Source organism: Undibacterium sp. RuRC25W, assembly GCF_049339825.1.
GTDB lineage: Bacteria > Pseudomonadota > Gammaproteobacteria > Burkholderiales > Burkholderiaceae_D > Undibacterium.
On record NZ_JBMPPD010000007.1, the window covers coordinates 57,672 to 115,342 of the forward strand.

A 57,671-nucleotide genomic window follows, 5' to 3' on the forward strand; every position below is an offset into this window, starting at 1 on the left:
TTTGGCGATACGTTTGCTTGATGCCAGTGGCTTTCCTGCTTCCAGTCCAAAACCATTCACTACATTGAGTACGCCTGCTGGTAACAGATCATGAATCAGTTCAACCAACACCATGATCGAGGCAGGTGTTTGTTCTGCGGGTTTGAGTACCACGCAGTTACCGGCTGCTAATGCCGGTGCCAGTTTCCAGACCGCCATCAGGATCGGAAAATTCCATGGAATAATCTGACCGACGACACCTAATGGTTCCTGAATGTGATATGCAAAGGTCGTTTCGTCGATTTGTGAAACAGATCCTTCTTGGGCGCGGATACAGCCAGCGAAATAACGGAAATGATCAATCGCCAGAGGAATATCCGCTGCCATCGTTTCACGGATTGGTTTGCCATTGTCGATCGTTTCAGCTGTCGCCAGTAAGCTCAGATTGGCTTCCATGCGATCAGCAATTTTATTCAAAACATTGGCGCGATCAGCGGCAGAGGTATTGCCCCATGCAGTTTTAGCGGCGTGGGCAGCATCGAGTGCGAGCTCGATATCCTCTGCAGTTGATCGTGCGACTTCGCAAAACGGTTTGCCGATGATAGGACTGATATTGGCAAAGTAATCGCCTTTGACTGGAGCTACAAATTTGCCGCCGATAAAATTGTCGTAACGGGTTTTGAAAGGATTGCTGATGCCCAGTTTGCTGATGTCTGCCATGTTCATGGTGTTTGTCTCCGTAAAATTATTTGTGGTTGTATCGGGTGCTGTTGCACACAAGGATAAGAGCAATCCCTGTGCCATGGCCGATGTTGCAGTGCATCGTCGACGGAGCACCATAGGCGCTATCAGAGATGCATAAAAAAACTAAGTAAGGAGATGCTAGGATTGTGACAATGGTGAACAGGTTGATTTCACTGACTGTTGCAAATTGGGACAGTCGGTGAGTAAGCCAAGGAAATCGTTTGATGAGCGATGGTGTCGTAAAGAGGAAATACCCTTGCCCAATGCTATTTAGGCGAAAAAAAAACCGGAGGCGCGGCTCCGGTTGTTGTGATGCTGATGTTACTTAGTTAAAGGCATTTATTAGCTGCGCAATTTCGCAAAGGCTGCTGCCATCGCGTTGCCAGATGGTGCCGTTTGCGTCTGGTTACGATGCTGATTGAGGCGTTTAGTATCGTTACGATCGCCGCGTTGCTCAGGTTTGCTGCCTGGTTGCGGTGCTGCATCAGTCAGGCGCATGGTCAGCGCAATACGTTGACGTTTAACATCCACTTCCAAGACTTTGACCTTCACAACCTGACCCGCTTTCACAACGGTGTGCGGGTCTTTAACAAAGGTATTGGACAGCGCAGAAATGTGGACAAGACCATCCTGATGCACGCCGATATCCACAAAGGCACCGAATGCAGCAACGTTGGTGACCACGCCTTCCAGAATCATCTCTGGACGTAAATCTTTGATCTCTTCAACGCCTTCTTTAAACGTCGCTGTAGTAAATTCAGGGCGTGGATCGCGCCCTGGTTTTTCTAATTCTTTGATGATGTCCGTAATCGTTGGCACACCGAATTGATCATCGGCATACTTCGCCGGATTGAGCGATTTTAATAACCCGCTATCACCAATAACGCCTTTGACATCTTTTTTAATATCAGCAAGAATTTTTTCAACCAGCGGATAAGACTCGGGGTGAACTGCTGACGCATCCAGCGGGTTATTGCCATTCATGATGCGCAAAAAGCCTGCTGCCTGCTCAAACGTCTTATCGCCCAGACGTGGCACAGAGCGCAAATCTGCACGTGAGGTGAACATCCCTTTGGCATCGCGGAAATTGACAATACTTTGTGCAACGCTCGAGGACAAGCCTGATACCCGCGCCAATAACGGTGCAGAGGCTGTATTGACGTCCACACCCACCGCATTCACGCAGTCTTCTACCACCGCATCGAGTGAGCGCGCCAATTGGCTTTGGCTGACATCATGCTGATACTGACCCACACCAATCGATTTCGGATCGATCTTCACCAGTTCTGCCAAGGGGTCTTGCAAACGACGCGCGATTGATACTGCGCCACGGATAGAAACGTCGAGGTCAGGCAATTCTTTAGACGCAAATTCAGAAGCAGAATACACCGATGCGCCTGCTTCTGAGACCACGATTTTGGTCAGCTTTAATTCTGGTTTGAGTTTGATCAGGTCTTGTGCAAGCTTATCTGTTTCGCGCGATGCCGTGCCATTACCAATCGAGATCAGTGATACGTTATGTTTGGCGGCGAGTTGCGCCAATACATGCAAGGAGCCATCCCAGTCATTGCGCGGCTGATGTGGGTAAATGGTGGCGTATTCCATGACCTTGCCTGTGGCATCGACCACCGCCACTTTGACACCGGTACGCAGACCAGGATCGAGACCCATGGTCGCGCGTGGGCCAGCTGGCGCTGCGAGCAACAAGTCTTTCAGGTTACGTGCAAACACATTGATCGCTTCGATCTCTGATTGCTCACGCAATTTACCCATTAATTCGGTATCAAGATGCATGAAGACTTTGACGCGCCATGCCCAGCGGACTGTATCAACCAGCCATTTGTCAGCAGGGCGATCCTTTTGGCTGATACCAAAGTGCGCTGCAATTCTGCCCTCGCATGGATTCAACGGTGAGGCCCATGTTGGCTTCTCTTCTTCGCTATCCAGACGCAATGTAAGAGTCAGCATCTCTTCGCGGCGACCACGGAACAAGGCCAGCGCGCGATGGGATGGGATCGTGCCCAGGGTTTCTGAGTAGTCAAAATAATCGGCAAACTTTTCGCCTGCTTCTTCTTTGCCTGGCACGACTTTGGATTCAACGATGCCATGGTCGTTCAGATATTCACGCAAAGAATGTAAGAGTGTTGCATCTTCTGCAAAGCGTTCCATCAGAATCTGACGCGCACCGTCGAGTGCCGTTTTGGCATCAGGAACACCTGGATTGTCGCCGTTATCAGTTGTAAACGCAGGTTTCAGATATGCAGCCGCCTCAGCTTCTGGATTCAACAATGGATTCGCCAACAAAGCGTCCGCGAGGGGCAACAAACCCGCTTCTACCGCGATTTGCGCTTTAGTGCGGCGCTTAGGTTTGTACGGCAGGTATAAATCTTCAAGACGCGTTTTGTCTTCGGCGTGGGTAATTGCATCCAGCAGAGCTGGCGTCATTTTGCCTTGTTCTTCGATCGACGCCACAATCGCAGCACGACGGTCTTCTAATTCCCGTAGATAGCGCAAACGCTCTTCTAATAAACGCAATTGGATGTCATCCAGACCGCCAGTCACTTCTTTACGGTAGCGGGCAATAAACGGTACCGTCGCACCTTCATCCAGCAAGGCAACGGCAGCAGCAACCTGAACCGGCTTAGCAGCGAGTTCTACGGCGAGTCTTTGTTCAATCGAAGGCAGCATAAATCCAGAATCCAGACAATAAAAAGCAATCAAGGCGCAGATGATACGCAATTTGTGTAAATGCGCCAGTCTTGACAGCGCTAAAGAGTGGGGGTAAATGAGAAAAAGTTGCAATAAATTACATATATTGTGCGAATTTACCCTTGTTCCCTCTTTGGCATGGGTATAAGTCAGGTCTTATTCCTATGAAAAAAGGCGTGTCAGGCAATATTGATTTGCCTGACACGCCTTTGTTTTGTCTGACTCAATAACGATCTTCTGTTATTTGGATCGCTTGCCCTTAGTCGCGGATCTCCAATGCTCGGTTTAGGCTCAGTGCCGCTAGGGAGCAGGCGGCGCCGGAGAGTAAGTAGAGACTCACGTATTCTAGGCCGAAGTGGGAAGACAGACCTAATGCGACGAGTGGTGCGAATCCCGCGCCGACCAACCACGCCAGATCAGAAGTCAGGGCGGCGCCAGTGTAGCGGTATTTAGCGGCAAAGTTAGCAGTCACTGCACCTGCTGCCTGGCCGTAGGAAAGTCCTAGTAACACAAAGCCGAGAAGGATGAAGATGTTCTGGCCACGTTCGCCACCATCAAGCAAGGTTGGGACAAAACCGCTTAGTACGGCAATCATCAATGCCAGTGTGCCGAGTGTGTTGCGGCGACCGAATTTATCAGCGATGACGCCTGAGGCGACAACTGCTAAGGCCATGAGCGCTGCTCCTCCGACCTGGATATACAGGAAGTTACTCAGGGAGCGAGGTGAATATAAGGTGATCCAAGAGAGCGGGAAAACCGTCACCAGATGGAACAGCGCATAACTTGCTAACGCCGCCAGCGCACCAATGAGCACATTCCGTCCTTGAGAGGACACTAATTCTGTGACTTTGGTTGGTTCCAGTTCGCGTTCATCAAGCAAACGTGCATATTCATTGGTGGAAACTAAGCGCAGACGGGCGAATAAGGCGACGACGTTAATCGCGAATGCCACATAGAACGGATAGCGCCAGCCCCAGACCAGGAAGTCCTCTGCAGATGTATTGGATATCAAAAATGCGAAGATGCTGCCAGCAATCATGAAACCGATCGGTGCGCCAAGCTGACCTAGCATCGCGTACCAGCCACGTTTATTCTGTGGTGCATTGAGCGCGAGCAAGGAAGGCAAACCATCCCACGCACCGCCGAGTGCAATACCTTGACCGATGCGAAGTAGCGAAAGGATTACAATGGCGGCTGTGCCCAGATGATTAAATGTCGGTACAAACGCAATACCTGCCGTCGAAAAACCCAGTAAGACAAGTGCCATGGTTAATTTGGCTTCTCGCCCCAGACGATGCTGGATGGTCATGAAAATAACCGTACCAAAAGGTCTTGCAAGAAATGCGAAAGCAAATATAGTGAATGCGTACAATGTGCCTTCAAGTCGCGGCGCGAACGGGAAGAACACGGAAGGAAAGACCAGCACAGAGGCAATTGCATAGACGAAAAAGTCGAAATACTCTGACGCTCGTCCGATGACCACGCCGATCGCTATCTCTCCGGGAGCGATGGTTGAATGATCTTCTTTGGTATTTTTGGTCGAACCAGTATTGGAACGGAGGGGGAATTCGGCGTTATGGCCGCCTTGATGGCTGATACTTGGCATAGTCGTCTCTCGTAGTTATGGTCTGATCGATGGACGCCAGATAACCCTCGCAGATATAACTTTGCTAAGGTAGGACAAAACGTCCAATCGCTAATGCTAGTCAGTTGATGTACCTTAACATAAAACTTAGCCTAAATTGGAATTTTTATGACGATTTCCCTACTCTTGCGGCGCGGACTGATGCTGTTATGCTTCGCGCTGTTGGCTGGATGTGACACGATTGTGTTAAATCCCTTCGGTGATATAGCCGCGCAACAGAGCAAACTTATTGTTATTTCAACAATATTAATGCTCATCATCATCGTTCCGGTGATAGCACTCACTCTCTTTTTCGCTTGGCGTTATCGTCAAAGCAACACTGAGGCGGCCTATGAGCCCGACTGGGATCACTCCACGATGTTGGAGTTGGTGATCTGGGGTGCACCGTTGTTAATTATCATCGCTTTGGGCACGATAACCTGGATTTCTACGCATACTCTTGATCCATATCGAAAGTTGTCGCGTTTAGATGAAAATCGTCCGATTCCTGCCAATGTCAAGCCGATCGAGGTTGAAGTCGTTGCGCTGGATTGGAAATGGTTGTTTATTTATCCAGAACAAGGTATTGCGACAGTGAATGAATTGGCGGTACCAGTGGACGTTCCGGTCAACTTCAAAATTACAGCTTCGTCGGTTATGAATTCGTTTTATATCCCAGCACTGGCAGGCCAGATTTATGCGATGCCTGGTATGCAAACAGCATTGCACGCTGTGATCAACAAGGCGGGCGTCTATGAAGGATTCTCTGCTAACTATAGCGGCGCTGGCTTCTCTGATATGAAATTTAAGTTCCACGGTATGAATCAGCAGGACTTTGACAAATGGGTAGCGACAGCGAAAGCGGATGCCAGCGTCTTGAAACGCGCTGATTATCTGCAATTAGAGCAGCCAAGTATCAAAGATCCTGTGCGTCATTTCGGGACAGTCGATGCTGACCTGTTCCACGCTATCGTGAATCGTTGTGTTGCAGAGGATCAGGTATGTATGGATCAACTGATGGCGAGCAACATGAACGTGAGGACTGCAAAAACCAGCGAAGTAAAGGGTTTTGCCTTGCTGGCGCAGAATCAGCGTAACGGGCGCGCTCTTGATGCTGAAGTGTGTACCACGCCGTCAATTACTAGTGGGAAAAAATAATGTTCGATCAAATTGATATGACTAAGCTGATATTCGGCCGTCTTAGCTGGGATGCGATTCCCTTCCATGAGCCTATCTTGCTGGCAACCTTTGTTATGGTTGGACTAGGTGGGATCACTTTGTTAGGCGCTCTGACCTACTTCCGCGTCTGGGGTGTGTTATGGCGTAACTGGTTCACCAGTATCGATCATAAACGTATCGGTATTATGTACATGATTCTCGGTATCGTGATGCTGTTGCGCGGTTTTGCGGATGCGTTGATGATGCGTGCGCAGCAAGCGTTGTCGTTTGGAGATTCGCATGGCTTCTTGCCTCCGCATCACTATGACCAGGTGTTTACTGCTCACGGCGTGATCATGATTTTCTTCGTGGCGATGCCGTTTGTCACTGGTTTGATGAACTATGTTGTGCCACTGCAGATTGGTGCACGTGACGTTGCCTTTCCATTCCTGAATAACTTTAGCTTCTGGATGACGACGTTTGGTGCCGTTCTGGTGATGGCTTCTTTGTTTGTTGGTGAATTTGCGCGCACAGGCTGGTTGGCATACCCACCGCTGTCAGGCATTTTAGGTAGCCCGGATGTGGGGGTCGATTACTATATCTGGTCCTTACAGATCGCTGGTGTCGGAACCTTGTTGTCCGGCGTGAATCTGATTGTAACGATCATCAAAATGCGCGCTCCTGGCATGACAATGATGAAAATGCCAGTGTTCACATGGACTGCTTTGTGTACTAACGTGCTGATCGTTGCTGCTTTCCCAGTGTTGACTGCGGTATTGGCGATGTTGTCTCTGGATCGCGTGTTTGGTACTAACTTCTTCACGAACGACATGGGTGGTAACTCCATGATGTACGTGAATCTGATCTGGATCTGGGGTCACCCAGAGGTGTACATTCTGGTCTTGCCAATTTTTGGTGTTTTCTCAGAAATCGTTTCTACCTTCAGCAGCAAACGTCTGTTTGGTTACACCTCTATGGTGTACGCGACTGTCGTTATTACGATTCTGTCTTACCTGGTATGGTTGCATCACTTCTTCACGATGGGTTCCGGCGCGAGTGTTAATTCGTTCTTCGGGATTACCACGATGATTATTTCGATCCCGACTGGTGCGAAAATATTTAACTGGCTGTTCACAATGTACCGTGGCCGTATCCGCTTCGAAGTACCGATGCTGTGGACCATGGGCTTTATGGTAACTTTCGTTATTGGTGGTATGACCGGTGTGTTATTAGCGGTTCCTCCTGCTGACTTCGTGTTGCACAACAGTTTGTTCCTGATTGCTCACTTCCATAACGTGATTATTGGTGGTGTAGTGTTTGGTACATTTGCTGGTATTAACTTCTGGTTCCCGAAAGCATTTGGCTACAAATTGGATGCGTTCTGGGGTAAATGCTCGTTCTGGTTCTGGACGATCGGTTTCTACTTTGCGTTCATGCCGTTGTACGTTCTCGGTCTGATGGGTGTTACCCGTCGCCTGAGCCACTTTGAAGATCCATCCTTGCAAATCTGGTTCCAGATCGCTGCTTTCGGTGCGGTTCTGATTGCCTTCGGTATTGCTTGCTTTGTGATTCAGTTGGGCGTGAGTTTCATGCGTCGTGATTCATTGCGTGATTTCACTGGTGATCCATGGGGTGGCCGTACTCTGGAATGGTCGACATCGTCACCACCACCAGCGTATAACTTTGCTTTTACACCATTGGTGCATGACATCGACACTTGGGCAGATATGAAGAGCAACAATTATCAGCGTCCTACCGATAGTTTTGTCGCCATTCATATGCCAAAAAATACGGGTGCAGGTGTGATTATTGCAGGCTTGAGTGCAGCAGTTGGTTTTGCACTGATCTGGCAAATGTGGTTGCCTGCTGGCCTCGCGTTTATCGCAATGATGGCGGCAATCATTATCCATACTTTTAATTACAATCGCGATTACTACATCCCTGCGGAAGAAGTTACCCGCACTGAAGCAGAACGCACACGTTTGTTAGCGAGCCATGTCTAATACATCTACTTCTACTCATAACGCGACGGGCGCGGCTTCCGGCTCACGCTACTTTGTTCGGGAACACCATCCTGAAAACGGCACGATGTTGGGTTTCTGGTTATACCTGATGAGTGACTGTCTGGTCTTTGCCTGTTTGTTTGCTGCCTATGCTGTATTGGGTCGTAATTATGCAGGTGGTCCAACTGGCGCGGAAATTTTTGATCTGCCATTGGTTGGTCTCAATACATCCTTGCTATTGTTGTCTTCGATTACTTATGGTTTTGCGATGCTGGAATCGCAAAAAGACCGTCTGCGTAATACGATGATCTGGCTGGCGGTAACGGGTCTTTTGGGTGCTTGCTTTATTTATTTTGAGTTGTACGAGTTCGTTCATCTGATCATGGAGGGCTCAGGCCCACAACGCAGTGGCTTCTTGACGTCGTTCTTTGCATTGGTAGGTACGCATGGCTTACACGTCAGCTTCGGTATCATTTGGTTGGTGACATTGTTATTCCAATTGAAGCGCCACGGATTAACCTCAGAAAACCGTCGTCGCCTGATGTGTTTGTCTATGTTCTGGCACTTTCTTGACGTTGTCTGGATCGGTGTCTTTACCTTTGTCTATTTGATGGGAGTTCTGCCATGAGCGCACACCACGACCACGCGGCCCATGGCCACCATGACCATCACGATCACCATGGTCATGATCACGCAGATCACGGCAGTCTGAAAAGCTACGCTACTGGTTTTATCCTTGCAGTGTTGTTGACAGTGATTCCGTTCTGGTTAGTCATGGCAAAAGTGTTTGATAAATCCAGCACGACAGGATTTGTATTGCTGGCCTTTGCAGCAGTGCAGATCGTAGTCCACATGGTGTACTTCTTGCACATGAATTCAAAGTCAGAAGGCGGCTGGACTATGCTTGCTTTATTGTTCACGACGATGGTTGTTGTGATTATGATGAGTGGTTCCTTGTGGGTGATGTACCATCTGAATCACAATATGATGCCAGGGATGGATCATGAAACAGTCCCTGAATCAATTCGCGCAGTACCAGTTGAAAAAGACATGAAAAAAATGCCTGGCATGTCATGATTGATCGTTTGAATCATACGACTACCGAAGCCCACGCGGCGGTAGTCGGTGCTTCTCAACCCCGCTCGAAATTTGTGAGGACCTTCCTCGCAATTTGCGCGGGGTTGTTGTTTGTGGGCTTCGCTGCGTTGGGCACTTGGCAGGTACAGCGTTTGCAGTGGAAACTGGATTTGATCTCCCGCGTTGATCAAAGGGTGAGCGCACCAGCAGTGGAGGTACCTGCTATCAATCAATGGTCAACGGTGAATGCCGCACTCGATGAGTATCGGCATGTCCAGTTGCAAGGGACGTATCTTTATCGCGCAACCAGTCTGGTTCAGGCATCAACAGAATTAGGCAGCGGCTATTGGGTAATGACACCGTTGCGTCAACAGAGCGGTGATATTGTTTGGATTAATCGTGGCTATATTCCAACCAGCATGGCTTCGCAGTTTCTGCCTGAAAAAAATCTTGCTGCTACAAGCAATGCTGCGACTTCAACAGCAACCATCGTCGGTCTGCTGCGTATGAGTGAGCCAAAGGGTGGTTTTCTTCGTAATAATGAACCGTCATCTCAGCGCTGGTTCTCAAGAGATATTCAGGCACTTTCAGATTCTCACCATCTGGCACAAGTTGCGCCATTTTTTGTAGATCAAGAACGGTCTGTCAAGGCTGCGAACAGTGTGGCGACCGATTATCCTGCCGCTGGACTCACAGTGATTTCTTTTCACAACAATCATTTGGTCTATGCACTGACGTGGTACGCGTTGGCATTGATGGTGGCGGGGGCATTTGTTTATGTCCGTCGTGATGATCGTCGTTTGCGATTACAGGCGATGGAGTCCAAGTCTCGATAGTCTGTTAACATAGCAGTCCGCTCTTTATCTTTTTTAGCAATTGGCGGCGAAGCGCAATGACATCGATGAAGAAGCATCCTTGGGAGAAACGAATGACTGTTAATTCATCGCGTCAGACACGCGAGCACGAGATACAAACGCAGCAGAAGCGAGTTTTGTACGCAGCGTCTGACTATGAAAGCTCGGCTGGGCACAAAAATATGCTTCAGCTCATTCAGTTACGCTGGATCGCAATGCTGGGGCAGGTGTCGACGATTGCGCTTGCTACCTTTGTATTTGACATCAAGTTACCATTACTTCAGATTTCCTATGTCATTGCAGGTCTGATTGCCTTCAATATCGCTAGCCATTTGCGCTGGCATGAAGAGGTTAAGGTCTCGAATAGAGAGCTATTTTTTGCGTTGCTGGTTGACGTTAGTATCCTGACTTTGCAACTCTATCTATCCGGTGGTACGAGTAACCCGTTTGCGTTTCTGTATTTGTTGCAGGTGATTTTAAGCGCGGTTCTACTCGAAGCATGGTCGACCTGGTTCATTGTTGTTATTGCTGGTGCTTGTTTGTTTGGGCTGTCTATTTTTTATTACCCCTTGGTGTTGCCGCCTGAGCATGTTGATAGCATGCCCGGCCTGTATCAGGATGGCGTAATTATTTGTTTTTTAGTTAATGCTGCTTTGTTGGTCTTTTTTCTCACTCGCATCAACGGCAATTTGAGCAGTCGAGACGCGCAGTTGGCAGACTTACGACAACATGCAACTGAAGAAGAGCATATCGTCAAAATGGGCTTGCTTGCTTCAGGTGCCGCACATGAATTAGGCACCCCGCTGGCGACCTTGTCGGTGATTGTTGGTGACTGGCGACGGATGCCAGAGTTCAGCAAAAATCCTGAGTTACTGGAAGAAATCAACGAGATGCAACGACAGCTCCAGCGATGCAAAAGTATCGTGAGTAGTATTTTGTTGTCGGCTGGTGAAGCGCGGGGCGAATCTTCCGTCAAAACAACGCTGATTACTTTCCTGAGCAACCTCGCAGACGACTTCAGAGCAACACGGTCTATCGATACTTTCTTGTTTGAGAATCAGATTCAACATGACGTGCCCGTTGTGTTTGATTCCGCACTTAAACAGATGATCTGCAATCTGTTAGATAATGCGCTTGAGGCATCGCCGAACTGGGTGAGCCTGACCGTATCGAGTCAGAACAATATGCTCAATATTGTTGTTAGTGACTGTGGTCCGGGGTTTTTGCCGGAGATACTGGAGAAGCTGGGACAGCCGTATCAATCGACCAAAGGGCGTCCGGGCAGTGGACTAGGTATTTTCTTTGTCGTTAATGTGGCACGTAAGTTAGGTGGTTCTGTTTCTGCACGCAATCGGGAAGAGGGTGGCGCGACGGTAAAAATAGGTCTGCCGTTATCAGCAATCATGCTTTAAGGGATAACACAATGATGTCGGAAAATCGTCTGTTGTTGATAGTCGAAGACGATACTGCTTTTGCTCGTACTCTCGCCCGCTCGTTTGAGCGGCGCGGCTATACGGTCATCCATGCTGCAAATCTTGAAGATTCGGCAGATTTATTAAGCAAACACTCGCCGCGTTACGCGGTGGTGGATTTGAAACTCAATGGCGCTGCGTCGGGTCTGGCCTGCGTTCAGATGCTCAATAAGCACGATCCTGAGATGCTCATCGTCGTATTAACTGGTTTTGCCAGTATTGCGACGGCAGTTGAGGCCGTCAAATTAGGTGCTTGTCAGTATCTGGCGAAGCCTTCCAATACGGATGATATTGAGGCGGCATTTGGGCACGTTGCAGGGGTTTCTGAGCCTGAGCTGACGAATCGTTCTACATCAATTAAGACGCTGGAGTGGGAGCGAATACATGAGGTGCTGGTGGAAGTTGATTTTAATATTTCTGAAGCAGCGAGGCGCTTGGGAATGCATCGGCGGACGTTGGCGAGGAAGTTGAATAAGCAGCAGGTGAAATAATAATCTTCGTAGGGCAGGGACAACCCGCCATCGTTAATCCTTTGACGCGTTGTCATTAATGCGATCGCTTTACATATTTAAACCGACAGTACTTTGTAGAACTAGGCCAGGGGTGGCTCGGTAGCCACTCACTTTTCTTGTCTCGCCAAGAAAAGTAAGCCAAAGAAGGCGACGCTGAGACTTTGCCCAGCGTGTCCCGTCACTGCGTGTCGGGACAATTTGTGCAGCACATAAAACAGGAAGGTATCGAAACTTGCTGCGCTCAAACAGGGATACTTTTTACTCTGTTTTCCGTGAAACACAAATTGCTTTGTCTAAAACGGAGAAAGTCAAAAGCGACGTTACAACGCTTCCAGTCAATCAAACGTATGGTGAGTGGGATTACGTCCTCAAATTATTTAAATTCGCGCCCTCTGCATCTTATTCACCTATACTGAGGCAACACCCGCATTCGCAGGCGTCTACCAGGAGCAATATCATGAGTAAAGTGACCAAGACAAATAAAGAAACCAAAAAACAGGCTTTACTCTCACCAAAAGAGAAAAAAGCGGCCAAGGATGCAAAGAAATCGGCCGGTTCATCGATTCCACTCGGTGCGCGCTAAGCCAGCAGGCTCGCTAACGAACACGTTATATTGGCGAAAAAAAACGACTACAAGTCATGTTTGTAGTCGTTTTTTTTTGAATACTCGAATAATACGTCGATGAGTATTTCTAATTCGAGATGAATTGCCCACCCGATACTCGCTCAATCCCCGCCAGATCACGCCAACTTTGTACTTGTACGAAACCACGCACTAAGAGTAATTGGCGAACCTCATCTGCCTGGTGATAGCCGTGTTCCATGAGTAACCAGCCATCGCTTGCAAGATGCTCTGGTGCACCTGCAATGATTGTTCGGTAGGCACTTAAACCATCACCGTGATCGGTTAGCGCATTAATGGGTTCAAAGCGTAAGTCGCCTTGTGACAGGTGCGGATCATCTTTGACGATATACGGTGGATTGCTGACGATGGTGTGAAAAACCTGGCCTTCTACGTCGGCGTACCAGTCACTGTGCACTACGCGGACACGACTTGGTGCAAGATGGCGCATCACATTTTTTTGAGCAATAGCTAAGGCGTCAGGGCTGATGTCGAGCGCAGTAACGAACAGATCTGATCGGGTGTGTGCAATCGCAACTGCAATCGCACCAGAACCCGTACCCATATCCAGTAATGCCGAATTTTCAGGGGCATGACTGAGCGCGAGTTCAACTAGGAGTTCTGTATCAGCGCGAGGAATTAAGACTGCTGGCGACGTGAAAAACGGCAGACCAAAAAACTCGCGCTCACCCGTAAGGTAAGCGATGGGCTCACCATCAAGACGGCGTTGTATCAGCGTTTGTAGCGCCAGGTGTTGCGCTAAATTGATTTGATAGTCCGACTGGGTAATGAGCTCAATGCGGGTCAGTCCGGTCACTGCCATTAATAAGATACGCGTTTCTAATTTCTCTAATGGCGAAAGGCGCTCGTAATCAGCGATAGTCAGATGATCTTGTTGCCACGCGTGCATTAACGGTGTTTCCCAAACATGCCGGTTTTTTCTCGGTGAAAGAACAAAAATACCAGCGTTAATCCAACTAGCACAAATCCTATCATCGACCATGCAGGGATAGATAAACCCAGTATCGGTGCATAAGGTGTTTCGCACAAGCCATCGGCACGGAATAAAGTTGGCCACCAGCTTGCCAGAAATATTTTATTTAAGCCTGTTTCGAGTGGATCAATACCGCATGAAAGACCGGGATTAGCTAACACGTATAAGTGTTTTATTGCCACGCCAATACCAGCAAGAGCGGAGGCGGTGGCGAGGCCGATGCTGATACGCCTGGTACCGCGTGGCATGGCTGCGCCGATCAGGCAAAAGATCGCAATCGCGATAAAAGCATAGCGCTGTAGCACGCACAACGGACAAGGCAACATGTGTTCGACGATCTGCAAATAAAGTGCAGCACCGATTAAAGCAATGCAGAATGCGGCGATGCCAAGTAATACAGGTTTCGAGGAATGCATGAATTTCATCCGGAAAATAAGAGCGGTTGCCAGCTTACACGGTTTTTCGCATTGATGCGTAAAAGCTATCGTGTCAGGCTAGCATCATCTGTGACTATTGCTTGGATGACTTAATCGTCGCCAAGTTCCGCTAATAATTCAGCTTGGTGTTCTGCGATTAACGCATTGCTGAGTTCAGTCAGGTCGCCGTCCATAATGAAGTCCAGTTTGTACAAGGTCAGGTTGATACGGTGATCCGTCATCCGGCCTTGTGGGTAATTGTAAGTACGAATACGTTCGCTACGATCGCCAGAACCGATCAGGCTCTTACGGGTGGCAGCTTCTTTGGCTTGTTTTTCGCGTAATTGACCATCCATGATACGTGTTGCCAACACCCGCATTGCTTGCGCTTTATTCTGATGCTGACTACGTCCATCCTGGCATTCGACCACAATACCTGTAGGAAGATGCGTCAGACGAACCGCTGAATCTGTTTTGTTAATATGCTGACCACCGGCACCGCTTGCTCGGAAGGTATCAATGCGCAAATCGGCATTGTTAATCACGACGTCAGCGAGTTCATCGGCTTCTGGCATCACAGCCACCGTACAAGCAGAGGTGTGGATGCGACCTTGTGTTTCTGTAGCTGGCACACGCTGTACGCGATGGCCGCCAGATTCGAACTTTAGTTTCGAATACGCACCTAATCCGGCAATACGTACTATCACTTCTTTATAGCCGCCAAGTTCGGATTCCGACTCGGACATCATTTCGACTTGCCAGCGATTACGCTCTGCAAAACGGGTGTACATCCGCAGTAAATCACCTGCAAATAAGGCGGCTTCATCACCACCGGTACCGGCACGAATTTCCAGCAGAATATTGCGTTCGTCGTTGGGGTCTTTCGGTAACAGCATTTTTTGCAAATCTGCTTCGAGCACTTGCATATTGGCCTTGGCTGCGTCGATTTCATCTTGCGCAAAAGCCTTCATTTCCGGATCGTTCAGCATTTGCTGTGCTTCGTCGATATCGGCTTGTGCTTGCTGATAGTTTTTATATAAGGCAACGAGTGGATCCAGCTCCGCATGCTCACGGTTGAGTTTGCGGTAAGTGTCCATGTCGTTGGTGGCACCTTCTTGCATTAGCAAGTGACCGACTTCGTCTAGGCGCTCAGCTAGTTGATCTAGCTTTGACAGCATTGATGGTTTCATACTTGAATTAATGAAGTGTTGATGAGTGTACAAGAGGGCGTGTGCCCGGAATCATCGCGCTATGATCATGCAATGATCGCGCAGTCGTTTTGGTCGTTGCGACAGGCGTCGCTAACGTTTGGTGCGGAATAAATGTGGGAGTAACGTCGCCAATCGTGCGCGCTCATCGCCGCTGGCCTGATGCAGTGCTTGTTGTGGACCGTGCAGGAACTTCGCCGTGATGCCCTTGGATAACGCTTCCAGAACGGTGTCGATATCTTCGCCACGTGCCAGCATTTTACGGGCGCGTTCGAGTTCTATCATCCGAACTTGTTCGCTGCTCTCGTGTAAATCCTGAATGACTGGAACAATAGCGCGGCCATCAATCCAATGCATAAATGACTGCACTCGGGTCTCGATGATGGCTTCGGCTTGGGCAACGGCAGCTTGGCGATTTTCCAAACCGGATTGCACGACGGTGCCAAGATCATCGACGGTGTATAAGAAGACGTCGTCTAAATGGGCGACTTCTGGTTCAATATCCCGTGGCACTGCCAGATCGACCATAAAGACGGGTCTGTGCTTACGTGCTTTCACAACGCGCTCAACCAGACCCAGACCAATGATTGGTAAAGACGACGCGGTACAAGAAACGACGATGTCAAATTGCGCTAATTGTTGTGGCAGATCCGCAAGACGTATCGCTTTGCCGTTAAAACGATGGGCTAAGGCCTCGCCGCGCTCTAAGGTACGGTTGGCAATAGTGATCGATTTGGGATTCTGCGCTGCGAAATGCGTGGCACAGAGTTCGATCATTTCACCTGCACCGATAAAAAGAATATGCTGATCGGCAATTTTGTCAAAAATACGCTGAGACAATCGAACGGCCGCTGCTGCCATCGAGACGCTATGAGCGCCAATTTCTGTCGTACTGCGGACTTCTTTGGCCACCGCAAACGTCCGTTGGAACATCTGATGCAGATAAGTACCAAGGCCACCTGCAGCTTCCGCCTGACGGACAGCATCTTTCATTTGTCCAAGAATTTGTGGCTCGCCCAACACCATCGAATCCAGACCGGAAGCAACTCGGAATGCATGCCGCACAGCATTATCTTGCGGCAAGGTGTACAAATGCGGCCGCAAGTCGGCGTAAGGTAAATGGTGATAGTCAGCTAAAAAGTGGGCTGTCGCATCCACCGGATTGCTGGCGGGGCAGGCCGCGTACAATTCTGTGCGGTTACAGGTGGATAAAATAGCCGCTTCAGTGCTGTTATTTAATGTTGCTGTCGCATTATTATTGCCAAACCACACGCGCGCGGCCGCTACCGCCTGAGCAATAGTCTCAGGTGAGAAGGCGACTTTTTCGCGCAAAGAAAGCGGCGCAGTCGTGTGATTGAGTCCGACAGCAGTAAGTTGCATGCAAATAAGTGCGTTGTAGGTGTGTTGTCTATGCGTTCAAGCTACGTACCAAGCTTCGTACGTCTAAGTCACCATTATAGCGCGTGCAGGAGAATATTTTTTGTATCTCGCTACTTGATCTACCTCAAACGTGCGCTGCGGGGAACCGTAGATTGAAGGTTGAGCCTTCATTTGGCGCGCTGGTGAAGTCAATTTTGGCATGATGACGGTCTATCACGGCTTTAACAAACACCATTCCAAGTCCGACACCATCATTTTTGGGTTGATCTGTCGTTTTAAAACGTTGAAAACGTTGAAATAATTTATTTTGCTCTGCCCGCGGAATTCCATAGCCCTGATCAGTGATGCTGCAAACAATAACAGCGTCGGCGAGTTGTCTTTCTATAGACAATTCACAGGTAATAGTGGTGTCGCGGGGGCTGTACTTGACCGCATTGGAAATCAGATTGGTCAATACCCGCGTGACCAGTGAGCGATCGATGCGTGCAGGATACTCATCGTCTGGAATAGACGTCTTGATGCGAATATTTTTACTTCTTGCCAATGTCCACATTTCTTCTGTTGCATCAATGAGCACATTCTGGAAGTCGACTTCTTCAAAACGATAGTCCTGCGATTCGGCGCGGGCGAGTTGGACAAAATTATCTGCTAAACCAAGCGTAATCCGCGATGCCTTTTCGATCCGTGACATAAACTCATCGTTTGGCAAGGCAGTGGCAGAATCTTTTTGCATTTCTAATAATGCCAGAATTGACGCCTGCGGCGCGCGCATGTCGTGAGAAATGAAGTGCAGTGTCTCGTCACGACTCCGTTCCGCAGCGCGGATTGCAGTAATGTTGATGATACTAACGATCCAGCCAACCAGAAGTTTATCCGAGTTATAACATGGTGCACTTTTGATGAGTACATCTTGTTGGCGAGGATCGCGCACTTCGATTCCTTGCTTCATGTTGGTGGTGTGGTTCAGATCAAGAATATCCCACCAACTGAAGCTATTATTTTGTGTTTGTTCACTGGCTTGCGGTGGTGACATTTGCGCAAACAGATAAGGCAATAAGGCATCGTTGATGTTGGGAATACCTAATCCGGCAAAATAGGCACGGGCCACCTGGTTTGTTAGCAACACATTGCCGTCGGTGGTAGTGACTAGGGTCGCGTCAGGTAGGCTTGCCAGACTGTCACTGACGAATTGACGTAAATCCCGGACACGATTGGCAGCAAGACGCATTGCGTTGATGCTGTTTTCCAATGTGTCGGTGAGCGCTGGCTTAGGTTTTTCTTCTTCGTCCACGTATTCCGGCAGCAGATGTGGTTCTTGTTCGAGCAAGCTGAATTCTTCGCCGAGATACTGTATCGCCGCTTCCAGCCTGCGCCAACTCCAGATCGGATAAGCGAGCATCAATGAACATAGGACTGGCGAGGTGGGTAACCACCAATCTACATAGCGCATCATCAGGAAGCTACCTATGATAGCAGCGACAAAGAGAATACCTGTCGTCAACAGTGCTTTTCTGGGCGACAGTAACTGATAGGCAGCTAATGCTGCTGTCAGAATGAGCAGGTTAAACAACATCACTTGCCAGACCGGTGCAAAATGGATGCTACGCTCGTCTAGCAGACTGGCTAGGATGTTGGCATTAATTTCGACCCCCGAGACCAAGCCGTCATTGCCAGAAACAGGTGTTGGAAATGAGTCGGCCATACCAACAGCGGTCGGACCCACTAAGACATATTTATTTCTAAAAAAACTTGCTGGTACTTCACCTCGTAAAACCGAGACATAAGGCACTGTCTGAAATTGGCCTTTGCCGCCAGAGAATGGAATGTGCATTTGATAGTCCCGTTGCCAAGCATTCGACTGCACGGTTTCATTGCGTAATGCAGCAGAGAGGCGTGTACCAGGCAAGTATTTTTCAGCGCCAGATGGCGTGTTTTTAGCAACGTCTTTGAGCGCGAGCGCGAAATGTGGCCACCACTCACCTTTGATGCCCTCTTTCAGAAAGACGCTACGGGCAACGCCATCGGCATCGAGCTCAATATGAATATGACCTAAGCGGGCGGCATTAGCGAGGAGTGGAATCGGCAGACTTGCTTCTAGACCACGTCCAGCGCTTGCAGAAACTAAAGGCAAAACCACATGGCGGCTTTCCGAAATGGCATCTGCTAATGCCTGATCACCACCGGGTGTTCCATCTGGATTGGGAGCTTCTTGTTCATCGAACAATATATCGAGACCAACTGCTAATGGTTGCGCTGCATTGATTTTTTTTAGCAGCTCAGCGTGTCGTTGTCTTGGCCACGGCCATTTGCCGAGCTCATTTAAACTAACATCATCAATTGCCACGATCAGAATGTCATTCCGTATATCGTGCGAATTGAGTTGCATTATATGGTCATAAAACACCATATCTACGCGATTGAGTACATTCGTAAAACTCAGTGACGCAGTTAAAAGCAGGAGCAAGCAACTCAGAATCGACCATTCGCGCAGGGCAATGCGCTTTACTGGCATCTCGTTTTTGTTCATCATTTACACATCAAAAGCCGGTACCTACAGTGCCTGCGCTGGAGCGGATCGCGTCACCACTGTTATCGAGCCAACGTGCTTTGATGGTGATTTTTTGGGCGGAGGTAAAGGCACCGACATAACCGTCTGGATCGGTAGCACGTACACGGATGTAGTATTGACCTGCACCTGGGCGAGGGATTTTTAATTCGGCCTCACGGGTTTCGCGTGACAAGTACATTTGTTTAAATTCGGGATCTCTGGCAATTTGGATCAGGAATAGTTGCCCTGGTTCTGCGACCCAATTAAACGAAATCTCTTTTCCTTCAGAGTCAGCAAAGGCTGCCGAAGCCTGCGGTGGTAATTTTGCAAAGGTTTGCACGTCACTGAACGGACCCTGATCCAGCTTGCCGTCTTTTTGCGTGACGACCGTTGCGATTCGCCAGAAGTACTGGCCTGTTTTTAACGCATCGGAACTGAACTGCACGTCTTTGATGTCACTTTGATCAAGGATGATCTGATTGAAACTGTTATCTGTCGCTACCTGTAAATGATAAGACAGCGCATTGATCGCCTCGGTCCAGACGAAATCAGTTTTTTCGCTACGAATCTTATTTTTTGGCTGAACCGTGAATGGTGGCTCTGGCCGTGCTTTCAATACAAAAGATTGCGTCAGCGGAATACCTTCTAAGCCGTGTTGATCGATGGCAGCGACGCGGACAAAGTAGTGACCGTCAGCGAGCCCATCAAATTTAAAGCGGTTTTCTTTGAACGTCTTTTCAGTCAGCACATCCAGTGCCTGCTGATCTGAAGCGATTTGCACATGGTATCCGGCTGCGCTCGCGCTTTTCTCCACCAGAAACTGAATCGTTGGGCGGACTTGCAACAGATATTCTGCTGGCAGTTGAGGGGGAGGTAACAGGTCGATTGCCTTTCCGACTTCGGTGGCGCTGATAATATTTCCTTTACCTGCAGGCAAGACGAGGCTGTCTGATTTTTTTAATGACGGATTATTGACGGCGACACCGCCTTCCAATACCTCGTTGGCTGTTCCCGTGTCGGAAACGCCCACGCGGAAGTGCGTACCGCGCACACCGGCGACGGCGAGCGGCGAACGGACTTCAAAACGACCTTTATTGGACATGAGGCTAGAGACATGCGATTCTACTTTGCCTTCAAGCAGCGAAATTTCTGTTCTAGGGCTGGCCGTGTATTTGGTCTTGCGCAGCTTACTCAGTGTGATTTGACTATTCGAAGGAATAGAAACGCGAGAGTTGTCCGGAAATGCCAGTGTAATAAAACCATTTTTCCCCGTAAAGATCTGCGCGCCCTCTTTGACGATGGTGCCGATTGCGAGTGGAATTTCTGTCCCATTGAGCGGCTTATAGGTTGGGTTACCAGCAAGCGTCTGGACTCGTGCTTCGCTGTCCTCTTCTGGCAGCAAATCCAATGGAATCAGAATCGGTGTACCGATAGGAATCGAGCGATTATCAGCGATATGATTGCGTTTGCTGAGTGTTGGCCAATTCAGCGCCTTATCGGTGAATCGTTTTGAGATGCCGGACAAGGTGTCACCTTGCAACGCGAAATACGTCATATCCGGTGGTGTGGCGATCACTGTACCAGGTTCACCAGTCAGTTTTTCAGCAAAACTGTGTGGCGAGGATAAGAGGCACATCACGACCAGCCAACCGGTTTGACATTGTCGTAAGAAAGTTGTTCGTGAATTGCCCATATGCAAAATTCCTATCGTGAAAATGAAATCCGGGTCAGATAACTGACCCGGATGTGTTTATTCTGGTGTGACTTGTTCTAGTCGGTAGCCGTAACTATAAACGGGGGCAAGTCGGTAGCCATTTTCAGGTCGTAGTTCCAACTTGCTACGAACACGAGAAATATGCGTGTCCATCGTTCGGGACGGTATATCGACATCGCGCGACCAGACTGCTTCCAGAATGTAGGCCCGCGAAAGAGGGCGCCCTAGATTACGGAATAACAGTAGCGCCAAATCGAATTCTTTTTGCGTCATCTCGACTGGTGTGTCGTTGATCGTGAGGCGACCAGCACGTGTTTCAAACTTATATGCACCAAACTGTAAATGCTCGGACGCTGTTTGTGTGGGATAGGCGCGGCGTAACAACGCTTGTACGCGTGCAACCAATTCACTGCGGCGGATCGGCTTGATCATATAGTCATCCGCGCCTGCAGCTAATCCTGAAACAATATCATCCTCACCAGAGCGACTGGTCATAAACAGAACTGGCAGCGTCGGGGACAGTTTTTCTCTGACCCAGTGCAGAATTTCAGTACCATTTAGATCCGGTACCTGCCAGTCGAGAATCAGCATGTCATAGCTCTCGCGGCGCAATTGGTGCAGCATTTCTTTGCCGCTAAGAAACGGATGGCAGGTATGGCCTGCTGCGTTCAGAATGGTACAGACCAATTCCAGCAGGTTGTTATCGTCGTCAAGTACAGCGATTCTCATAGGTAGCTACCGTTAAAGTCCGGCAATTCAAAATTGATGCTTATCATTATATCGAAAGCAATTGAAAAATTTAAATATTGTGAAAAGATGTCTCTGGTTTATCCTCTGATTAGCAAGATTTTTGTTACTCTTTTTGCGCGGAGATTACACCGTTCTGGCTGGTAAGTTGGCAACTATTATCATGATTCGAATGCGCTAAAGTGGTAGCTAAGGTAGCGCGATTTAATTTTCAAAAGTGAGGACAATATGCAACAAACTTGCCACCGTACGTCATTTTCAGGCGTTGAAGGGTGGTATTTTTCTTAGTTTCGCACTTCTAGATCAGGCAACACCACGTTCACATCCAGTACTTCTAGGTTACCTTGTTTATCCAGCGAGACTTTGATGTCTTCTGCATTGACTTTAGTGTACTTAGAAATAACGGCGATCAGCTCTTCCCGCAATGCAGGTAAAAAATCATAGCCATCACGCCCAGTACGTTCGCGAGCAATGATGATTTGCAGGCGTTCTTTCGCCATGTTGGCGGTTTTTGGTTTGTTGTTAAATAAAAAAGAAAGCAGAGCCATTTTATTTACCTCCGAAAATGCGCTGCAGCAATCCCGGTTTTTCATAATTAATGAAACGTAATGGGATATCCTGGCCTAAAAATCGTGACACCACGTCTCCATAAGCATCGGAAACATCGCTACCCTTCATATGAATTGCCGGATTACCTTGGTTTGAAGCGTGTAAGACGGCTTCGGATTCAGGAATAACGCCAATCAACGGGATGCGCAAGATCTCCTGTACGTCAGTATGGGATAGCATCTCGCCTGCTTCAACGCGTTTTGGTGAATAGCGTGTAATGAGCAAATGTTCTTTAACTGGTTCGCCACCTGCCTGCGCGCGCTTGGATTTAGCTTGAATGATACCGAGAATTCGATCTGAATCACGTACTGACGAAACCTCAGGATTGGTGACTACAATGGCTTCGTCGGCAAAGGTGAGTGCCATGACGGCACCGCGTTCAATACCTGCTGGCGAATCGCAGACGATATACTCGAAATCCATTTTAATCAGATCGTTGAGGACCTTTTCCACGCCATCCTCAGTCAGCGCGTCTTTGTCGCGCGTCTGGGAAGCCGGCAGAATAAACAGGTTATCGCAATGTTTGTCCTTAATTAATGCCTGATTCAGAGTGGCTTCACCACTGATGACATTGACCAGATCGTAGACGACACGGCGTTCGCAGCCCATAATCAGATCAAGGTTACGCAGGCCAACGTCAAAATCCAATACCGCAGTTTTGTGACCACGCATAGCGAGACCAGAGGCGAAGCTTGCACTGGAAGTCGTTTTACCTACTCCGCCCTTACCGGATGTTACAACGATGATTCTTGCCACAAAAAACTCCTTTTTCTATCCGAAATAACTGCATTCATTTTCTAATACAGGGCGTCAGCCTACTAATTTTACTGATGATACTTCAATACTGTCACCATTAAGCTTCACTTGTACCGGGTGATTTGCTTGTAATGGTGGAAAACCGTTTTCGAATGTTCTGTAAATCCCTGCAATGGAGACCAGTTCCGGTTCCATCGTCAACGCGAAAATACGCGCATTGGTATTGCCGGTTGCACCAGCGAGCGCCCGACCACGTAACGGGGCATAAATATGGATACTGCCATCGGCAATGACTTCTGCGCCATTGTTAACCGAGGCAGTGATAATCAGATCGGCACCGCGTGCATAAATACGTTGACCAGCGCGTACTGGCGTATCGATGACCATTGCAGGATTATTGCGAACGATAATCTGCGGTTCGACGGGGAGCGGTGCTGGTACTGGTGCTTGCACAACAACAGGGGCGGACGCTGCGATTTGCTCCGCTTCCAGTCGTTGCTTGCTGACGACATCAATACTGAGACCGTGAGAGCGAACCGTTGCATAATCCTCTTCGCGCGCGTGACGAACCGCCACGGGATGTAAACCATGCGATTTAAACAGCGGGATGAGTGCGTTCCAATCGACAGTGGCATCGGCGATTGCTTCGACATCAATCACAGCGAATTCATCATCAAAAAAATCGGGAGAGCCCGAAGTCATTTCTTTTAAAGCGGCTTCCAGAACTGACATGGACGCTTCGTGCAATAAAATGGCGACCGCGACAACGGTGGAAATCTTAATTTCAATAGGCTTGCGCGTCAGACTGTTTCGCATAGGTCCAAGGGAAAAGAGGAAAGGCGGTTATCACTCACGTACCAAACTCATACCAAACATATACTAAAGCGATGGCGATTTTATTTCCACCATGAAATAGGAAGTGTGGTCGAACCTAATAGTCCGTCCTAAAAGGACTCATCGTACCAATTGATGAGCAAGATTGCAAAAATATGCCTATTTTGTTGGAAATGAAGCACTAAATTGCTCTGCAGAACGCAATTCACTCATCATGGAGGCCCTTTAGTTCGTTTTTATCGTATTTTTAACGACGGGACACCGACGGGATTCATCACTAGTTTTCGATTCTGTATGTGTAAAATTGGCAACGTATGCACAGTGTACATTGGTTCTATTGGTTCGATTGGCTCAATTGGTTCTTTGTCCAACATTTCATGCAGCGAGAACATCCTCTGTCGTAATTTTTGTCTGTCTGCCGCAGTGGTTCAGCGGCAGGTGATCGCCTTGTCCAAATAGCTGGTGACGCATCGTGCCATCTGTGTAATGGGTCTTATAGCGTTGACGTGCTTGTAATTCAGGAACGATGAACTTGACTACATCACTGATCGTTTCATGCGATAGCGCAAATGCCAGATTAAAACCGTCAATACCTGTTTCATCGACCCAAGACGCCAACTGATCAGCAATCTCTTGCGCATTGCCGACAAATACCGGACCGCGCCCCCCTAAACCAATAAATTGTGCAGCTTCCCGCACCGTCCATGTTTTATCGGGATCGGCAGCGCTAAAGGACGCAAGGGCAGAGCGTCCTGCATCTGAGTCGATATATTCAATCGTGGCATCCAATGGGAAACGCGAAAAATCTACGCCGGTCCAGCCCGACAATAAGGTCAGTGAGGCTTCGATGTCGATATAGTGCAGATAATCTTGGTATTTTGCGTGTGCCGCAGCGGAGGTTTCTCCGGTGATGATCAATGCTTGGGCATAAATCAGTATTTGATCCGGCTGACGTCCGGCGGCAACGACAGCAGCGCGGGTGTCATCGACGTAGCGTTTCACGACTTTTTTGCTGGGGCCGCTGACAAAACTGCACTCAGCATGGCGAGCTGCAAATGCGGTGCCACGCTTTGAGGTGCCGGCTTGAAATAGCAACGGCGTGCGTTGCGGTGATGGTTCACATAAATGGATGCCGGGTACGTCAAAATAACGACCACGATGACGGATAGGGTGCACATGGGCTGGGTCTGTATAAACTCCCTGCTGTTTGTCGCGACGGACCGCCTGATTGTCCCAGCTTTGCTCCCACAATTTATAGACGACTTCTAGGTATTCATCGGCCAGATCGTAACGCTCGTCGTGGCTCAGTTGCTGCTGCAATCCTAGATTTCGTGCCGCGCTGTCGAGATAACCGGTGACGATATTCCAGCCTATACGCCCCTTCGTTAAATGATCAAGTGTCGACATGCGACGGGCAAATGGATAGGGATGTTCGTAACTCAGTGCACAGGTAACGCCAAAACCCAGATGACGGGTCACATTCGCCATGAGCGGCACTAAGGCGAGTGGGTCGTTTAAGGGAAGTTGAATGCCGTGCTTTAATGCCGTATCAGCACTGCCCTGATACACATCATAGACGCCCAGCACATCGGCTAAGAACAGAGCGTCAAACAGACCGTATTCCAGCAGGCGGGCTAATTCCGTCCAGTGTTGTGCATTGGTGTATTGGTCGCTTTTGTCACGGGGATGACGCCAGAGACCGGGCGATTGATGACCCGGTGTATTCATCTGAAACGCATTGAAGCGGATGAGTTTGCTCATGATTTATTTCGTGGTTATTTAGTCGTTGCTTCGAGAGCCTGTTGATAATCAGGCTTGGCAAATCCAGAGAAATATTTATTAGTCACTGCCAGAAACTCACGTGAACGGTAAGCCGCTTCTAGATCTTTGACCCACGGTTTATCTTTATCCACAGTGCGGATGGCAACCAGGTTCTGATAACGTGATGAAATTTTTTCCTGAGCAAGCGCTTCTGTCAGTTTGAGACCCGAAGCCAGCGCGTAGTTGCCGTTCACAAATGAATAATCAGTGTCCTCCAGCGAGCGGGGCAATTGCGCCGCTTCTAAGGGGACTAATTTGATTTTTTTGAGATTGAGTGCCACGTCATTTTCAGATGCACGAATTGGATCCACATTTGCCTTCAGTTTGATCCACCCTAGCTGCTCCAGCAATACCAGTGCGCGCGCCTGATTGGTTGGATCATTCGGGACGGCGACCGTAGCGCCTTCTTTTACTTCAGTAAGAGAGTGATGTTTTTTACTGTAAATCGCAATCGGCGCCGTTGGTACTTTGATTAATTCACTCAAAGCGAGTTTATTGTCCGTAGAAAACTTCGTCAGATAAACAATGTGTTGAAACGCATTCGCATCCAATGATCCTTCAGCAAGCGCAAAATTAGGCTGAATATAATCATTGAACTCGATGACTTTTACTTTGTATCCCAGTTTTTCCAGAACCGGTTTAATGCCCAGCTTGACCTGATCAGCATAAGGACCCGCACTGGTACCGATCACCAGTTCTTTCGCATCTTTGGCAATAGCTGCGTTCGCTGCGAACAGGATTGAAGTAGTAGCTAGTGTAGTGATAAGCAAACGTTTTAACATAAGAACCTTTGACAGAGAAGAAAGTGAATTAGCGTTTATCAATCTTGTGGGCGATACGATTACCAGCAAATTGGATGACCTGCACCAATGCCACTAGTAGCGCAATCGTCACGACCATGACATCGGTTTGGAAGCGATAGTAACCATAGCGAATCGCGAGATCACCAATGCCGCCACCGCCCACTACACCTGCAATTGCGGAGTACGATAAAAAACTAATCGCCAGTACAGTTAATGCCAGTACTAAACCTGCACGCGCCTCGACTAACAAAACGCGCCAGACAATTTGCCATTCCGAAGCCCCCATCGCATGCGCTGCTTCGATCACGCCACGCGGTACTTCTTTGCAGCTTTTTTCTACGAGACGCGCAAAGTATGGAATGGCTGCAATCGATAAGGGGACGGAGGCGGCGAGCGGACCAATCGATGTGCCGATGAGCCAACGTGTGAATGGCACCAGTGCTACTAATAAAATAATGAAAGGAAACGACCGGATTGTATTGACGATCCAGCCAAGCACGAGCGAGAGTGGACGATGCTCTAATGATTGTCCGGTATCGACCAGAAATAGTACGATCCCCAGCGGTCCACCTATCAAGGTGGCGCTCGATAATCCGATCGCGAGCATCGTGAGCGTTTGCAGAATGGCGGTGCCAAGTTCTGGCAAAATTAAAATAATATTGTCAAACATGCGCGAGACCCTCAGGCAAAGGTCTGGCGTGTTCCTCATGCCAGTGGCAAATCAATTCGCGGCCAAGCGCTGTACTGCGTAGCTGACTGGTATCTGCCAATGCAAATGATTCTGCAATGTCGCCATCAACGATAACGGCAACATGATTACAAAGCTTGCTCAAGACTGCGAGCTCATGACTGACGATCACAATCGTGACCCCGAGTCGTTGATTGATATCACGTAGCGTATCAAGAATTTCACGGGTTGTTTCTGCATCGAGAGCCGAAGTGGGTTCATCGCATAACAAGACTTGTGGTCGTGGTGCCAGCGCGCGTGCAATAGCAACACGTTGCTTTTGGCCGCCGGAGAGTTGCGCCGGATAGCTGTGCGCCTTTTCTTCAAGACCAACAATCGCGAGACATTCCTGAACTCGGGCGTGGATATCCTGTTTGCTTAATCCCCCATGAATCTTGAGCGGAAAGGCGACGTTATCAAATACATTGGCGTTTTGTAGCAAATTAAATTGCTGAAAAATCATACCGATCTGTTGTCTGGCACGCCGTAAGGCTTTTTTATTGAGCTGTGTTAAATCCTGACTGGCAACGATGATGCTGCCGGTATCGGGGCGTTCAAGTAAATTAATCAATCTGAGCAGGCTGGATTTGCCCGCACCACTTTTGCCGATTAAACCAAAAATATCTCCTGCAGCGATGTCAAGGTTGATCTGTTGCAGAGCATGGAAAATGCCGCCATCGTGCGTTGGATAGGCTTTACTGGCAGCAATGATCTGGATGAGGGGTAACGTCATCATACATCCTTGTTTGGGGGGAGCCAACGCTTACGAATACGGCGTTGGATCAGGAAAGCGGGCATCGAGCAAATAGCGACCGAGATCTCTTAATTTGTAGTCGATAGGATCGTGCAACGTATGCACGCGGACATTGCGCCAGAAGCGATCAAAACCGAATTTGGATGATGTGGAACGAGCACCCGTAAGGTCGAACAATTGCGTGCTAGCTTCGATCCCAGCGCGATGCGCGAGGCATTTTGCTTCCACCACAGAGATGGCGAGATTGCCACGGTCTTCTTTGGTGATTAGCGCACCCTGTTGCAATACCTGATTGAGTTCGCGACCAGCGCTGTCTGCTAATGCGATAGCGGGGCGGAGCAGCAACCAGAGTTCGGCATAACGACGCTGGATAAACGGATCATCCGATGACTGTTCAACGCCTGATGCAAACCATGGTTTCGCCTGTTGTTTGGTATAAGTGCGTGCAGCTTCGAATGCACCAAGTCCAATCCCCAGATACAGGTTGGTCATGATCAGTTGGGCCATTTGGGAGCGCACGGTGGCTTGTGGTGTTGGTGTTTTTCCTGGTGCTTGTAATACCAAGTCATCAGGTAGAAAAACTTGATTGAAATGGACGTTGCCGCTGTCCGTTTGTTTCTGACCAAATGCATCCCAGTCAGACTGAATCTGAATGCCGGGTTGATTGCTGGAGGTGACAGCAATCAATGGACTTTGTGTGGTTTCATCCCATGCAGAAATCGTGAGCCAGTCGGAGCCAACCGATCCAGATGAGAAGCTTTTTACGCCATTGAGCACGTAGCCGTCTTCAAGACGCGTAGCGACGGTACGCTTGTCGAGAGGATTGAGGGAATTTCCCCAGAAAATCTGTTTTTCTACTGTCGCTGTCAGCAGACGACGTTGTTGTTGCGCGTTGCCATAAAGCTGGAGCCCCGCCACTTGCAGATGATGAAAACCAAATACATGTGCTAACGAACTATCGGCTTGTGCCAGGATACGAACGACCTGATTAATCGTTTCCCAACTGGCGCCCTGACCGCCAAATTCTTGGGGGACGGACAAGGTTAATAAGCCTGAGCTACGGATCCACTGGCGTTCAGTGGCTGCATGGCCACCGACCTGATCGCGTTCAACAGCGGTTTTAGCAAGTCGTTGTGCAAGCGCATGAGCGATCGTTAGCACATCGTCAGAGTTTTGCCCGTCTGCATGTGCTGAGTGGATATCGATCTTTTGTAAAGATGGTGACATAAAGAACCTCAAAGATAAGCCTGAAATAGATCTACGTACAGGTAGTGATGTTTTTTAGTTTTACATGCTGATGATGACGCAGTACACGAAGATTTTTTATCTTACTTATGCGGAAAATATCTATGACAAGTATTCGCTATAGAAATGCAGAGGATGCTATTTATTCGCCTTGTATCGCTGTAAAAATATCGCAAACACGCAACAATTTCTCATTTAACCAACACGTTCATTCGCTAAAAGCAAATATAAAAAAGTAAATTAAATAGATGAAAATCTTCCTTGTGTTGTTGTGAGTGGCTTTTTATGATCAATCCATTCAATGCCATTCGGACTTCACATTCAATTTCAAATCCAACTAAAGGGACATCATCAATGAAGCTGGAAACAATTGCTGTACATGGCGGCTATACGCCAGACCCAACAACACGCGCGGTTGCGGTACCGATTTACCAGACCGTCGCCTACGCATTTGATAATACCCAGCATGGTGCTGATTTATTTGATCTGAAGGTGCAAGGAAATATTTATTCCCGCATCATGAATCCGACAAATGATGTGCTGGAGAAGCGCGTCGCTGAACTAGAAGGTGGGATCGCAGGGCTGGCGCTGGCATCCGGTCAGGCAGCAATTACGTATGCGATTCAAACCATTGCCGAAGCGGGCGATAACATTGTTTCCGCGTCGACCTTGTACGGCGGCACCTACAATCTCTTCGCGCATACGTTTCCACAATTTGGCATCACCACCCGTTTTGCTGATTATCGTGATCCTGAATCGTTTGCCAAATTAATCGACGACAAAACGAAAGCAATTTTCGTGGAATCGATTGGTAATCCGCTGGGTAATATCACCGATATCGAAGCTATCGCAAAGGTCGCGCATGCACATGGCGTACCGCTGATTGTCGATAACACGGTGCCTTCACCGTATTTATTGCGACCGATTGAGTTTGGCGCTGATATTGTGATTCACTCTCTGACCAAATATCTGGGCGGACATGGCACTACTATTGGCGGCATCATCGTTGATTCAGGTAAGTTTCCGTGGGCCGAACACAAAGAACGCTTTAAGCGATTGAATGAGCCCGATGTGTCTTATCATGGCGTGGTGTATACCGAAGCCTTAGGACCAGCTGCCTACATTGGACGCGCACGTGTTGTCCCTTTACGTAACACCGGGGCCGCTTTGTCGCCATTTAATGCGTTTCTGATCTTGCAAGGAATAGAAACACTGGCACTGCGCCTCGATCGGATTACGGAGAATACTCTTAAAATAGCGCAATATCTGAGCAAACATCCAAAGGTAAAATGGGTTAATTATGCTGGCTTACCTGACCATAAAGATCACGCGCTGGCACTCAAATATCTGGGCGGTAAGCCCTCTGGTATTTTGACGTTTGGTCTGGCTGGTGGACGAGAATCCGGCGCACGCTTTCAGGATGCATTGAAATTATTTACCCGTCTGGTGAATATCGGTGATGCGAAATCGTTGGCTTGCCATCCGGCGACGACCACGCATCGTCAACTCAATCCTGAAGAGTTGATTAAGGCAGGCGTTACAGAGGATACTGTTCGCTTATCGGTGGGTATCGAACACATTGATGATCTGCTTGCTGATCTGGAACAAGCCATTCAAGCGGCATAACAGCCATCTCCGCGATCTCCGCGATCTCCGCTTCGAGGTCACTCGCTGAGTGACTTTGACGGGGGATATTCTTCCCCTCGCTATTAAAATCATAGCTACTTCAGCTTGTCAATGATGTGGATCATTGCCGCAGGCAACATGACACCTATAATCCAGCTGGCAAAAAATAATGAAGCACGCCCGTCCGACACCATGGCGCGGTGACCGTGCGCTGGAGACATCATGGTAGTATGATCATATGTATAAATATACAAAAAATAGACAGATAACTACCATGTTTCGTCGTAGACCAACGAATTACCACTTACTCTCTTAAGCTCATGTCGATCTCAACCGTATCCGCGCAGGGAAATGAATTGACTCCTTTGCAAACGCTGGCTGACTTATTTAGCTGGCGTGTGACCAAGACCCCCGATCTCGAAGCGTATCGCCAGTTTGATGAGGCCAGCCAACAGTGGGTAAGTTATACCTGGCAGCAAACCGAACAAAAAGTCCACCAATTTGCACAGGCTTTGGCGATGCTGCAACCAGAGCGTGGTGCACGTATTGCTATCTTGTTACCGAACGGATTGCATGCTGTCTGTATCGACCAGGCAGCCATGCGACTGGCTTGTGTTCCTGTACCTATGCATGCGCTGGATAACCCAGCCAGTATCGCTTATATCGTCAGCGACAGTGATGCAACGATGTTGATCGCTACGACGATGCAACAGTGGAAGGATATCGCCGATACGGGGATCGCCATGCCAGCCTTGCGACAAGTCGTCGTCCTCGAGACCTTGACTCAGGAAGCCGTTGCAGCGAGCCCAGTGTCTTTGCTTTGTCTTGAGGACTGGCTGGCACAAGGTGCGCAGTCGGCCATTCCCGACCAGACACCAACGCAAGATGATTTGGCAGCGCTTGTCTATACCTCCGGAACGACAGGCAAGCCGAAAGGCGTGATGCTCACGCATCTGAATGTGTTGTCGAACGTAAAAGCGGTGGTGGTACGTGTTGCACCAGTAACGACGGACGTCTTTTTATCATTCCTACCTTTGTCACACACCTTTGAGCGCACTGCGGGCTATTATTTACCTATCGCTGCCGGAGCCTGCGTTGCTTTCTCACGGTCAACCAAACAGTTGCCAGAAGATTTAACGATCGTCAGACCCACCATTCTGATTTCGGTGCCGCGTATTTATGAGCGCGTCTTCAGCGTTATTCAGACTAAACTTGCTACATCCAAAATCGCTGCAAGCTTGTTTAATGCTGCGATTAACGTTGGCTGGCGCCGATTTTTAAGACAACAGAAGACCTTGTCGGATAGTGCGTTTGCCGCCTTGGTCGATGATCTTACGTGGCGCGTGCTTGATCCATTGGTGGCGACAAAGCTCAAGCAACAATTCGGTGGCAGAATCCGCGTAGCCGTCAGTGGTGGTGCAGCGCTATCCACAGTCATTTCGCGTTGTTTCCTCGCCTTAGGGATACCCATTGTGCAAGGCTATGGCATGACAGAAACTGCCCCTGTTGTGGCATTTAATTCGCCGGATGATAATGATCCTAACTCGGTCGGACGCACCATGGATGGTGTGGAAGTCCGTATTGGTGAAAATAAAGAATTACAGGTGCGTGGCCCCAATGTTATGCGCGGCTATTGGAAGCGTGAAGAAGATACCGCAAAAGCCTTTGTTGACGGCTGGTTGCGTACTGGCGATCAGGCGTCAGTGACAGATGGCCGGGTACGTATTCTCGGCCGTGTCAAAGAAATCATCGTAACCTCAACCGGTGAAAAAATTGCCCCTGTCGATCTTGAATTAGCGATTCTTACCGACGCGTCATTTGAACAAGCATATGCATTCGGTGAAAATTCACCGTTTATCGGCTGTGCCGTGGTGCTGAGCCAGCGTTATTGGCAAGAATTAACCAGTTCTTTGCAGCTTGATCCGGCTGATTCAGCCAGCCTGCAAGCACCAACTGCGGTTGATGTCGTTGTTAAGCGCGTACGTGAATTGACCAATAGCTTGCCTTTCTATGCACAACCGAAAGCAGCGATTTTGTCACTTGAACCATGGACGATTGAAAATACCTTGATTACGCCAACACTCAAGCTCAAACGAAACAATCTGGCGAACTATTTTGCTGCAGATATGGCACGTATTTATGCTCCACGCCGGTAGGTTAGTTTAGTCGGCGTTGCCAATCAAAGGCATCCGGATAATCTGGATGCTTTTTTTATGCAGTGGTATTAAAGGGTTTCGTCGTTTCGTTGCGTTGGCTTTGTTATTGGTCCGATCAAGTGATTGTTGCTCACTCTGGCCGCTCGGCATGCATGTCAACTGCTTTTTGCCTGCTTTTTTGTGTCGGTAAGCGTAAATTGAATACATTTCATTAAAAAAGGTCATGAACCAAAAATGTTGATTGACGCACGTATTAACTTCCCATTTCATAGATAAACGAAGAGTTAACGTTAACAATAACGTCGAATAAACATCGGTATTTGAATGAGGGGGAACGTAATGAAGTCAGTTGGTCTGCATAAGCTAGTCGCTATTTTTTTAACTGGTATCGTTGGTATGCTGTGCAGCCACGGCACGATGGCGCAACAGACGACCAAGACGCTGCAGCCTGCATCAGTAAAGGGCTTACCCTCATCCATGACGTTATTGAGTCCCTATAAATACGTCCGTAACAACATGGACTGGAATCACCAGCAATTAACAACCGCTGTGAGTGGCGAGGTAAAACCCTTGCTCGACGTCATGCCCTCTGATTTGCGCGCCATCACCTTGGCCTTTGCGACCGGTGAGTGCGGTGACGAGAATTGGGATGGTCTCGAAGGGGAAGTGTTTGCTAAAGCAAATATCAACAAGTTAGCGCAGGCTGGTAAATGGTACATCATTTCAACCGGAGGGCAGGCGGGTGCGTTCACGTGTGCTACCGATGCCGGATTGACACAATTTATCGAACGCTACCAAAGCAGCCATCTCATCGGCTTTGATTTTGATATTGAGTCGAGCCAGTCACCGCAACAAATCCAGCAATTGGTCGAACGTATCAAGACGGCGCAGAGACACTATCCTGGCCTGCGGTTTTCATTCACCCTACCAACGCTGGCGATCAAGAATAAGTCAGCCCTAGGAGCCATTGGTGTGACAGTCATGAAGGCGATCCGTGCCGCGCACTTGCACGATTATTATGTGAATTTAATGACGATGGACTACGGCGTCAGCTCTGTAGAAGCATGTGTGGTGGGCCGTGACGGTCGCTGTGACATGGGCGCATCGGCAGTCCAGGCAGCGCTGAATCTACATACCTTCTGGAAGGTGCCTTTGAGTCATATCGAACTCACACCGATGATTGGTGGCAATGATACGGTCGATGAAGTATTTACCTTAGAAGACATCAAGACGATAACGGATTTTGCTCGGCAGTATCATTTAGCTGGTGTGCATTTCTGGTCGATTGACCGTGATGCTGACTGCGCGCCGGGACCTGCATCACCGGAGTGCAATACCTACGGCAAAGCAGGATTGTTAGGCTTTACGACAGGCTTTCTGCAGCAACTCAAGCATTAATAACTGATTTTTGCTCCACATTCCATTTTGCGCTTAGTTTCCTATTGAGTTTTATTGCTAATTGGGCATGCACATGTGCGATGTCCGAAGTAATATCCGAATCACGTCTATAATTCCGCCTTGATTAAGAAACTCAAAGCAAAGAAATAGAATGACCAAAATTGAAGCCATGCAAAGAATCAATGGTCGCCTTGGCTCGGTGATGTTGCACGAAAATAATACATTTTGGTCTGCTTGCGGCCGCTACGGTGGCGACGAAGGCTGGTGGCTCAAGATTCCTCTCGCTAGTTTTAAGAGCGATATCCATATCATTCTGAACCGTGACAGCAGTAAAGTGTTCCTGCACTTAAAAATCCGGGCACGCGAAATCCTCAGCCCAGCCATGAAATTCCGATGTACTGACCAAATGGCCGAAATGTTTATTCCTGCCGCGAACATGCGCCGTCTTGGTGACGTGTTGCCAGGCGGGAGCAAGCATGGCCTGACAAAAAACATCGTTGCCGAATACCGGTTCTGATCAACACCTCTTTTTCCTACAGTAGCTAGCCATGCCCGACCAAACAACAGTGAACGATAAATTGAGTGTGGTTGACCGGGATGGTTTGCCGACGCGTGAGCGCAATCTGGCAATGCTCTCACTGGCCATCGGCGTCGGTATGGCGTCACTCGATACGGCCATCGCAAATACCGCATTACCCGCAATTGCAGATCAGTTGCATACGACACCGGCTGACTCGGTGTGGATTATTAATGTATATCAATTGGCAATGGTTGCGACTTTATTGCCCCTAGCTGCACTCGGTGAGGTGATTGGTTATCGCCGGGTATCGATTGCGGGTTTGGTGGTGTTTACGCTCGCGTCGCTTGGGTGCGCGTGTTCTTGGTCACTAACATCGTTAGTGATTGCTCGCTTGTTTCAAGGCGTCGGCGCCAGTGCCATTATGGGCGTCAACACGGCGATGCTGCGGGCGATTTTCCCAGCACATTTGCAGGGCCGCGGCTTCGGTCTCAATTCACTGGTGGTGGCGGTCGCATTTGCGGTGGGTCCCACCACAGCCTCCTTGATTTTGTCGGTATGGACGTGGCCATGGCTTTTTGCCATCAATGTACCCTTAGGTATTTTTGCCTTTTTTCTGGGGCAAAAAGTCTTACCAATCACTGCACGTGCCACCCATAAAATTGACGGCCTGACGGCATTCTTTAATGTTGGTGCGTTCAGTATGCTGATTTTATTGTTGGGTGATGCAGCCCATCTTGTCGATCAGAAGACGCTGCTCGTTGAACTGGTCGTGACGGGATTCTTTTTTGCGTTACTCTTGCGCCGGCAGTCTGGGCATCAGGCACCGATGTTGCCAGTGGATTTATTCCGTCGCCCTATGTTCTTTTTATCTGTCGTGACATCGATTTGTACCTTTGCGACGCAGAGCCTGGCGTTTGTCTCATTGCCCTTTTATTTTGAAACTGTGCTCGGACGATCGCCTGTAGAAACAGGCTTTTTGATGACACCTTGGGCCGTCTTGGTCGCTATGATGGCGCCTGTCGCAGGCAGATTGAGTGACCAATATTCTCCGGGCATCTTAGGTGGTATCGGGTTGGCGATTTTATCGGGAGGCATGCTGTCCTTGCTGGGCATTAGCGCACATCCAACGGTCATTGATATCTGCTGGCGCATGGCATTGTGCGGTATTGGTTTTGGTTTCTTTCAGGCACCGAATCTGAAAGCCATCATGGGGTCGGCACCGCTGACCCGTGCAGGTAGTGCGAGTGGTGTGGTGGCGACATCGCGTCTGATGGGACAAACCTCAGGCGCTGCCTTAGTGGCATTCTGTTTTAGTTTTTTTGCGGATAAAGCGACGCATTACGCGTTGGGGATGGGGGCATGCTTTGCTGCAACCGCCAGCTTAGCAAGTTTTTCGCGCTTATTTGTAGGTAAGCACGCAGCGGAAAAATAACCTGGCAGATGTGAAAGCGGGAAGGTAAGAACTGGTGGTACGTTCTCAGTACCACCATTGACGTCAGATGAGGCTTAGCCGACCCACAGAACGACGAGCGAGGCGAACAGGCAATAAGCACCAAAGAAGTGCCAACGACCTTGTTCCAACCAGCGAGATAACCAGCGTAAAGCGATCAGTCCTGTCAGGAAGCTCAATACCATACCGAGCAAACCAGGGAACAAGGCATGTAATAACACCGCTGTATCATTCACTGTCGATGCACTCTCCACCTTAAACAGGCGAACCGCTTCTTTGACAATGACCGCTGGGGTTAAGACCACCGCCAGCGCGAAGCTGAATTGTTCTGCGCGACGACGATTAACACCTAATGCCAGACCTGTAGAGATGGTCGCACCAGAGCGGGAAAAGCCACGGAATGGCAAGCACAAACCTTGTACTGCACCGATCCACAATGCACTACGAGTGTTGACGTCGTGATTGCCTTTTTCTTTCATCCGTGACGAAAGAATAATCAGCACACCAGCAGATGCCAGCGCTGCTGCCATCAATTTAGCGTTACCAAACAAGTGTTCGATTTCAAATTTATCAGCATTTTCAGCAAAGAAATGCTTGATGATCATTTGCAAACCAAAACCGACAACGCCTGTTGCGATCGTAGCGATGACTAAGTTAGCGCCGTTGGCACGGAATTGTTGAGCGGACGCGAAATACGTTTCACGCCAAGATTTCCAGAAGTACGCAATCACTGCAAACATCGTTCCGGTGTGCAGCATGACTAAAATCATGGTCATTTGTGGCGAAGTCGGGTCTAGTCCCATTAATTTTTCTGCCACGATGACGTGCGCAGAACTGGAGACTGGTAATAGCTCGGCGATACCCTGAACCATAGCAAGAATGAGTATGTAAAAGAATTCCATGCAGCTCTTTCGGGAAAAAGCGCAAGCATCGCCTATTCTGTGTCGTTTGTCACCCCCATCTTGCTCAAATTTGATGAAATAGTTGCATTATTTTTTGCCTCTGAAAAAAAATCGGTAGCGTGTTTTCAGGGAAGTTATTTTGCGGGTATTTTCGACTTGCTGAAAGGCAATAAAAAGCGGATGTAAATAACGGTGTTTGGTGCATGTTATTTTGTCATGTTGACTTTGTACAACGGGCACATGACACGATTTTGAATTGTTAACATTTTTCACATTGTTATAATAAATATATTTATTTAAGTCAGCTGTCTGTCGGTAGCGCAAAAATGAGCCCGTCCAAATGAGCATTATTAACGTCGTACTAAAGCCGATGTCAATATATCGGAATGCTATTAACGATTTACTTTGTTTTTGCTTCTTGCGATTATGTGTTCATCACCTTTTCAGGCGGTTATGAACGGTTGGGGCAGCCACCTGCATGTTGTTGGTGCAAGTGGTACAGGCATTAAACTTGCTTAAAACAATAAGACGAAATGCGCGGTCATACTGATTGAAATTTCAGACTATTCAAAATTTAAATTGGTAGAAGCCGATTTACACTGTTTATTGTTGGGATCTGGACTTGCCTGACCTTCAGCGGAGAGAACTGATACAACATTAATAAGTATCAGGTGCAAATAAGAAGTGAGACATACACAAAGGACGAACATGAATCTCAGAAAAACAAAACTACACCTATCATTGGCATCACTGTATTCAAACTATCAGGGTGCTAAACAACATACGGGTACGGTCGTCTGCGCCATTGCTGCAAGCTCAATGCTGCTGTCAGCACCAGTCCTGGCGCAACAGACAACGGATACAGCGGCGCCAGCTGCAAAACCTGGGGCACTGTCTGATCAGATTCAATCGATCAACATCACTGCAACTAAACGTAAAGAAGACGCCAGCAAAGTACCTTTGAGTGTCTCCGTGATTGGTGGCGATGAATTAACGGCACAACACATTACCGATTTTGCGGATGCGACCCGTTCTATCCCGAATATTTCTTTTTCTGGCGGCGGTGGTGGTGGATTTGCGGGTAATGGTCCTGGCTTGTCGAATGTGGCAATACGTGGCGTCAGCTCTGATGCAGGTTCTGCGACAGTGGGTATTTACCTCGATGATGTGTCGATGACTTCCGGTAACTTGTACAGTCAGGGTAGCGCTGAACCGAAATTTTTCGATCTGGATCATATTGAAGTATTACGTGGACCGCAAGGCACACTATATGGTGCCAGCTCTATGGGTGGCACGATTAAGTTTATTTCTAATCAACCAAACACCAAAGTTAATTCAACAGATATCTACACTGAGGTTTCCTCCACGTCGGGTGGCGGCACTAATTACCTCGGTAATGTTGTTTTAAATAAAGTATTGAAAGCGGATGAACTGGCAGTGCGCGTTGGTATTCAGACCGCGCATAACGGCGGTTTTATCAATCTGGTTGATCCTAATACAACAGCAACAACAGCAACGGGTATCAATACCGAAGATGACGCCGTCGTGAGAATGGCACTGAAGTGGAATGTCACCAAGGATTTGACGCTCACACCATCGATTTTCTATCAACGTGTCAAAACGGGTGATATCGATGTTGCCTATACGCAGACGCTCAATGGCGTTGCATTGCCAACGAACACCACTAGCAAAACGGTGCGTGAGCCAGGCAAAGACGTATTAACAGTGCCGTCTTTGACCTTGAACTACGATACCGGCTTTGGTGATTTGACTTCGGTCACGAGCTACTTTAAGCGTAACTTCGATCGTACCCAAGACGGCACAACCGTTAACAGCTCCTACTTAGGATCACAACAGATAGGATCACAACTGATCACTTCAACGATTCCTAGTATCGCAGGAAAGCCTCTTTCTGCGACAAATCCATCATTGTTATCTGTCGTGGGCAGTCTGTCTTCTGCCGTTTATTTGAACAATGGCGTGACGCAATTCTCTCAAGAAGTGCGCTTGTTATCTAAGCCGTATGATCCAGCGGTTTCTCCTTATACTTGGCTTGTTGGAGCGTATGCATCTAACCAGCACACAACGGTGATCGACAACGAGCCTGTTTTTGGTATCAATGATGCATTTAAAAATGCTGGCGTGAGTATCACTGACCCTAACGTACTTATTGGTGCAGTGAGTACGGGTTTTCCAAACGATAACTCCTACCACGCTATTCGCTCCTACCATGACACGCAACAAGCAGTATTTGGTGAAGGCAGTTATTACTTCTCGCCAACACTCCATGCAACAGCAGGTGTCCGTTATATTCGTGCTGAAGAAACGTATCGCCGCAATGCATTCGGCTATTTCAATAATGATGGTACCAATGACGGTGTTTCCAACACGCTTCAAACTTCCAGTGGCAGTAAAGTGACCCCTAAATTTGCTCTGACTTGGGAAGTTGATAAGAATAACACCATGTATGCTTCCGCAACTGAAGGTTTCCGTGCAGGTGGATCGAATTTCGCTGTGCCAATCGATTACTGCGCGTTAACAAAGGCGAATCCACTCAGTTATGGTCCTGACTCATTATGGAGCTATGAGATTGGAAACAAGTCGCGCTTCCTGAATAATACGTTGTCAGTCAATGCAGATTTGTTTTATATCAATTGGAAAAATCTACAGCAACAGATTACCCAAACCTGTGGCTTTAACTACAATACAAACGTCGGTAATGCGAAAAGCACTGGTGGTGAAATTGAAGTTAAATTCAAGCCTATCAAGAGCGTCATGTTAGGATTGGCTGCTGGATATACCGATGCGACATTGACCGATAGTGATGGTGCTGAAGCTGGTGTCAAGGGTGCTGTAAAAGGTGCGAGAGTCCCAGGTGTTCCGAAATACAATGTGGCACTGACAGCGCAGTATAACTTCTTTATCAATGATGATGTATACGGCTTTGCACGTGCTGCTGGGCACTGGACTGGTGCTAGCAATGGTACATTGAATCCAACTTTATCTGATTTCCAGCGTCCGTCTTATTCTACCTATGATGCCAGTATTGGTTTGACGCGTGATATCTGGGAAGTGACACTGTACGTTAAAAATCTCACGAATAACCAAATGGTCATTCAACGTCCAGTAGTTCAAAATGTGCCTGAAGTCTATCGCATCACACCAAGAACGATTGGTATGAGCCTGTCAGCCAAGTTCTGATCGTCGTTCTACAGATAGTAAATGCCCCGCGTTTTCAGCAAGACGCGGGGTATTTTTTATGTTTGTTCAGCAGATTATGTTGCAGCATTAATGGAAAATTTGAGTGTTTTTGCGTCGTACTCAAATAACTCAGCATAACGCCCCCAGTCAGTCACGATGCGCAGCGTGCGGTTTGCATCCGCTGTATTGAGGTGATCCTCCAGTTCTGACATGAACCGGAGTCTTGGTGCCTGATGTTCACCCCTTTCATCTAAGACATGTCGTATATGTGCCGCCAGCGGAATGAATTGTAGCAAGTGCTTTCGGAACAGTTGCTTGCGTTCATCGATCCCCGCTTGCGCAAAAATCTTTCCTGCCGCTGTGAGTCGTATTGTTCCTGCTTTGAGTTCAGCAAACTCGAGTTGATGCAGCGCTTCTGCCACGGGAAGTAAGACGTCAACCCCAAGCACAAATGGTCTCGCCAGTTTGGCTAGTTCCGCCTGAGCGTTAAAATAAGTCGAACCCAGCGTCTCAATCAGACCGCAAATCCGGATACTTGAGGCAATCGGTAGTAGTTGCGAGAAACTGGCTTGAACCGCATGTTGTGCATCAATCGATTCAATCGCCCTTGAAGTCAGGATGGAATAGACCTGATCGACAATGTCATGAAAATCAGCGGCTAAGCGATTACGGGGCTGTGGCAAAGGAACCTGAATTTCTGCTGCTATGCGACCAGGATTCGATGCCAGAATCAGAATCCGGTCACACATCAGTACGGCTTCTTCAATATTATGGGTCACCATCAATATCGATTTCATCGGCAATTGATGGTCATGCCACAGATCAAGTAAGTCACTGCGCAGAATTTCCGATGTCAGTACATCCAATGCAGAGAAGGGTTCATCCATGAGTAAAATCGTCGGTTGCACGACCAGTGCCCGCGCAAACCCCACACGCTGGCGCATACCGCCTGAGAGTTCTCGTGGATAGGCTGATTCAAAGCCATCGAGACCGATCAGATCAATGGCGGCCAGTGCACGCTGGCGTGTCACCTCAGCGGGCAAGCCCAAGGCATCCAACCCTGCTTCAACGTTCTCCAGGACGGTCAGCCAAGGGAATAAAGCGAAGGTTTGAAACACGACGGAGATGCCTTCTGCGGGGCCAACTAACTCTGTACCGTTATACAATACCTGACCTGTACTTGGTTGGATGAGCCCAGCTGCAATGCGCAATATGGTCGATTTTCCTGATCCGGATCGCCCTAGTAGCCCCAGAATTTCGCCAGAGCGGGCGGTGATATTAATGTCAGCCAGTACAGGTAAATTACCGCCTTCAGGCTTAGAAAACGTTTTGCCGATATGCTGTAATGCAACGATGGCGTCGTTATTTGTCTGCTCCATGAGATCAGTTGCCTTTTTAGGAAATAATTAATCAAGTCGGGTCCGACGTTCTGCAAAGGCATACAGCGGTCGCCACAACAAGCGATTCATGGCAATCACACAGACCGACATAAAGGTGATGCCCAAGGCGATTTGTGGGAAATTACCTGCATCCGTCATCGTTGCGATATAGGCGCCGAGTCCGCCCCCATTTAATCGAGTTGGTCCCCAGCTGACGACTTCCGAGACGATACTGGCGTTCCAGGCACCGCCTGAAGCGGTAATGGCACCTGTGACGTAATACGGAAGGATACCGGGCAGCATGACATCTCTCCACCAGCGCCACCCTTTAATCCGGAAACTTCGGGCGGATTCAAGCAAGTCACTCGGGAACGCTGTGACGCCAGCAATAACATTAAATAAGATATACCACTGCGTACCAAGGATCATCAATGGTGTCAGCCAGATGCGTGGATTGGCATTGAAACGAACAATCAGAAAAACCGCCATCGGAAACATCAAATTCGCAGGAAACGCCGCCAGAAATTGCGCAAACGGCTGGACGACCTGCGCCCATCGCGGACGTAGACCGACGACAACACCGATTGGTACCCAGATCAGGCTGGCCAGAATAATGAGCACAATCACCCGCAAAAAGGTTAATAAGCCTGCCTGCATCACGATTTTTACATCGATGATTGATACCTCATGGTTTAAAAAATGTCCTAGTGTCCAGAGGCAGAACCCCAACCCCATAACGACGATCATCAGCCATACGCGGTCAGCGATCTTAGAAGCAAGTGGCGAGAATGTTATCCCCGGAATGGGTGCCAGCCATGTCATGCGTGCGCGTCCAATTTGTTGCATCGTGCGGCTGATCATCCTACCGACAGGATACAAAAAATGGGCACGTCGCAGCGATGAGATGAGCCAGCTTTGTGAACTGACCTCAGCGGCAGTTTGTTCAAACCTGAATTTTTCAGCCCAGGCAACCAACGGTCGGAAGAGTAATTGATCATAAGCGACGATCGTGATCGTCATCGCAATAATAGCCCATACAATCGCGCTCAAATTGCGCTGCGCAATCGCCGTTGCGACATAAGAGCCAATCCCTGGCAGACTGATCTGTAAGGCACCAACCGTAATTGCTTCAGAGGCGACAACAAAAAACCAGCCGCCGGACATCGACATCATCATGTTCCAGATCAGACCTGGCATCGCAAAAGGTACCTCAAGCCGCCAGAAGCGCTGCCAACCAGAAAATCGGAAACTACGACTTGCTTCATCGAGATCCGCCGGCACCATACGCAAGGATTCATAAAAGCTGAATGCCATATTCCATGCCTGACTCGTAAAAATAGCAAAGATGGCCGCCAGTTCGGGACCCAGCGCATTATGAGGAAACAGCGAGATAAAAAAAACGGTCGTGAACGACAAATAGCCTAGAACAGGAACGGATTGCAAGACGTCCAGTAACGGAATGAGGACCATTTCTGCCCGTTTACTCTTGGCAGCAAGCGTGGCATAGATAAAAGTAAAGACTAAAGAGGCCACCATAGCGGCGAGCATACGCATGACAGTCCGTAAGGCATAATTTGGTAGAGCGGCAATCGACAGCGATATCTCTGGTTGGTGAGTGACGGTAAACGGCATGAGCATTTGCCGTGCGCCACCACCAAGCAGGAGGATGACGGTCAGTACTAGAACGATGGCAAACAAATCACGCCAGCCAGGAATGCGTTGTTTCCAGCCATTTCTCAGCAATAACGTGAGATTTTGATCCATGCGGTCTTTCTCTGAAGTCTGTTGAACAGCGAATAATGCGTTTTAATTTGAATCCCCGCTGCTAACGATGAATGGTTTTTTACCTATTGTCTGTGCTCTGACAAACGCTTCTCATCGGTTGTGGGAGGTTGGCGTGTGGGTTGCCAGTGTCTTCGACAAAGAGCATAGTCTTTGCGGATGGCAAGTTGATGACATCAATCATGAGTCTTGATGTGGCGCAAGTATTGATGCAGACATCTGTCTCCTCCACAGTCTTACGACAAGGTCTCAAATAAAAAAATATTTTTTTCTACGTACAATATTTTTGTTTTTCAAACGTCTTCTTAGGTATGACCTCTCAGAAAAAGCCGACCATACCTCATCACCAACACAGTGCCCATCGTGCGGTGACTGAGGCAGTCCTGCATTTTCGTCAAACCTTAGGCGGTTTTATCTCGCGTCGGGTCGGTGATCCGACGGAGGCCGAGGATATATTGCAGGACGTCTTTTACGAACTCGTTGAGGTCTATCAGTTTGGTGAAACGGTCGAACAAGTCAGTGCCTGGTTGTATCAGGTAGCACGGTTCCGGATTATTGACCGCTTTCGTAAAAAGAAAGAGCTGTCACTTCATGTTCAGGTTGATGAAGCGGATGCGTCTGAAGCCGATGAGGATTACCGCCTCGACCTCATGCTGCCATCGCCATATGAAGGACCTGATGCGGCATTGGCAAGGAAATTATTACTCAAAGAATTGCAACTCGCTATCGATGACTTGCCTGAGAGTCAGCGCGAGGTATTTATTGCGCACGAGTTAGAGGGGCAAAGCTTTAAAGAGATGGCATTACAAACAGGTATTGCAATCAATACCTTACTGGCCCGCAAACGGTATGCAGTATTAGCGCTGCGTCAGCGTTTGCAGGTAATTTACGAAGAATTGGACAACTGAGGAAAACAACATGAAATACACATGGATACGATGGTTTAAGGGGGTAGCGCTGGTTGTCGTGGCGTTGGTGGCTGCGGTAGTCATGTGGTTATGGAACTGGGTCATGCCAGCATTGTTTCAGAGCGTGCAGGTGATTGATTACTGGCACGCACTGGGTCTACTAGTGTTGTGCCGGATTCTATTTGGCGGATTCCGAGGGCATGGTGGCTGGCATGGAGAGCGTCACTGGCAGAAATGGCAGAAATTACAGGACATGACGCCAGAAGAGCGTGAGCAGTTCTTCCAGCAGCGTCGTCGTCCATTCGGCTCGCGGGAGAGATAAGCATGGCAGAGCATTTATCCTCCAATTGACAAAAACTCAAGCGCCGTGTGCACGGGATGCGAGTCGCAGATACAATTCATGTAGATGCCTATCGTGCCTGCGGTCTGTACGTCACTGCCTGCCCGGAATGTGCGATTACTCTTAGAAGAAATAACGAATGACAACTAATTCAACAACTACATCGCCTGCAGCATCAGAAGCCACAGCAACCGTATTTTCTGCGTATCAAAAAATGGTCGTCGGCATGCTGGCATTTTTACAGTTTGCGGTGATTCTTGATTTCATGCTGATGTCGCCGCTGGGGGCGACGATTATGCCGTCGTTGGCGATTAGCGCTAAACAGTTTGGTCTCGTCGTTTCTGCGTATGCGTTTAGTGCAGGTTTATCTGGCTTACTGACTGCCGGTTTTGCTGATCGTTACGATAGAAAAAAATTACTCTTGTTTTTCTACACTGGGTTCATTCTCGGTACCGTCTGGTGCGGACTGGCGCAAACCTATGAGGTGCTGCTAGTGGCGCGGATTGTCACTGGTTTGTTTGGCGGGGTGATTGGTTCCATTGTATTAGCCATTGCCACCGATCTGTTTGCACCGCAAATGCGTGGTCGAGTGATGGGGATGATACAAACAGCGTTTGCTGCCAGTCAGGTGCTAGGGATTCCGTTTGGCTTGTATTTATCTAATCGCTGGGACTGGCATGTGCCGTTTTTTGCGATGGCATTTATAGGTTTCATTGGTGGTCTGTTTGTGCTGTGGAAAATGAAACCTGTCGCGGCGCATCTGGCGATTCCGCAAGAGCATAGCCCTTGGAAGCATTTGTTCCATACCGTGACGGAACCACGTTATTTACTGGCTTTTGCTGCGGTGTCATTTTTGCAGACCGGTGGCTTTATGCTGATGCCATTTAGCAGTACTTTTGTGGTGAATAATCTGGGTATTAGTATTCACCAATTACCTACCCTGTACATGATCACCGGTGTATGTACGATCTTTTTTGGACCGATGATTGGTAAAATTTCTGATGGGGTGGGTAAATTTAAAGTCTTCATTTTCGGCACACTGATGTCGATGCTGATGGTTGTGATTTATACCCACATGGAATCTGTACCATTTCCGTTACTGGTTGTTGTGAATGTACTGTTGTTCGTGGGAATCTTCTCGCGTATGATTCCATTTCAGGCAATGATGGCATCCGTTCCGACACCAGTACAGCGTGGTTCTTTCAGTGCTATCAGCGCGTCGATTCAGCAGTTGTCGGGCGGTGTCGCCTCGGTGATAGCAGGGCATCTCGTCAGCTTTGATGCGTCCGGAAAACTCCAGCATTACGATACGCTGGGTTATGTTGTGATCGGCACATCAATTATCGCTTTTTGTATCCTGTGGCGCTTACAGCATGTGAATGGTCGTACAGCTGTGTTGAGTAGCTCTCGTTTGACATGACCTGGTATGACGTCAAGGATCCATAGCACGTATTATCGGAAAAGGATCGTTAGTGTTTAAGTTGCCCACCGTTGCCACAGCACCCTTCTGCCCATCCGAAGTGACGGGGACTATCACCGTTGTCGCCACTGATCCGGTCTGGAAGAAAATTCTTCGTTTTGCTGGACCGGGCTTGTTAATCTCGATTGGATACATGGACCCGGGGAATTGGGCGACAGCGATTTCTGCTGGTTCTTCGTTTGGTTATGCATTGTTGTTTGTCGTTGTCTTATCCAGTCTGGCAGCGATGTTATTGCAAAGTATCAGTCTCCGATTAGGTATCGTCACTGGCAAAGATCTTGCTAAACTCTGTAGTGAACAGTACAAACGCCCGACTGCCATGGTGATGTGGGTATGTGCAGAACTATCTATAATCGCTTGTGATATCGCTGAAGTGCTTGGATGTGCGCTTGCGTTTAAGTTGATTCTGGGTGTCTCGTTACCTGTGGCGATCGGTATCACCGCTCTCGATACTATTTTTGTGTTGGGCTTAAAAGGAGCAGGATTTCGTAAGGTAGAGGCGATCATTCTGGGACTGATAGCTACCATCAGTATTTGTCTGCTGGTTGAATTGGTTCTTTTGCGTCCGTGTTGGGAATGTGCAGCGCAAGGCGTGCTTCCTTCTCTGCAAGCGCTACAGAATGCCGATGGTTTGTATCTCGCAATCGGTATCCTTGGCGCCACTGTCATGCCACACAATCTCTACTTGCATTCTTCCGTGGTACAGACCAGAAAAATCGGGCCTAGCGTTGCCAGTCGTCGCGAAGCAATCCGCTTTGCCAATCTTGATTCCATCATTTCTTTATTTTTTGCATTGCTCATTAATGCCGCCATTCTGATATTGGCAGCAGCAGCTTTTCATGGAAAATCGGTAGTGATGGAATTAGATGATGCTTACCATCTGCTTGATCCAGTCACAGGAAGTGCGTTCGCTGGATTGATTTTCGGCATCGGCTTGCTGGCTTCGGGTCAGAGTTCAACCTTTACGGGTACCATCGCAGGACAAGTGATTCTGGACGGCTTTTTGCAAATGAAAATTCCGTGCTGGCAGCGGCGCATTGTGACGCGGGGACTCGCTTTAATTCCCGCTTTGATCGGGGTCACAATAGGGGGTGAACATTCGGTTGGTCGACTTTTAATTCTGAGTCAGGTGGTGCTGAGTTTGCAATTACCGTTCGTGATGTACCCCATGATTAAGATGGCAGGGAATGCAAAATTGATGGGGCAATTCAAGAGTTCATTGCTGGTGCAAGTGACAGCATGGATTTTATTCATACTGATCTCAGGCGCGAATGCCTGGTTGGTATTGCATACGTTTGATATGATTTAATTGCTCCGACTGGTCATTGAAACAGTGGTGAGTGAGATATAAAAAAACCGACGTTTCGTAGCGCCGGTTTTTTTATGCTCAATAACGAACTACTGACCAGCTTGTGAGTTAGTCTTTTTCGATATCTTGGTTAGCATCATTGTGGATGTAACCTTCGTCCCGAATTACATACGTATTTGCAGGGATTGCCTTTTGATCTAATGCCGTGATCCGCCATGCTACTTGTGTGTCGGACGTCATGATCAACATCGGTACACGATAACGTTGACTCCAGCAAATGTGGGTCGTATGGTCAGCCTGCGTCAAGTCGTACCATTTGCAAGCATCCAATGCCGCCGGTGCGCTGGCTGGTGCGGTGGCTATCGTCAGGCGATAGTCACCCTTAGGATGTTTTAACCCATGCGCGAGATCAAACCAGTCGGTAAAATTGCCAATCCGGTACAGGTTGGTGCGGTCAATTCTGGTGTGAATATGCTTCTTCAAATCCAAAATAGACATACTGTATTCAGCATCACCTGGCTTACGACTGGCGTAAATTTCAACACGATCATCTGTACGACGTTTTAAACGGCGTTCGCCATCGCGCCATACTTCGAGCTGATGATCTTCGCCTTTAGCCGTGAACGTCGCTTGATAATGCAAGCGTTTGCCTTCGTTTTTATCACTAAAAACTTGGTTGAAGCTGAGAGTGTCTGCGTGGGCATTCAGAGGAAAAAAGCCCGCGATAGAGCATATCGCGAGCAGTGATCTGAATCCCATCGCGTTACGAGGGATAGAAAATATCATTATTGCCGAATTGCCTTTGCGTAATCAAAGTAACGATAAGTCTTGCCATCAACGGTGAGATCTTTGACACCGAGGTTGATGTTGTAGCTACCAGAGGTCAGCGTTGTATCAGCGGTTGCACCTGTTGGATCTGTCGGCAACTCAAAACGCAGACCTGTCGCTGGACTTGTTGGCGTGACCGTGCTCGCAACAACAGCAGCTGTTGATTTGCTCGCTGGCGTTACCAACGCTTCATTCAAGACGCGACCATCAGCCTGTGGCATGGATAAGCCCAACAAGTAAGCAACGGTTGGAGCGACGTCAACGTTACCTGAAGGATTAGCAACCGTTGTTGTACTGAAAGAAGGACCAGATGCGATCAGTGTATTGTGAACGTCACTCACACCAAAGCTGCCGTGCATGCCATGTTGACCCGCGCTGAAACTTTCAAATTCAATCCCCGGCATACCTTGGATAGATACGGCGCTGTCCCAGCTAAAGCTGACAACGACGTCTGGCTGTCCATTGTTCTGACGGCTGGCGTTTTCCAGATTCACTTGTGCCATCGTCAATGTGCCCGGAATGTTGCCATAACGACTGTCAACAAAAATGGCGCCGTATTCTTGACGTTGCTGCAAAAATTTCACCAGATTTTTGACTGTTGTTGCGTCGTGACCAGGAACGTAGAAGTAATCTGAACCACCATTGGCTGCGACGACAATGCCGTTTGCTGGTAAAGAACCCGGAGCAGGTACTGCAAAGGCCGCAACAGGATTAGCCAGCGTAGCGCTGATCGCTTGATATTTCGTATTAGCTGCACCACAAAGCGCACCCGTCGTATCGAGTTTCACTGGTAAGGTTGGCACACCTGTCGCACTCAAACCGTACATTGGCGATACGGCACATTTTGTACCATCATAGGCGTTGAACCCACGGTAGGTCAGCAAATCGGCAGAGCGGACATCACCAGAGAATGAATAGCCACCAGCCGTCGTGACAGCACCGATACTAGCGGTATTGGTGCCATTGGTTGAACCATTGACTAAGCCACCGTTTGGCAGTGTTGTCGACGCATTAATGTTACGCAATGGGTAAAGATTCAATGGGCCAGAAACGCTGGAATGACCATGATCTGAGACGACAACAATATTTGTTGAACTATCCATACCATTGCTGCGCAATGCGGTAATCAACTCACCCAGACGTGTATCTTGTGAACGCAGACCCGCTTTAGCGTTCGCCGATCCAGGGCCATAACCATGTTCGACGTTGTCTGGTGTGCGGAACCAGATCAATGACAGCATCGGTTTTTTTGTTGGCAAAATATACGATGTAAAGACAGACATCATGTATTTGTTCGCCGCATCTTCCGGTGCACCTTGTGTGGTGTCACTTGGATCACGAGAAGCAATTGCTAATGCGCCGTTTGGATCAAATGCAGTCGTATTGAACGTAATGTAACCAGCACGCGCTGTTGGATTGCCGTTGGTCGATGCGAGTGTGACGGCATCTGTACCTGAATACGCATTGGTCACATTTTTTGGTAACGCATAGCCTGCAGTTTGCAGTTCAGTAACGAGGCTGCGCGGAGAGACGGTATTTTCATCGATGAAATAGCCACCTTTACCCAAATCCTGGATGTAAGCAGCACCACTTTTACCTACTGTTGCCGTGACCAGACCGCCAGATTGTGCTGTCGCGAACAGACTCTTCACGAGTAACAACTGACCGCTGTAGTAGTTATTGAGCGTTGTCAGCACTTGGTAGTCTTCTGTGAAGACGGGATCAACGTAATCTTGCGCGGTACCACCTGCACTATTGCCAGCTGGAATCGTGTTACCCGTTCCTTGTGGCGGCGTCCAGAATGTATTGCCGTAAAAGCCACTGGTCTTAGGGAAAGAACCCGTCGCAAACGACGAACCGTTCATCATCGTGAAGGTTGGATACGTTGAATGGTTGTCAGTGAAATTGGCACCAGATTGACGCAAAGCATATAAGTTTGGCGTGTCTGTTGCATTGATCGAGTCTGGTCGTAAGCCATCCCATACCATAATGATGGTGCGGGTTGCAGCGATGGGTGCTGGCGCTGCTGGATTGCCTGATGATGAACTACCGCAACCGACCAGTATCAAACTGGCAGTTAGCGTAGCAATCATAGTTAAAGGATATTTCATGTAAGTGTGCTCCTGGCATTGAAGGGAAAACAGTCATTACTAACGATGCTGGTTTTAACCCTGCGATGCTATTGGAGTAAAGTTACATAGGCGTGACAATCCACCCATTCGATGGACGATATTATCGGAAATATTTCTTATGCCTTATCGGCAGACGAATGAGGTTTTTAGAAAAATAGGACATGTTTTAAGCTTTACGCCATAGCGGACGTAGGCGCAAAAACAGGTTGTACGCGAGATCAAGTAGACCAATCGCAATGCGGTTCGAGAGTAACGGCGTCACCCAAGACAGGGCAGGTAAGTGCTTCCACATTTCGACAAACGCCGCTGCACCATGGACCAGTTTTCCTTGTGCATCGCGCACGTGTAGGCGAGCAAGTGCTGATTGTCGATTGAGTTCGTCGCCTAGTTCCTGATCCTGACAGACACTTGCATCAACCCACTGGATGTGATCTCCCCCTTTTAATTTTTGGTACGTACTGATTTCTTTGGAGCAGATGGGGCATGCACCGTCAAAGTAGACAGTGCAGCTGGTCGATGTGGTTTTGGATCCGGATTCAAGCGTACTCATGTTGATGCCTATGCAGATAGCAAACGACGGAGGCAAACCGGGATAGGGTTGCACTCTGGGGTACATGACCCCGAGCCACATTATGCCACTAATAGCATTTATTTTTTTCTGCCGACAGTTCCCGCAAATGAGCTAAAAACGCAGTGTCAGCGAATCATGATGTTTTCTTTGCTATGCCTTTGCTATGCCTTTGCTATTACTTAGCATTTTATTTTAATGACCAGAATAAGAATATATTGCTAAGCGCAAATTTCGGTAACGCTATCAGTACTATCAGTATTTACTTGTGCAGATTTTCAATGCCATGTTTAGGTGTCATACGATATGAGGGAATAGACTCTAAATATATTAATTTATTGCAATTTAAGAAGCCTTGACTTATCGTTTTCACATTTTATTGAAAAGTAAAAAAACTCTGGTCTCATAGCATGGCTCATGTCGCCAGCGATATCCGCAGTTCTTGCAGGTTGAATAACAACGCACCAAACCATGAATGGAGACTCAATTGAGTAAAAAACTCATCTGGATAGTGATCACGCTATCCTTCATTTTTTCTATACTGATCGCCTTTACCGCACCTGTATCGCAAGGTGCGACCTCGCGTGCGACAGCACAGATTGCGCCAGTCGATGACGCATGGCGCGCAGCGTTACCGCGCGATCCCGAGGCTGCAACCACGGCCTATATGGCACGGATATCGCCAGCGGCCAAAGCGAGATCTGATGCTTATTTTGAAGGTGGATATTGGTTGCAACTGGTCGACCTAATCGTCGGGATTGCTGCCGCAGTGATCCTCTTGCGTAGCAAAGTGCTGGTCGGTTTTCGTGATTGGCTTGCCGCAAAATTACGCGTTCAGTGGCTCATTGATACGGCGACAGCAATCGTTTATAGCTGTTTAATTTCACTGATCACTTTTCCGCTGATGGTCTATGAAGGCTACTATCGCGAACATTTTTATGGACTGTCTAACTTAAATGCAGTCGATTGGTTCATGGAGAATATGTTGATGCTTAGCATATCGACCATAGGGATGGGCATTGCGATCGGTATGTTGTACATCGCCCTCAGACGTACCCGTAGCAGCTGGTGGATTTGGGGCGCTGGCATCGCCATCTCGCTGATTGGCGTCCTGATGCTCTTATCGCCCACGTATATCGATCCCTTATTCAATACCTATAAGCCCATTGCCGATGCGCGCATCAAAGATCCCGTCATGGCAATGATGCGTGCCAATGGCGTACCCATTGATAACTTGTATCAGTTCGATGCCTCCAAGCAGAGTAACCGCGTCAGTGCGAATGTCTCTGGTATTTTTGGATCTGCAGCCGTCCGCATGAATGACAATTTACTCAAGAGCAGCACCATCAGCGAAATCAAGGCTGTTTTAGGACATGAGCTGGGCCACTATACGATGAACCATATCTATAAAGGCTGGATGGAAATTGGCATCGTGCTGGTCATTGGTTTTGCCTTTGTGAAGTGGGCATTGGATTGGTCAATCGAAAAATGGGGTAGCGCTTTGGGCATTAAGGATTATGCCGATATCGCTGGATTACCATTGTTTATCGTTTGGTTTTCGGTGTTTATGTTTATCGCCACGCCGATCAATAATACGTTGATCCGTACACAGGAAGTAGAAGCAGATATATTCGGTCTCAACGCTTCTGCCGAGCCTTTAGGGTTTGCTGAAGCGATGCTGAAATTGACGCAATACCGCAAATCAAACCCTGGTGATGTCGAGGAATTGATGTTCTTCGATCATCCAAGTCCAAGAAAGCGTATTTACAGTGCAATGCGTTGGCGTGCTGAGCAACAGAAGCCTTGATTTCAAGCAGTTGATCTTAAGTTGATCTTTGCCTATCAGTCCAAAGACAGGGAGTTCACCGTCGGACAATGACTGATAGGGATCCCCAGGTGCATCACCGACATCTGTCGTTATCCGATGAAGTAGATCTTCGCGAATACCGTCAGATAGCCAAGTTCTTCCATCGAACACGCGCTGTACTGCCTGGGGGATCGTTTTTGCCGTCCTTTGCTTCATCACCTAGCCACGCACGCTGGCACGAGGCCAGGCAAAGCCTCTGCGTTATCTGCAATGCGTAACGTGACTTTGCCATTAACGATCTCAAGACGCAGCCTAAACTTAGTTGCCTGAGCACGGCGGATGGCGTTACACAACGCGTCCTGTGTAATCTGGAATAACTTCATCGTGACGTCCTGATTGACACACATCTGAACACTACAAACACATGAGACTGATACGGAGATCGCTGATATGACGGTGATCGACTGCAAAAAAGATAAGTGTCAGCTTATGTTGAAATTGATTTCCGGTTTTGAAAAGAAATAACGAATAGGAGACTAGATATTAAAAATCTCGTTTCAATTGAATCAAAACAGATTTCTTTGCCCAGGATTTATTTGTCTGAATGCAGTCGCATGAATGGCCATACTGAAAGCCATGATAGCGAATTTTTACTCAAATTACTGACGACCTATGACAACGCTATTTCCTCTTGCTATTACCCTAGTGGCCCAAGTCTTCATTACGACCGCTGATGCACATATCAGACGGCAGCCAGCACCATTGCTTTCTAATCCGCTACGTGTTTGGTTGCCGATTTATCTGGTGTCACGGTTTTGTGGCTTGATGCTACGTTTGTTCGCGGTATTTGTCGTCCCCATCGCTGGCGCTTCATTAATGTTTTCCAGTTCGGCGATCTCTGTTTCCTCGTTTGTTGCGTGGCGACATGGCGAGGTGTTAAGTAGACGTGAATGGTTGGCTATCGTTTTTATTTTAATTGCTATTTTAATGAGGTCATGATGAAACTGACGTCAATGTTGAATTTCCATATCAAAAAATTTCCTATTTTATATATTGCAGTTGTGCAACTCGGATTCTCGGCATTGGATATTTATGCGCGTGGAAACTTGCGCGGTGCACCGACGTTTTTTGCCGGTATGAGCAAAGAGTGGCTGCTTATTTGGATTATTTTGCAGATGCTGATTGCACCTTTCCAAATTAAATTAATCGTACAAAATGGACTTGGGAAAGGTGTCGCTTTAATGAATGGCTTTTCTGTGCTGTTTGCACTGACTGGGGGCTATGTTTTTCTTAACGAGGCAATACAGTGGAATCACATCGTCTCTGTGCTTTGCGTTATTACGGCCGTCGTACTTTTTGCGTCGGCTAAGCGCCATTAATGACGGATCAACCTTGTTGAAATATTCACCTCGCGCCAGAAAATTGAAAATAGATTTCCGCTTTTACTCATTGCCAGCGAATAAGAACTAAGCGTTGTTGATAGACAGCGCGATCTATATCGGCAACCGTCATCGATAAGCACACTCGTTGCGTAAGATAGTGTGTCACGGTTGTCATCATATTTTTCTGGTACGCCAGACTCAGGGGTAACAAGATGAACACATTGCATCAACATTTATTGATGGCTGATACCAGCCAGACCGATCATTTATTAGACTATCTCAATAGCGAGGGTTTTCCAGCTTCAATCGACGCTGATGGCGACATTGTTTTTAAATCCGAAGGGCTAGATTATGCATTGTGCTTTGATCAGAAAGACAGTCATTTTTCTAAAGTGATTTTGCCTAACGTCTGGCAGATCAACGAACAACCAGAATTGAATCAGGCGCTCCTTCTTCTCGATAACATCAATCGTAAATTAAAGGTCGTCAAAGGATACACAACGAAAGACACGGTCTGGTTTACAGTGGAACTGTTTCATAGCGATGTATCGCAGTTGACGTTTTCTTTGAAACGAATTATCCGTTTGCTGGCGCATGCCGCCCTTATTTTTTCGAGGGAGATGGGAATCGATAAAGAGACATCGATCATGGCGCCCTAATCGATGTTATTTGTACCGTTATTTTTCGTAAAAATAGCCCGGTTTATCTTGGCTATTTTAGTGCAGCGTATTTTTCAACATCTCCGCCATCGTTGCTGCGTCCATCTGGCTAGACTCGCTCAGTAACTGAAACAAGTTCAGCTTTGCCGGTGTGTAATGCTGTGCGATCGCTGCCTCAAAATAGGTGCGCGCCTTGCTACTATTTTTGGGCACACCTTGTCCCAGGTAATACATTTCACCTAGTTCATTGAGCGCAAATGGCAAATGCTGATCGGCAGCCAGTAAGAGCCATTTTATTGCCTGTTGATTACTTCTGACTTGCTTCATACCGACGCCAAATCCTTGGCGATAGGCAAGACCAAGCACGGATTGTGCAACAACACTTCCGCCTCTGGCTTGCTGTGTCAGCTTTGGTAAATCATCTTGATTGAGTGAAGCGGCCTGACGATTGATATCGGCTGTGAGTTTCATTTGTTCATCGTTATTGAGCAATTCAAACCACTGACTGAGTGCTGGTTTTGCTTCATTCGCGGGTGTTGATGGTTGGCTACGAGTGAGGCTGGCATCTAGATGCTGTTCGGATTTGGCTGCGGTCAATTCAATGTGCTGATTCGGCGCAGGGACCAAAACAAAGTGTCCAACGAGTGATGTTGCCATCCAAGGGCGTTGTTCATCCTTGGTTGTGGCGCGGACATCCGTCATGACGTGTTTGATAGCATCTTCCAATATCATCCCTGGCTTTGTCATCCAATTGGCTAGCGCGAGTGCAAAGGGTCCGTTATGACCTTCTCCATCCAGAGCACGCTCTCCAGGTTGTGTTGCGTAGGCAATGAGCATACCGTTGGCTGGCTTCTCTGGAACAAATCCAGTAGGCGCAATGCCGCGATATGTTTTTTCAAAGCGCAAGGTTGAAGGATCATTCCTGCACGCATCCAGTAGAATGACTGATAAATGCGCACCACTCTCTTTGAGACGTTGTATCAGGTAATCCATAGGGATGGACTGCTGGGTGATGATATTGATCTCTTTTAACGATACACTGACTGGAATCAGGTAGTTACGCTCTTTGATTTCGACGCCATGGCCAGCATAGTAAAAAACACCAACCCCGCCTTTGTTGAGATGATCGGCAAGCCGCCCGATGGCTTCATACATGGTTTTACGATCGGTATTGAACAGAAGTTCCGTCGTATACCCTGCATCTTGAAGTTTAGCACCGAGCAAGCGTGCGTCGTTACCTGCATTACGTAACTTTAATGCGCCGTCATAGTTGGTATTGCCTATCACCAGTGCAAATTTCGGTGCAGTGCGGTAATCGATACTTGCCGCGAAAACTGGTCGCACCAAGCACAATGCGGCAAAAAAAATTAACGCGATCCGCATTGTGTATTGCCTTTGAGTATGTGCCCGTCAATCGCGAGTTTGCTCGCTTTGAGTGCAATCAATGCTTGCTCAGAAGTACCGCTTAATACGGCGAGGTTGACGCTACCTTGTTGATCTGGGCCGCAGACAATCGTCAAATTCAGATCGGGCAACACGCGTCGTAAATCATTCACAGTGACGGTATCAGAGAGAATCACTTGCAGTACTGGCGTGTTTGCGCTGGTAACCCCAGTCAGTCCGCGATAGTTACTGTTATGCATATTTTCCTGAGAAGCTTCGCGTAATTGATACGTTTGTACTCCTGTTGCGATGACTAAGGTTGCAACCGCGGTGAAAGCCCATCCAGATGGAACTGGATACTGCCAAAGATTGGCTAACCATGCACGAACAGTATCGGTCATGCTAGGATGAGGTGTTTCTAACGAACCGGCAATATCCTCAAAACGAAGCAACGGGGTTGTAGTCGCAAGCGCATCCGCATACGCATCGCGTGCTGCTGTGACTAAGCGTTGATCAGCCTCGAGTTCTGCTTGTAATTCAGGATGAGACTGCAACATGTGCTGCATCCACGCGGTTTCATTTGGGTCTAATTTTCCGCATGCATAAAAAAAGCAAAGAGAGCGGAAACGATGGAGATCGTCATTCATTTGTTGTTCCTGTCTTTGCTTCGGTCATTGTTCCATCCGAGCTTCTGGGAGATGCACGCCTGCATTTTTATTTTTGCATGCGTAACCCATTTTCTGACTTGCTCAAGATTGATATTGGCATGATGTCTAGATTGTGCAGCCAGAATTTCGGTCATGTCTGCATAACGCAGATCCTCATCCAGACAGAGTTCCATCGCTTGCCGATAGTTAGGGCCACCATCATTCGGCAGCAATTCTATGCACGCTTTAATTGCTAGTTGCAATTGTTTTTCGTAGACGATGTCATCGGTATGCATTAAGGGGCATACCAGATTGTCGAGGTCTTTGCCGAGGGCATCAAGATCGTCCTGCACGGAAATAACCTCACGCAGAGCTTTTACAGTGGGAGGTGAATAGTTTTCTTCGTCATCACTCGCATTGTCGGCCTCATTATTTTTCCGCGGATTGCTTTTTAATTGGGCACTATTTTTATTTTCTTTTTTCTCGTTTAGCTGTCGGTTTTCG

At 48.2% G+C, this 57,671-nt stretch carries 50 protein-coding genes and 1 pseudogene (2 of these 51 cut by a window edge); 23 read left to right on the forward strand and 28 right to left on the reverse strand.

The annotated features are described in order from the left end of the window. The 3 genes from adh to ACO0KV_RS05340 all read right to left on the reverse strand — a co-directional run. Positions 1-705: the beginning of an aldehyde dehydrogenase gene (adh, locus tag ACO0KV_RS05330; RefSeq protein WP_423040631.1), read on the reverse strand. The gene continues 816 nt to the left of window position 1, outside the view; only the first 705 of its 1,521 coding nucleotides appear in the window; it begins with the start codon at positions 703-705; its stop codon lies off the left edge, out of view. Positions 706-1,065: 360 nt separating this feature from the next. Continuing rightward, positions 1,066-3,411, reverse strand: coding sequence for a Tex family protein (locus ACO0KV_RS05335; RefSeq protein ID WP_423040633.1), 2,346 nt, complete (start codon positions 3,409-3,411; stop codon positions 1,066-1,068). Positions 3,412-3,691: 280 nt separating this feature from the next. Next, entirely contained in the window at positions 3,692-5,038 is a 1,347-nt protein-coding gene (locus ACO0KV_RS05340; RefSeq protein ID WP_423040635.1) for an MFS transporter, read from the reverse strand. A gap of 147 nt (positions 5,039-5,185) precedes the next feature. On the opposite strand from ACO0KV_RS05340, the gene cyoA reads away from it, so the two are divergent. The 8 genes from cyoA (at position 5,186) to ACO0KV_RS05380 (ending at position 12,715) form a co-directional block, all read left to right on the forward strand. Continuing rightward, positions 5,186-6,214 (forward strand): ubiquinol oxidase subunit II, encoded by a 1,029-nt coding sequence (cyoA, locus tag ACO0KV_RS05345; RefSeq protein ID WP_423040637.1) that lies wholly within the window; start codon positions 5,186-5,188, stop codon positions 6,212-6,214. After that, complete coding sequence (cyoB, locus tag ACO0KV_RS05350) at positions 6,214-8,217, forward strand: cytochrome o ubiquinol oxidase subunit I (RefSeq protein WP_423040639.1); 2,004 nt, start codon at positions 6,214-6,216, stop codon at positions 8,215-8,217. The genes cyoA and cyoB overlap by 1 nt, the downstream gene beginning before the upstream one ends. Continuing rightward, positions 8,210-8,845 carry a cytochrome o ubiquinol oxidase subunit III gene (cyoC, locus tag ACO0KV_RS05355; protein ID WP_423040641.1) on the forward strand — a complete coding sequence of 212 codons (636 nt, stop codon included), beginning with the start codon at positions 8,210-8,212 and terminating at the stop codon, positions 8,843-8,845. Before cyoB ends, cyoC begins: the two co-directional genes overlap by 8 nt. Beyond that, positions 8,842-9,294, forward strand: coding sequence for a cytochrome o ubiquinol oxidase subunit IV (gene cyoD / locus ACO0KV_RS05360; RefSeq protein WP_423040643.1), 453 nt, complete (start codon positions 8,842-8,844; stop codon positions 9,292-9,294). Before cyoC ends, cyoD begins: the two co-directional genes overlap by 4 nt. 8 nt (positions 9,295-9,302) lie before the next feature. After that, on the forward strand, positions 9,303-10,130 hold the full coding sequence (locus tag ACO0KV_RS05365) for an SURF1 family protein (RefSeq protein WP_423040645.1): 828 nt from the start codon (positions 9,303-9,305) through the stop codon (positions 10,128-10,130). Positions 10,131-10,222: 92 nt separating this feature from the next. Next, on the forward strand, positions 10,223-11,560 hold the full coding sequence (locus tag ACO0KV_RS05370) for an ATP-binding protein (RefSeq protein WP_423040647.1): 1,338 nt from the start codon (positions 10,223-10,225) through the stop codon (positions 11,558-11,560). Between the two features lie 14 nt (positions 11,561-11,574). Next, entirely contained in the window at positions 11,575-12,111 is a 537-nt protein-coding gene (locus ACO0KV_RS05375; protein WP_423040732.1) for a response regulator transcription factor, read from the forward strand. 478 nt (positions 12,112-12,589) lie between these two features. Beyond that, the gene (locus ACO0KV_RS05380) at positions 12,590-12,715 is read left to right on the forward strand and encodes a hypothetical protein (protein ID WP_423026733.1); all 126 of its coding nucleotides are present in this window, start codon (positions 12,590-12,592) and stop codon (positions 12,713-12,715) included. 109 nt (positions 12,716-12,824) lie between these two features. Here ACO0KV_RS05380 and prmC read toward each other — a convergent pair whose 3' ends face one another. The 15 genes from prmC to ACO0KV_RS05455 form a co-directional block, all read right to left on the reverse strand. After that, the gene (gene prmC, locus ACO0KV_RS05385; RefSeq protein ID WP_423040649.1) at positions 12,825-13,664 is read right to left on the reverse strand and encodes a peptide chain release factor N(5)-glutamine methyltransferase; all 840 of its coding nucleotides are present in this window, start codon (positions 13,662-13,664) and stop codon (positions 12,825-12,827) included. Then, entirely contained in the window at positions 13,664-14,164 is a 501-nt protein-coding gene (locus tag ACO0KV_RS05390; RefSeq protein ID WP_423040651.1) for a disulfide bond formation protein B, read from the reverse strand. The genes prmC and ACO0KV_RS05390 overlap by 1 nt, the downstream gene beginning before the upstream one ends. Positions 14,165-14,274: 110 nt before the next feature. Next, complete coding sequence (prfA, locus tag ACO0KV_RS05395; protein ID WP_423040653.1) at positions 14,275-15,354, reverse strand: peptide chain release factor 1; 1,080 nt, start codon at positions 15,352-15,354, stop codon at positions 14,275-14,277. A 111-nt stretch (positions 15,355-15,465) separates the two neighbouring features. Further along, positions 15,466-16,752, reverse strand: a complete 1,287-nt coding sequence (gene hemA, locus ACO0KV_RS05400; RefSeq protein WP_423040655.1) for a glutamyl-tRNA reductase — start codon at positions 16,750-16,752, stop codon at positions 15,466-15,468. Positions 16,753-16,876: 124 nt separating this feature from the next. Beyond that, on the reverse strand, positions 16,877-19,282 hold the full coding sequence (locus ACO0KV_RS05405; RefSeq protein WP_423040657.1) for a CHASE2 domain-containing protein: 2,406 nt from the start codon (positions 19,280-19,282) through the stop codon (positions 16,877-16,879). 7 nt (positions 19,283-19,289) lie between these two features. Continuing rightward, the gene (locus ACO0KV_RS05410; RefSeq protein WP_423040659.1) at positions 19,290-20,993 is read right to left on the reverse strand and encodes a FecR domain-containing protein; all 1,704 of its coding nucleotides are present in this window, start codon (positions 20,991-20,993) and stop codon (positions 19,290-19,292) included. Positions 20,994-21,050: 57 nt separating this feature from the next. Continuing rightward, positions 21,051-21,743, reverse strand: coding sequence for a response regulator transcription factor (locus ACO0KV_RS05415; RefSeq protein ID WP_423040661.1), 693 nt, complete (start codon positions 21,741-21,743; stop codon positions 21,051-21,053). Between the two features lie 302 nt (positions 21,744-22,045). Continuing rightward, positions 22,046-22,309 (reverse strand): cell division topological specificity factor MinE, encoded by a 264-nt coding sequence (gene minE, locus ACO0KV_RS05420; protein ID WP_423040663.1) that lies wholly within the window; start codon positions 22,307-22,309, stop codon positions 22,046-22,048. A gap of 1 nt (position 22,310) precedes the next feature. Beyond that, positions 22,311-23,126, reverse strand: a complete 816-nt coding sequence (gene minD / locus ACO0KV_RS05425) for a septum site-determining protein MinD (RefSeq protein WP_423040665.1) — start codon at positions 23,124-23,126, stop codon at positions 22,311-22,313. A 54-nt stretch (positions 23,127-23,180) separates the two neighbouring features. Next, a complete protein-coding gene (gene minC, locus ACO0KV_RS05430) occupies positions 23,181-23,942 on the reverse strand; it encodes a septum site-determining protein MinC (protein ID WP_423040667.1) in 762 nt (253 codons plus the stop codon). A 393-nt stretch (positions 23,943-24,335) separates the two neighbouring features. After that, entirely contained in the window at positions 24,336-25,721 is a 1,386-nt protein-coding gene (locus tag ACO0KV_RS05435; protein WP_423040669.1) for an LLM class flavin-dependent oxidoreductase, read from the reverse strand. Positions 25,722-25,735: 14 nt separating this feature from the next. Continuing rightward, complete coding sequence (locus ACO0KV_RS05440; protein ID WP_423040671.1) at positions 25,736-26,563, reverse strand: MetQ/NlpA family ABC transporter substrate-binding protein; 828 nt, start codon at positions 26,561-26,563, stop codon at positions 25,736-25,738. Positions 26,564-26,591: 28 nt separating this feature from the next. Then, positions 26,592-27,254, reverse strand: coding sequence for a methionine ABC transporter permease (locus ACO0KV_RS05445; RefSeq protein WP_423040673.1), 663 nt, complete (start codon positions 27,252-27,254; stop codon positions 26,592-26,594). Next, positions 27,247-28,044, reverse strand: a complete 798-nt coding sequence (locus tag ACO0KV_RS05450; protein ID WP_423040734.1) for a methionine ABC transporter ATP-binding protein — start codon at positions 28,042-28,044, stop codon at positions 27,247-27,249. Before ACO0KV_RS05450 ends, ACO0KV_RS05445 begins: the two co-directional genes overlap by 8 nt. A 30-nt stretch (positions 28,045-28,074) precedes the next feature. Further along, positions 28,075-29,292: an acyl-CoA dehydrogenase family protein gene (locus ACO0KV_RS05455; protein WP_423040675.1), complete on the reverse strand. Its 1,218-nt coding sequence runs from the start codon at positions 29,290-29,292 to the stop codon at positions 28,075-28,077. A 372-nt stretch (positions 29,293-29,664) separates the two neighbouring features. On the opposite strand from ACO0KV_RS05455, the gene ACO0KV_RS05460 reads away from it, so the two are divergent. From ACO0KV_RS05460 to ACO0KV_RS05480, 5 genes are all read left to right on the forward strand, one after another. Further along, positions 29,665-30,936, forward strand: a complete 1,272-nt coding sequence (locus tag ACO0KV_RS05460) for an O-acetylhomoserine aminocarboxypropyltransferase/cysteine synthase family protein (RefSeq protein ID WP_423040677.1) — start codon at positions 29,665-29,667, stop codon at positions 30,934-30,936. Between the two features lie 320 nt (positions 30,937-31,256). Beyond that, positions 31,257-33,092, forward strand: a complete 1,836-nt coding sequence (locus tag ACO0KV_RS05465; RefSeq protein ID WP_423040679.1) for an AMP-dependent synthetase/ligase — start codon at positions 31,257-31,259, stop codon at positions 33,090-33,092. Between the two features lie 339 nt (positions 33,093-33,431). Next, positions 33,432-34,490 carry a glycosyl hydrolase gene (locus tag ACO0KV_RS05470; RefSeq protein WP_423040681.1) on the forward strand — a complete coding sequence of 353 codons (1,059 nt, stop codon included), beginning with the start codon at positions 33,432-33,434 and terminating at the stop codon, positions 34,488-34,490. Positions 34,491-34,641: 151 nt separating this feature from the next. Then, the gene (locus ACO0KV_RS05475) at positions 34,642-35,007 is read left to right on the forward strand and encodes a hypothetical protein (protein WP_423040683.1); all 366 of its coding nucleotides are present in this window, start codon (positions 34,642-34,644) and stop codon (positions 35,005-35,007) included. A 31-nt stretch (positions 35,008-35,038) separates the two neighbouring features. After that, complete coding sequence (locus ACO0KV_RS05480) at positions 35,039-36,442, forward strand: MFS transporter (RefSeq protein ID WP_423040685.1); 1,404 nt, start codon at positions 35,039-35,041, stop codon at positions 36,440-36,442. A 74-nt stretch (positions 36,443-36,516) separates the two neighbouring features. Here the strand turns inward: ACO0KV_RS05480 and ACO0KV_RS05485 are convergent, their stop codons facing one another. Continuing rightward, positions 36,517-37,362: an undecaprenyl-diphosphate phosphatase gene (locus ACO0KV_RS05485; protein ID WP_423040687.1), complete on the reverse strand. Its 846-nt coding sequence runs from the start codon at positions 37,360-37,362 to the stop codon at positions 36,517-36,519. Positions 37,363-38,070: 708 nt separating this feature from the next. On the opposite strand from ACO0KV_RS05485, the gene ACO0KV_RS05490 reads away from it, so the two are divergent. Further along, positions 38,071-40,563 (forward strand): TonB-dependent receptor, encoded by a 2,493-nt coding sequence (locus ACO0KV_RS05490; RefSeq protein WP_423040688.1) that lies wholly within the window; start codon positions 38,071-38,073, stop codon positions 40,561-40,563. 74 nt (positions 40,564-40,637) lie between these two features. Here ACO0KV_RS05490 and ACO0KV_RS05495 read toward each other — a convergent pair whose 3' ends face one another. Together ACO0KV_RS05495 and ACO0KV_RS05500 are read right to left on the reverse strand one after the other, a co-directional pair. Further along, on the reverse strand, positions 40,638-41,942 hold the full coding sequence (locus tag ACO0KV_RS05495) for a nitrate/sulfonate/bicarbonate ABC transporter ATP-binding protein (protein ID WP_423040690.1): 1,305 nt from the start codon (positions 41,940-41,942) through the stop codon (positions 40,638-40,640). Positions 41,943-41,969: 27 nt separating this feature from the next. After that, positions 41,970-43,706 carry an ABC transporter permease gene (locus ACO0KV_RS05500; RefSeq protein WP_423040692.1) on the reverse strand — a complete coding sequence of 579 codons (1,737 nt, stop codon included), beginning with the start codon at positions 43,704-43,706 and terminating at the stop codon, positions 41,970-41,972. A gap of 329 nt (positions 43,707-44,035) precedes the next feature. On the opposite strand from ACO0KV_RS05500, the gene ACO0KV_RS05505 reads away from it, so the two are divergent. The 5 genes and pseudogenes from ACO0KV_RS05505 (at position 44,036) to ACO0KV_RS05525 (ending at position 47,761) form a co-directional block, all read left to right on the forward strand. Continuing rightward, positions 44,036-44,632 carry an RNA polymerase sigma factor gene (locus ACO0KV_RS05505; RefSeq protein ID WP_423040694.1) on the forward strand — a complete coding sequence of 199 codons (597 nt, stop codon included), beginning with the start codon at positions 44,036-44,038 and terminating at the stop codon, positions 44,630-44,632. Positions 44,633-44,642: 10 nt separating this feature from the next. Next, positions 44,643-44,954 (forward strand): hypothetical protein, encoded by a 312-nt coding sequence (locus ACO0KV_RS05510; protein ID WP_423040696.1) that lies wholly within the window; start codon positions 44,643-44,645, stop codon positions 44,952-44,954. Positions 44,955-44,986: 32 nt separating this feature from the next. Continuing rightward, positions 44,987-45,115: pseudogene (locus ACO0KV_RS05515) on the forward strand (4Fe-4S ferredoxin); the annotation flags it as partial. Then, on the forward strand, positions 45,112-46,392 hold the full coding sequence (locus ACO0KV_RS05520) for an MFS transporter (RefSeq protein WP_423040698.1): 1,281 nt from the start codon (positions 45,112-45,114) through the stop codon (positions 46,390-46,392). The pseudogene ACO0KV_RS05515 and the gene ACO0KV_RS05520, both read left to right, overlap by 4 nt. A 52-nt stretch (positions 46,393-46,444) precedes the next feature. Next, complete coding sequence (locus ACO0KV_RS05525) at positions 46,445-47,761, forward strand: Nramp family divalent metal transporter (RefSeq protein ID WP_423040700.1); 1,317 nt, start codon at positions 46,445-46,447, stop codon at positions 47,759-47,761. Between the two features lie 108 nt (positions 47,762-47,869). Here ACO0KV_RS05525 and ACO0KV_RS05530 read toward each other — a convergent pair whose 3' ends face one another. The 3 genes from ACO0KV_RS05530 to ACO0KV_RS05540 form a co-directional block, all read right to left on the reverse strand. After that, on the reverse strand, positions 47,870-48,547 hold the full coding sequence (locus ACO0KV_RS05530) for a hypothetical protein (protein WP_423040702.1): 678 nt from the start codon (positions 48,545-48,547) through the stop codon (positions 47,870-47,872). After that, positions 48,547-50,700, reverse strand: coding sequence for an alkaline phosphatase family protein (locus tag ACO0KV_RS05535; protein WP_423040704.1), 2,154 nt, complete (start codon positions 50,698-50,700; stop codon positions 48,547-48,549). Before ACO0KV_RS05535 ends, ACO0KV_RS05530 begins: the two co-directional genes overlap by 1 nt. Positions 50,701-50,887: 187 nt before the next feature. Then, a complete protein-coding gene (locus tag ACO0KV_RS05540; protein WP_423040706.1) occupies positions 50,888-51,271 on the reverse strand; it encodes a thiol-disulfide oxidoreductase DCC family protein in 384 nt (127 codons plus the stop codon). A gap of 505 nt (positions 51,272-51,776) precedes the next feature. Here ACO0KV_RS05540 and ACO0KV_RS05545 point away from each other — a divergent pair. Then, on the forward strand, positions 51,777-53,096 hold the full coding sequence (locus ACO0KV_RS05545; protein ID WP_423040708.1) for a M48 family metalloprotease: 1,320 nt from the start codon (positions 51,777-51,779) through the stop codon (positions 53,094-53,096). Between the two features lie 215 nt (positions 53,097-53,311). On the opposite strand, the gene ACO0KV_RS05550 is transcribed toward ACO0KV_RS05545, so the two are convergent. Further along, positions 53,312-53,479, reverse strand: coding sequence for a hypothetical protein (locus tag ACO0KV_RS05550; protein ID WP_423040710.1), 168 nt, complete (start codon positions 53,477-53,479; stop codon positions 53,312-53,314). Between the two features lie 289 nt (positions 53,480-53,768). Between ACO0KV_RS05550 and ACO0KV_RS05555 the strand changes: the two genes are divergently transcribed. From ACO0KV_RS05555 to ACO0KV_RS05565, 3 genes are all read left to right on the forward strand, one after another. Next, on the forward strand, positions 53,769-54,095 hold the full coding sequence (locus ACO0KV_RS05555) for a hypothetical protein (protein WP_423040712.1): 327 nt from the start codon (positions 53,769-53,771) through the stop codon (positions 54,093-54,095). Beyond that, entirely contained in the window at positions 54,092-54,475 is a 384-nt protein-coding gene (locus tag ACO0KV_RS05560) for a hypothetical protein (protein WP_423040714.1), read from the forward strand. The genes ACO0KV_RS05555 and ACO0KV_RS05560 overlap by 4 nt, the downstream gene beginning before the upstream one ends. A gap of 215 nt (positions 54,476-54,690) precedes the next feature. Further along, on the forward strand, positions 54,691-55,137 hold the full coding sequence (locus ACO0KV_RS05565; protein WP_423040716.1) for a hypothetical protein: 447 nt from the start codon (positions 54,691-54,693) through the stop codon (positions 55,135-55,137). A 57-nt stretch (positions 55,138-55,194) separates the two neighbouring features. On the opposite strand, the gene ACO0KV_RS05570 is transcribed toward ACO0KV_RS05565, so the two are convergent. The 3 genes in view from ACO0KV_RS05570 to ACO0KV_RS05580 are tightly spaced (each overlapping or abutting the next) and all read right to left on the reverse strand, a layout consistent with a single transcriptional unit that may run on beyond the window. Further along, positions 55,195-56,520, reverse strand: coding sequence for a caspase family protein (locus ACO0KV_RS05570; protein WP_423040718.1), 1,326 nt, complete (start codon positions 56,518-56,520; stop codon positions 55,195-55,197). Continuing rightward, positions 56,505-57,167: a hypothetical protein gene (locus ACO0KV_RS05575; RefSeq protein WP_423040720.1), complete on the reverse strand. Its 663-nt coding sequence runs from the start codon at positions 57,165-57,167 to the stop codon at positions 56,505-56,507. The genes ACO0KV_RS05570 and ACO0KV_RS05575 overlap by 16 nt, the downstream gene beginning before the upstream one ends. Beyond that, positions 57,164-57,671, reverse strand: the 3' portion of a protein-coding gene (locus ACO0KV_RS05580) for an RNA polymerase sigma factor (protein WP_423040722.1). It continues 242 nt past the right edge of the window; 508 of the gene's 750 nt are visible here — the last part of the coding sequence; the start codon falls outside the window, past its right edge; its stop codon occupies positions 57,164-57,166. The genes ACO0KV_RS05575 and ACO0KV_RS05580 overlap by 4 nt, the downstream gene beginning before the upstream one ends.

Bases quoted from the DNA above. Each gene is read 5' to 3' on its own strand.
- ACO0KV_RS05335 (WP_423040633.1), bottom strand. From the start codon at position 3,411: ATGCTGCCTTCGATTGAACAAAGACTCGCCGTAGAACTCGCTGCTAAG.
- ACO0KV_RS05340 (WP_423040635.1), bottom strand. From the start codon at position 5,038: ATGCCAAGTATCAGCCATCAAGGCGGCCATAACGCCGAATTCCCCCTC.
- cyoA (WP_423040637.1), top strand. From the start codon at position 5,186: ATGACGATTTCCCTACTCTTGCGGCGCGGACTGATGCTGTTATGCTTC.
- cyoB (WP_423040639.1), top strand. From the start codon at position 6,214: ATGTTCGATCAAATTGATATGACTAAGCTGATATTCGGCCGTCTTAGC.
- cyoC (WP_423040641.1), top strand. From the start codon at position 8,210: ATGTCTAATACATCTACTTCTACTCATAACGCGACGGGCGCGGCTTCC.
- cyoD (WP_423040643.1), top strand. From the start codon at position 8,842: ATGAGCGCACACCACGACCACGCGGCCCATGGCCACCATGACCATCAC.
- ACO0KV_RS05370 (WP_423040647.1), top strand. From the start codon at position 10,223: ATGACTGTTAATTCATCGCGTCAGACACGCGAGCACGAGATACAAACG.
- ACO0KV_RS05375 (WP_423040732.1), top strand. From the start codon at position 11,575: ATGTCGGAAAATCGTCTGTTGTTGATAGTCGAAGACGATACTGCTTTT.
- ACO0KV_RS05380 (WP_423026733.1), top strand. From the start codon at position 12,590: ATGAGTAAAGTGACCAAGACAAATAAAGAAACCAAAAAACAGGCTTTA.
- prmC (WP_423040649.1), bottom strand. From the start codon at position 13,664: ATGCACGCGTGGCAACAAGATCATCTGACTATCGCTGATTACGAGCGC.
- ACO0KV_RS05390 (WP_423040651.1), bottom strand. From the start codon at position 14,164: ATGCATTCCTCGAAACCTGTATTACTTGGCATCGCCGCATTCTGCATT.
- prfA (WP_423040653.1), bottom strand. From the start codon at position 15,354: ATGAAACCATCAATGCTGTCAAAGCTAGATCAACTAGCTGAGCGCCTA.
- hemA (WP_423040655.1), bottom strand. From the start codon at position 16,752: ATGCAACTTACTGCTGTCGGACTCAATCACACGACTGCGCCGCTTTCT.
- ACO0KV_RS05405 (WP_423040657.1), bottom strand. From the start codon at position 19,282: ATGATGAACAAAAACGAGATGCCAGTAAAGCGCATTGCCCTGCGCGAA.
- ACO0KV_RS05410 (WP_423040659.1), bottom strand. From the start codon at position 20,993: ATGGGCAATTCACGAACAACTTTCTTACGACAATGTCAAACCGGTTGG.
- ACO0KV_RS05415 (WP_423040661.1), bottom strand. From the start codon at position 21,743: ATGAGAATCGCTGTACTTGACGACGATAACAACCTGCTGGAATTGGTC.
- minE (WP_423040663.1), bottom strand. From the start codon at position 22,309: ATGGCTCTGCTTTCTTTTTTATTTAACAACAAACCAAAAACCGCCAAC.
- minC (WP_423040667.1), bottom strand. From the start codon at position 23,942: ATGCGAAACAGTCTGACGCGCAAGCCTATTGAAATTAAGATTTCCACC.
- ACO0KV_RS05435 (WP_423040669.1), bottom strand. From the start codon at position 25,721: ATGAGCAAACTCATCCGCTTCAATGCGTTTCAGATGAATACACCGGGT.
- ACO0KV_RS05440 (WP_423040671.1), bottom strand. From the start codon at position 26,563: ATGTTAAAACGTTTGCTTATCACTACACTAGCTACTACTTCAATCCTG.
- ACO0KV_RS05445 (WP_423040673.1), bottom strand. From the start codon at position 27,254: ATGTTTGACAATATTATTTTAATTTTGCCAGAACTTGGCACCGCCATT.
- ACO0KV_RS05450 (WP_423040734.1), bottom strand. From the start codon at position 28,044: ATGACGTTACCCCTCATCCAGATCATTGCTGCCAGTAAAGCCTATCCA.
- ACO0KV_RS05455 (WP_423040675.1), bottom strand. From the start codon at position 29,292: ATGTCACCATCTTTACAAAAGATCGATATCCACTCAGCACATGCAGAC.
- ACO0KV_RS05460 (WP_423040677.1), top strand. From the start codon at position 29,665: ATGAAGCTGGAAACAATTGCTGTACATGGCGGCTATACGCCAGACCCA.
- ACO0KV_RS05465 (WP_423040679.1), top strand. From the start codon at position 31,257: ATGTCGATCTCAACCGTATCCGCGCAGGGAAATGAATTGACTCCTTTG.
- ACO0KV_RS05470 (WP_423040681.1), top strand. From the start codon at position 33,432: ATGAAGTCAGTTGGTCTGCATAAGCTAGTCGCTATTTTTTTAACTGGT.
- ACO0KV_RS05475 (WP_423040683.1), top strand. From the start codon at position 34,642: ATGACCAAAATTGAAGCCATGCAAAGAATCAATGGTCGCCTTGGCTCG.
- ACO0KV_RS05480 (WP_423040685.1), top strand. From the start codon at position 35,039: ATGCCCGACCAAACAACAGTGAACGATAAATTGAGTGTGGTTGACCGG.
- ACO0KV_RS05485 (WP_423040687.1), bottom strand. From the start codon at position 37,362: ATGGAATTCTTTTACATACTCATTCTTGCTATGGTTCAGGGTATCGCC.
- ACO0KV_RS05490 (WP_423040688.1), top strand. From the start codon at position 38,071: ATGAATCTCAGAAAAACAAAACTACACCTATCATTGGCATCACTGTAT.
- ACO0KV_RS05495 (WP_423040690.1), bottom strand. From the start codon at position 41,942: ATGGAGCAGACAAATAACGACGCCATCGTTGCATTACAGCATATCGGC.
- ACO0KV_RS05500 (WP_423040692.1), bottom strand. From the start codon at position 43,706: ATGGATCAAAATCTCACGTTATTGCTGAGAAATGGCTGGAAACAACGC.
- ACO0KV_RS05505 (WP_423040694.1), top strand. From the start codon at position 44,036: ATGACCTCTCAGAAAAAGCCGACCATACCTCATCACCAACACAGTGCC.
- ACO0KV_RS05510 (WP_423040696.1), top strand. From the start codon at position 44,643: ATGAAATACACATGGATACGATGGTTTAAGGGGGTAGCGCTGGTTGTC.
- ACO0KV_RS05520 (WP_423040698.1), top strand. From the start codon at position 45,112: ATGACAACTAATTCAACAACTACATCGCCTGCAGCATCAGAAGCCACA.
- ACO0KV_RS05530 (WP_423040702.1), bottom strand. From the start codon at position 48,547: ATGATATTTTCTATCCCTCGTAACGCGATGGGATTCAGATCACTGCTC.
- ACO0KV_RS05535 (WP_423040704.1), bottom strand. From the start codon at position 50,700: ATGAAATATCCTTTAACTATGATTGCTACGCTAACTGCCAGTTTGATA.
- ACO0KV_RS05540 (WP_423040706.1), bottom strand. From the start codon at position 51,271: ATGAGTACGCTTGAATCCGGATCCAAAACCACATCGACCAGCTGCACT.
- ACO0KV_RS05550 (WP_423040710.1), bottom strand. From the start codon at position 53,479: ATGAAGTTATTCCAGATTACACAGGACGCGTTGTGTAACGCCATCCGC.
- ACO0KV_RS05555 (WP_423040712.1), top strand. From the start codon at position 53,769: ATGACAACGCTATTTCCTCTTGCTATTACCCTAGTGGCCCAAGTCTTC.
- ACO0KV_RS05560 (WP_423040714.1), top strand. From the start codon at position 54,092: ATGATGAAACTGACGTCAATGTTGAATTTCCATATCAAAAAATTTCCT.
- ACO0KV_RS05565 (WP_423040716.1), top strand. From the start codon at position 54,691: ATGAACACATTGCATCAACATTTATTGATGGCTGATACCAGCCAGACC.
- ACO0KV_RS05570 (WP_423040718.1), bottom strand. From the start codon at position 56,520: ATGCGGATCGCGTTAATTTTTTTTGCCGCATTGTGCTTGGTGCGACCA.
- ACO0KV_RS05575 (WP_423040720.1), bottom strand. From the start codon at position 57,167: ATGAATGACGATCTCCATCGTTTCCGCTCTCTTTGCTTTTTTTATGCA.